The sequence below is a fragment of the Streptosporangium fragile genome (genome assembly GCF_039534445.1).
In the GTDB taxonomy this organism is placed as follows: domain Bacteria; phylum Actinomycetota; class Actinomycetes; order Streptosporangiales; family Streptosporangiaceae; genus Streptosporangium; species Streptosporangium fragile.
This window is the reverse complement of the sequence record NZ_BAAAVI010000060.1, coordinates 1-53,016: the sequence shown is the minus strand read 5'-3', so window position 1 is coordinate 53,016 and position 53,016 is coordinate 1. Positions and strand designations below refer to the sequence as shown.

The following is a 53,016-nucleotide window of genomic DNA, read 5'->3' as shown; positions in this document are numbered from 1 at the left end:
CGTTCGGCTGCGGCTAAGCGGACGAAAAGGGGGATTCCCATACCGGACGCCCTCTCAGGAGGCCGCCGCCCCTGAAGCCCCGGTGACCCCGAAGCCCGGTCGCTCAGGAGGCCGCGGCTGCCGCGCTGCTCGTGGCCTTGGCGGCCGTGGAGTCCGACGAGGAACTCGACGAGCTGGAGGAGTCGGACGAGCCGTTGGCGGAGCTCGACGATCCGTTGCTCGTGGTGGAGCTCACCGTGCTGGACGACGACGATCGGCTGTCGGTCCGGTAGAAACCGGAGCCCTTGAAGACGATGCCGACCGCGGAGAACACCTTGCGCAGAGCGCCCGCGCAGCTCGGGCACTCGGTGAGCGCGTCGTCGGAGAACTTCTGGACGATTTCGAACTGGTTGCCACAGGCGTTGCAGGCGTACTGGTAGGTGGGCACGCGCTCCTCCTCGTATGGTCCGCGCCGATTGGCACTCTAATGGCGCGACTGCTAATGGTACGCAGCCGACAAGCTTAAACGCGAGTCGGAGTGCTCGCATTCCGGAACGCGAGCCTCCCCGGCCCGCCCCGGAGCGGGTACGGCCCGGCGGCGCCGTTCTCGCGGCGCGGTTCCGCTTTTCCGCTTTCTTCCGAGGTCAGGGGGCAGATGGCAACCGGTGGCGGGCTCCGGAGCCGATCGCGACCGACGGTGGACTCCGAACCGATCGTGACCGACGGCGATCGATGGCGGGCCTTGAGCCGATCGCGACCGACGGCGGGCCCCGTGCCGGTGCCCGGGTGCCGGGATACCGGATCTCCGGATCAGGTGCCGCGCTCGCCGAACCAGCCGGCGAGTTTGCCCCTGCGGCTGATCGCACGTATCCGTTGTTCGACCGTCTCACGGCAGGCGGCGGTGGTGACGACGAGGAGCTGGTCGTCGACCCTGATCCTCGTCGAGTCCGAGGGCACGAAGGACCGGCCCTCCCGGACGATCAGCGTCACCTGGGCGTCCGCGGGCAGCCGCAGCTCGAAGATCTCCACTCCCTGCAGCTTGGACGTCGGCGGCACCCTGACCTGCAGCAGGTCGGCGTTGAGCTCTTCCAGCGGCGCCGACTCCACCTCCAGGTCGCGGGCCTCGTCGGGAGTGGAGAGCCCGAGGGTCTTGGCGACGAACGGCAGAGTCGGCCCCTGCACCAGGGTGTAGACGACGACGATCACGAAGACCTCGTTGAACATGAACTTGGCCGTGGCGTCGTCGATCGAGGTGGCCGCCCAGGGGATGGTCGCGAGCACGATGGGCACCGCGCCGCGCAGACCGGCCCAGGACAGGAACGCCTGCTCCCGCCAGCCCAGCCGGTCGATCCGGACCAGCCGCGCCAGCAGCGAGCAGACCACGATCGACAGCGGACGGGCCACCGCGACCAGGATCAACCCGGCTATCAGCCCGGGGATCACCGAGGCCGGGATCTCCGACGGGCTGGCGAGCAGGCCGAGCATGACGAACAGCCCGATCTGGGCCAGCCAGGCGACGCCTTCGGCGAAGCCCCGGGAGGCCGCGCGGTGCGGCATCCGGGAGTTGCCCATGACCAGGGCCGCCAGGTAGACGGCGAGGAACCCGCTGGCATGCAGCAGCACCGCCCCCGCGTACGCGACGAACGCGAGCGCGAGCACCGCGATCGGGTACAGGCCGGAGACGGGCAGCGCGATGCGGCGCAGCGCGTAGACGCCGAGCGGGCCGACCGCCAGGCCGACGCCCGCCCCGACCACCAGCTCGAAGACCACCTCGAACAGCGCGCCGCCCAGGCTGGGCGAGGTGCCGGCGCTCAGCAGCATCACGGCGATGACCGTGGGCGCGTCGTTGAGGCCGGACTCGGCCTCCAGGATGCCCGCCAGGCGTGGGGGCAGCGGCAGGCGGCGCAGGACGGAGAAGACGGCGGCGGCGTCGGTGGAGGCGAGGATCGCACCCAGCAGCAGTGCGCTCCGCCAGTCCACGCCGAGCAGTAAGTGCACCGGTACCGCGACGGCCGCGATGCTCACGCCGACGCCGACGGTGGCGAGCACCAGCGCGGTCGGGATCGCCCCCCTGACATGGCTCCAGGTGGTGGTCAGACCGCCTTCGGCGAGGATGACCGCCAGCGCGATCATGCCCATCTGCTGGGCGAGCTCGGGGTTGTCGAACTGCAGTCCGAACCCGGACTCCCCGATGAGCAGCCCGAAGCCCAGGAAGATCAGCAGGCTGGGCAGCCCACTCCAATGGGCGACGCGTACCGCGATGACGGCGGCGATGACGATCCCAGCGCCGAGAAGCAGCCAGACGTCCAGTCCCATCTGGCCCCCTCTCTTACTCCGGGGACCATTGTGTCGTATTCGAGCATGTCGTTATGCACGGCCAGACCTGGCCGTCGGACATGACAGGGCCGTACTGTCACATGGCCGCCACCCGTGTCGTCATGCGTGGCCGTCCCGTACGGATGTCTCGGGCGGCCGTCCCGGATGGGCCGGCCCGTACGCCGGCGGGGCGGTCGTGTGGTCCCGGGATGGACGCACGCGTGCCGGTGGGGCGGGGTCGTGCGGTCGCCGGGGTGGGCCGGCCCGTACGCGGGTGGGGCGGTCGTGCGCGCCCGTCCTGAGAGCGGCCGGTCACGCCCGCCGGACCGGTCACGCCCGCCGGGCCGGTCACGTACGCGCGGCGCCCGTCCGGAAGATGCCGCTGGGCGTCGCCGCGTAGCGGACCGGCAGGTCGTGCGGCTCGGCGGGTACGTCGTCCAGCAGCTCGCCCTCGTGGAGCAGCGCCACCGTCGGCACGTTCGGGCCCACCCGCGCCAGTGCCCGGTCGTAGGAGCCGCCGCCGCGGCCCAGCCGCACCCCGGTGGACCGGTCGACCGCCAGCGCGGGCACGATCACGAGTGCCGCGGTCCTGACGGCGTCGACGCCGCGCCGGACGTCGACCGGCTCCATGATCCCGAAGCGGCCGGGTGCGAGGGTGTCCGGCCCGTCGTACACCGCCCAGTCGAGATCGTTGTCATCGCGGAGCACCGGCAGGATCACAGTCGCGCCGTGCTTCCACAGGGCGAAAACGAGCCCGTGGGTCGCCGGTTCGGTCCCGATCGACCAGTAGCACGCGACCAGGCCGGCCATCTGGACCCAGGGCTGGTCGAGCAGGGATTCTCTGATTTGTACGGAAGCCGCATGCCTTGTCCCGTCAGGGATCGAGGCCCGCGCAGCCTGGATCGAGGAGCGCAGCTTCAGCTTGTCCACAGATCCCTCCACTATCGTTTCGGTCATGGCCGACTTCGAAGCTGTGACGAAAGCCGTTGTTCCCGCCGCGGGTTTGGGCACCCGTTTTCTTCCGGCGACCAAGGCGACCCCGAAAGAGATGTTGCCTATCGTCGACAAGCCTGCGATCCAGTATGTCGTCGAAGAAGCGGTCTCCGCCGGGTTGCTCGACGTTCTCATGGTCACCGGTAAGAACAAGCGCTCCATCGAAGACCACTTCGACCGGGCAATCGAGCTTGAGGACGCACTGGAGGCCAAGGGCGACGACGAGCGCCTCTCCCAGGTACGCGAGCCCGCCGACCTGGCGACCCTGCACTACGTGCGCCAGGGCGAGCCGCGGGGCCTGGGCCACGCCGTACTCTGCGCCAAGCAGCACGTGGGCGACCACCCGTTCGCCTGCCTGCTCGGCGACGACCTCATCGACTACCGTGACGAGCTGCTCAAGCGCATGATCGAGGTACGGGGCACGTACGGCGGCAGTGTCATCGCGCTGATGGAGGTCCCCAGGGAGCAGGCGTCCCTGTACGGATGCGCCGCCATCGAGCCCACCACCGAGGACGACGTGGTCCGGGTGACCGACCTGGTGGAGAAGCCACCGGCCGACGAGGCCCCGTCCAACTGGGCCGTCATCGGCCGCTACGTGATCGACCCGGCCGTGTTCGAGGTCCTGGAGAACACCCCGCCGGGCCGCGGCAACGAGATCCAGCTCACCGACGCCCTGCGCACCCTGGCCGGGCGCGGCAACGACCAGGGCGGTCCGGTGCACGGCGTGCTGTTCCGCGGCCGCCGGTACGACACCGGCAACAAGCTCGACTACCTGCGCACGGTGGTGCAGTTCGCCGCCGACCGTCCCGACCTCGCGCCGGAGTTCCTGCCCTGGCTCAAGGAGTTCCTGGCATCGCGATGAGTTCCATGACATCGGTCGACGACCATCTCGCCGCCATCCTGAGCACCGTCCGGACGCTTGCCCCGCTGGAGGTCGAGCTGGAGCAGGCGCTGGGCACCACGCTGGCCGAGGAGGTCACCTCCCCGGTCGCCCTGCCGCCGTTCGACAACTCCGCCATGGACGGCTACGCCGTACGGGCCGAGGACGTCGCCACTGTTCCGGTGACCCTGCCGGTGATCGACGACGTCCCGGCCGGGGATGTCCGGGTGCAGGCGATCGGGCCCGGCATGGTCATGCGGATCATGACCGGGGCGCCGTTGCCCGCCGGCGCCGACGCGGTCATCCCGGTCGAGTGGACCGACGGCGGCACCGCCCAGGTCACCATCGGGCGTCCGGCGGGGCAGGGGCACGCCATCCGCAGGGCCGGGGAGGACGTGCGCGCCGGCGACGTCGTGCTCCCCGCGGGTACCCCGATCGGGCCCGCGCAGCTCGGGGTGCTGGCCGGGGTCGGCCGCCGCCGGGTGCTCGTACGCCCCCGTCCGCGGGTCGTGGTCATATCCACCGGCGCCGAGCTGGTCGAGCCGGGCTCCCCCCTGGGCCCCGGCCAGATCTGGGAGTCCAACAGCTACGCGCTGGTCGCCGCCGTCCGCGAGGCCGGAGGCGAGGGGTACCGGGCGGGGATCGTGGCCGACGACGCCAAGACCTTCCTCGACCAGCTCGACGCGCAGCTCGTCCGGGCCGACCTCGTGATCACCAGCGGTGGCGTCTCGATGGGCGCCTACGAGCCGGTCAAGGAGGCGCTCGGCCCGCTCGGCACGGTGCGCTTCGACCGCGTCGCGATGCAGCCGGGCATGCCCCAGGGCTTCGGCGTGGTGGGTGAGGACCACGTCCCCATCTTCACGCTTCCCGGCAATCCGGTGTCGTCGTTCGTGTCGTTCATGCTCTTCGTCCGGCCCGCGCTACGGAAGATGCGCGGGTTGCCCGCGGGACCCACGCCGACCGTGCGCGCGGTCACCACGGCCCCGCTCCGCTCGCCCGGGGGCAAGCGTTCTTTCCTGCGCGGCGTGCTCGCCCCCGGCGGCACCGTCGACCCGGTCCGCGGGCAGGGCTCCCACCAACTGGCCGCCCTCGCCTCGGCCAACGCCCTGATCGTGGTCCCGGAGGACGTCACCGAGCTTCCCGAGGGCGCGAGTGTGGAGGTCATCCCGCTGTGAGCGAGACATCGGACACCGGCATGGGCGCGACCGCACCCGGCGCCGCACCCGGGGACGCACCGGGGGCCGTTCCCGGTACGGCGCCCGGGTTCACGCACATCGACGAGAGCGGCGCCGCCCGCATGGTCGACGTCTCGGCCAAGGACGTCTCGCTCCGTACGGCGACCGCCACCGGCAAGGTGATGCTCTCGGCCGAGGCCGTGGCGCTGCTGCGGTCGGGGGAGGTCCCCAAGGGCGACGCCCTCGGCACCGCGCGGATCGCCGGCATCATGGGCGCGAAGCGGACCCCCGACCTGATCCCCCTCTGCCATCCGATCGCGTTGCACGGGGTCAAGGTGGAGCTGGACGTGGTCGACGACGGGGTGGAGATCACCGCCCGCGTCAAGACCGCCGACCGGACCGGCGTCGAGATGGAGGCGCTGACCTCCGTCGCGGTCGCCGCGCTCGCGTTGATCGACATGGTCAAGGCGGTCGATCCGGCCGCCGTGATCACCGGCGTCCGCGTCGAGGAGAAGACCGGAGGCAAGACGGGGATCTGGACGCGCCCGTGATGTGGTCACCCGGTCCTGGCCCTGACCGCGGCTCCGCCGCTGCCCCGGCCCTCGTTCCGGCTCCGGCCTCGCTCCCGGCCGCCCCGGCGAACCGTGGAGGCCGAACTGGCAGGATGGCCGCATGAGAGCTCTGGTGATCACCGCCTCCAACCGGGCCTCCGCTGGGATATACGAGGACAAGTCAGGAAAGCTCCTGGCGGAGCTCCTCGCAGCGGCCGGATGCGACGTGGACGGCCCGCGGGTGGTCCCCGACGGGGAGCCGGTCGAGGCGGCGCTGCGGTCCGGGGTGGCCGAAGGGTACGACGTGATCGTCACCACCGGCGGCACCGGGCTCACCCCCGCCGACCTCACCCCCGAGATGACCCGGCGGGTGATCGACCGGGAGGTCCCGGGCATCGCCGAGGCCATCCGCCACGTGAACCGGGAGAAGGTGCCCACCTCGATCCTGTCGAGGGGGCTCGCCGGCCAGGCGGGCGGCACACTGATCGTCAACCTGCCCGGGTCCTCCGGCGGGGTCCGCGACGGCATGGCGGTCCTGGCTCCCGTCCTCAAGCACGCCGTCGACCAGATCCGTGGCGGGGACCACCCTCGCTGATCTCCATCGGCTACTTCCGTGGCACGCCGAGCCGTCTTCGGGGGATGATGGAAGGCGTGGATCGACTTCGTGGCTGGCCGGTGACCCTGACGGAAGGCCCGGTAGGACTTCGGCCGCTGCGCCTGCGGGACGTGCGCGTCTGGCGGGACTCGCGGCTGCGCAACGCGAACTGGCTCCGCCCCTGGGAGCCCAGCAACCCCGAGACCCCGCTGTTCAAGACAGGGCTCGGCCCCTACATCTCGATGGCCGGCACTCTCCGCAGGGAGGCCAGGCAGGGCCTCGCGCTGCCCTGGGTCGTCACCTACGAGGGCGCCTTCGCCGGGCAGCTCACCGTGGGCGCCATCGTCTGGGGCTCCGCCAGGTCGGCCCAGATCGGCTACTGGGTGGACGGCGCACTGGCCGGTCGGGGGATCATCCCCACCGCCGTGGCCATGGCGGTCGACCACTGCTTCTTCACCACCGGCCTCCATCGCGTGGAGGCCAACATCCGGCCGGAGAACCACGCGAGCCGACGAGTGGTCGAAAAACTCGGTTTCCGGGAAGAGGGGATCAGACGCAGGCACCTGCACATCGACGGCGCCTGGCGTGACCACATCTGTTACGCGCTCACGGTCGAAGACGCGCCCAGAGGCTTGCTCGTGCGGTGGCGGCGTGCCCGTGAGGCGGCCGCCCATGGCGGCACTCCCCACGAAGAGGTTTGAAGATCTGGCGACACACCGCATCGAATACTCGTCAAATAGTGACACGCGGTCTTACGGTGCGTGACGTGAGCAGATTGAGGACGCCGACGGACCACGTGCGTCTTCGCGCTGCCCGGAGGCGGCCGTGAGCAGCGTTCTTCTCTATCTGGCCATCGTCGTCATGTGGCTCTGCGTGCTCGTGCCCATGTGGCTGCGCCGCGATCGGCACGTTCTCGTCGAGCCCAACGAGCCGTACGCTCCCGACGAGCGGTCGCCCGACGACGAGTCGACCCAGATCCTGACCGGACCCCTGACCGGGGCCACGTCCTCCACCGACGGCGACGCGCCGCCGTCCGGTGCGGAGGCGCCCACCGACACGTCCGCACCGGGTGCCGAGATCGGCGACGAGCCCTCGCCGGCGCGTCCCCCGGTCACCAGGTCGGCCGCCGAGCGCCGCCGGATCGAGCGCCGCCGCCGGGCGATTCAGATGGCCAAGCGGAGGCGTCTGACGTTCTGGTGCGTGCTGCTGCTGCTCGCCTCCACGGTGACGGCCGCCGTTCAGGTGATCCCCTGGTGGGGCCTGGCGCCATCCGTGATCCTCCTGGGGGTGTATCTGTGCATCCTGCGGGTCACGGTCCGGATGGACGCCGAACGGCGTAAGGCCGCCGCCAGGGCCCGCGCGGAACGTGCCAGGCGCGCCCGTCGCCGTGCCGCCCTCCTGGCGGCCCAGAGCTCCGAGGCGGAGGTCATCGACCTCGCCGCGCACCGCGACGAGCTCTTCGACCAGTACGCCGAGAGCCCCCGCCGCGCGGTCGGCGACTGAGGCGAGCCGAGTGGCGCGAGTGCTCCCGGAAGTTTGCTAATGTAGTCCACGTCTTGGGGATGTAGCGCAGTCCGGTAGCGCACTTCGTTCGCATCGAAGGGGTCAGGGGTTCGAATCCCCTCATCTCCACAAGATCGAAAGGCCCGGTTCCAGATCATGGAACCGGGCTTTTTCGCTGTTCAGGTGACATGCAGGTTGCCAGTGGCCGGGATCGCGCGTGGTGGCGTCCGTTGAGGGCACCGAGGCGGAGTCAGCGAAAAGTCAGCGGACGTCTTCGGGGCGGGTGAGCTGCCACCCATGGCGGGGGTGCCGGCCGATGACCGGGTCAGGCATCGGGGTTGTCGAGGATGACGACGGGGGCGTCCTCAACATCCGGCAACTCACTGTCCAGATCCATGCCGGTGGCCGCCTCGATGAAGGCGAACGCCGCACTGCGCTTACCGCGGTAGTCCTCCGGGCCGAGCGTGTCGAGCATGGCGCGGAAGTCAGCCAAAATGCTCGGATCGCCATCCTCAATGCGGTGCTCGGTGAAGATGAAGTCGCGCATTCGTGCCCTGATCTTGCCGTCGGCCGCGTAGAGGATCGTGTATCCCCCGTTGAAGTGCCAGGTCACCATCCATACGCGTGACTCCCTGCTGAGTTCGGTCAGGACGCGGTCGGACAGGCCGAAGCCGTAGGCGAGTTCGAGGAAGCCCCAGGTTCCTTCTCCCCTGGAGACGAGGAGTACGGGGCAGCCCTCGTCCATGGCCTCTTCTCCGGGATAGTCCATGATGCGCTGCTCGGGGTCGCGACCTCCGTTCAGCCGCCGTAGAAGGTCGTCCACCGTGATCTCTTCGTTGAGGGGTTGCACCACAGTCCAGGAGAGACCGTTCTCCAGCCACTGATGCCGCTCGAAGAAACTGCGGTAGTAGTCGATCACATGATCATTATGGTGGAAGTCGAGAAGAAACACGGGCATATGGTGCTTCTTCTCGACGTCATAGCCTCCTGCGAGGCGAGAGACCAAAGACCCGACTCCAGCTCGTGGAATCGGGTCTTCAGCGCGTTCGGGCTATGTGGCTGATTCGTCAGCGGAGGATTGTTGGTCTATGGACAGGGTCTCCGGGAACGAGCCCAGGGAGAAGTCAGCGAACACCGCGCGAGCTCTGCTGTTGCGGTCGCGTGAGGCGTGCGTGTAGCGGTTGAGCGTGGTCGAGATCTGCTGATGGCCGATGAGTCCGGCGACGTCGTTGACGGGGACGCCATCGGAGACGAGCCAGGTGGCGTAGCAGTGCCTCAGGTCGTGGAAGCGCAGGCCCTCGCCCGCATGCTGAGCGAGGTAGGAGACGGCCTCCTCCCGGGTCGCGAACTTCTTACGTTGTTCGGTGCCTGCCTTGTCGGTCCAAGCACCGAGGAACCCCGCACCGAGGTCCGAGACCGAGCCGAGCAGTCCGGCCCGGACGAGGGACGGCCGCCAGACGCGGGCACGGAAGGTGTGGCGGCTCATCAGGTTGCCACTGCGGACGGTGAAGACCTCACCGAGCGGCCCCGCGGGGAAGGCCGCCCGGTGCCGGGTGAGGAGGTCGGCCGCGAACTGGGGGAGCGGGACCTCTCGCCGTCCCGCCCTGGATTTCGGATAGGGCTTGATGGTGACGTGCCCGTTGACCTCTACGGCGACCCGGAGCACCCGCAGGGTTCCGGCGTCGAGGTCGACGGCGTCCCAGCGCAGACCGGCGCACTCGCCCCAGCGCAGCCCGGTCCCGGCAGCCAGGGCGACCACCGCGCGGTAGCGGTCGGGGACATGGCGGAGAAGGGCGGTGAACTCCTCGCGGGTGATGATCCGGTCGTCGTCGTCCTGGCGCCGGCGCCTGGGCAGCCGTACCCCCTCGCAGGGGTTGGCGCCGATGATCCGGTCTCGCACCGCCGAGCGCAGCACGCCGGAGAGCAGGCGGTTGCACTCGATCACACTCGCCGGAGCGAGCCGCTTGCCCAGGTCGGTGATCCACGCCTGTACGGCCGAGTGGTCGATCTTGCCGAGCGGGATGTCCCGCCACCGGGCCAGGACGTGGTTCCGCATGATCGACTCGTCACGGGCGGCCGTGGCCAGCTCGTGGTTACGGGACTTCAGCCAGCTCTCCGCGTAGGGGCCGAACTTGACCTTCCCCGCGTGCGGGTCGACGTAGGTTCCCCGGTTGAGCGAGCTGTTGATCTCGGCGAGGAACGCCGTCGCCTCCCGCTTGGTGGTGAAGGTCTTCGAGCGCTGCCGGTCGGTCTGGTCACGCCAGTTGGCCCGGTAGGTGCCCGCCTTGGTCTTGGTGATGTGGCCCATGTCAGCGCTCCTCGCCTTCCGTACGTCCGTCGAGCCAGGTGTGAAAGCGCCGCTTGGGGATCACCCACCGGCCGCCGACGCGGAGGGCCGGGATCGTGCCGTCGCGCACCGAGGCGTAGGCGCTGCCCCGAGAGAGCGAGAGGAGGCGGGCGACCTCGGTGACGGTGTAGACGGCCGGGGAGTCGTTCGAGACCGGGCCGGACGGCTCAGGGTGCCGGGGAACGAGCTTGATCACGTTACGGTGCATGGTTTCCTCCCGGCTGTGAGATCGACGAGGCGAGCGCGAATTCCCCTGCGGTGTAGCCCTGGCCCGCGTACCGCCAGTTCGCCAGGACGAGCGTCGCGGCGGGGTCGTACGGCAGTCGCGCGAGGTCGCGGGCCTGGCGGTACTCCAGGCGGACGCGGCGCAGGGCGGTCATGGTGGTCGAGTAGGCCCGGCTCTTGGTCGAGAAGTGGCCGCGGAAGCCGAGCATGTGTGCCCACTGCCGGAGCCGGAGCGGCGCGAGGTCGGGGTAGGTCTCGGGGTTGCCGAGCTCCCACGCGGTACGGATCAGCCGGGCGGCGTGCGCGGTGACGCCACGCTGTTCGAGCCGGGCAAGGTCGGAGCGCTTGATTCGCCGGTCCAGGGTTCCGGAGGTCTCGGCGGACTTGGTCGCGTACTTGGCGACGTAGCCGGCCACCGCGGCCTCGGAGAGCGAGGTCCCGTCCGGGGTGGTCGACGCGATTGGCCGCACGTCGACCGCGCCCCAGCACAGATCCCGCACGGCCCCGCCGTACGGGTCAGGGACGTCGAGCCGTACGGCCTTCGCCGCGGAGTCGATGGCCTCGGTGAGCAGTTCCACGGTGGCCCAGGCCGGTGGTTCGGTGATCCCGTCCTCGGTACGGCCGTCGAGGCGGACCACGGCGTGGAAGTGCACGACTCCGCGCGCCTGGTACTCGGCGACCTTGGCGAAGGAGAGCCGGATCCGCCGGCTGAACTCGGCGCGGGTGAGACCGGCCGAGCCGCCCAGGTGCCGCCGGAGGTAGACCCCGAAGCGGTGCCAGAGCTTGCCAGCGTGGGCGTTCCACAGGACATGGCCCGCGTAGTCGTAGGCGTCGGGGTCGAGAGGCTGCCCGATGCGCTGATCGTCGGAGCCGTGCCGGTCGAAGCAGGCCGGGCCGTTGCGGCGCGGGTGGCAGACGTCGGCCCGGCCGTCCGTGCCGGGGCCACGGTGAACCGGGCCGAAGCTCGGAGCGGTGAGTGTGGCCAGGACACGCGGGTGAGTGCTCACGGTGGCCGGGACGCCCTTGTCGCCGCCGAGCAGGCCCGCGCGGATCAAGTGGAAGGTGTCGGCCCGGTAGGTCTCGGCACAGGTCGGGCAGCGGGAGGACCGCCGGTTGCCGCAGCGGACGAGCAGTTGGCCGTGAGGCTCTCCGCCGGTGGAGTAGTGGTGCAGGACTTCCCCGGTACCGGGGTCGAGGGTGGAGACTTCCCCGACCAGGCGGATGGGGTCGGAGCAGCCGCGCAGCCGGTCGACCTGTTGTAGCCAGCGGTTCAGGTCCCGTCCCGAGCGGTGGGCCAGGTCCCGGATGACCGGGCCGATCAGGTCGCCGATAGGTGCGGGGTGGCCGGTCACTTCTCCTCCTTCCCGCTGCTCTCGCGGCTGTTCCTGTAGGTGAGGTGGACACGGATAGGGTCGCGGTTGTCGTCGTCTGCGTAGGGCCGATGGCGCATACTGGTGTTCCTTTGCGAGTGAGCGGAGGGGACGCTCCACGAGGCGGTGGGCTGCCAGGCTTGAGCCGCCCCGTGGTGGCGTCGTGGGTGAGGCCCGATCAGGTGTCGATCCCGGTGCCGTCGCAGTCCCCGCAGGTGATCGCGACCTGGTAGGGGCTGCTGTCGCTGTCGTCGTTGACCAGGCCGGTGCCGTTGCAGGTGCCGCAGACGTAGGCGTGGATCACGAGGTGTCTTCTCCTTCCTCGGGGCGAGGGCAGGGACAGGGAGTGCTGTCGGTGTCGTCGAGGCGATCGCATTCGGCCGGGTCGCCGTCGAGTTCGCAGCCGTAGCGAGCGCAGCACGGGCAGAAGGGGCAGATCAGCCGGATCATGTGGCGGGAGCCCGTCCGGAACCCGAACAGGTCAGGCAGAAGGCCCAGGTGTCGAAGATGGCGCGTCGCCTGCCGGTGCCGATGGTTGCCGAGACCGGGATCTGTCTCTCGCCGTCGCAGTCGGCACAGGTGACCGGGGCGGAGGCACGGGTACGGCGGGGACGCTTCGGCCTGTCGGCGGTGGTGCGCGTCATGGCGTGTCCCTGGCGACGGCGACCCAGGCGAACCGGTCACCGCCGGCGTGTCGGATGGCGGCCAGGACGTACGCGAGGTTGGTCTTGTCCAGGCGGGTGATGGCCGGGCCGAGGTCGACGGGGTGCCCCTCGGCGATGCTGAGCGCGATGCGCAGGACGGCGGCCTCGGAGCCGGAGCAGGGGAGCAGGCCGTTGTAGAGCGCGCTGTGAAGGGTCTCCCAGGAGATGACGGCGTACGGGGTGTCGTTGTAGACGTTCGGGGCGTACTCCACGGCCATGCGGCGGAAGTCGCTCCGCATCAGCCAGGTTCCGTGCTGGATCAGCAGCTCCACGGCGGCCTCCGTGGCGTAGGAGCCGCGCGCCCAGGCACGGGCCGCCTCGATCAGGTGCGCAAGGCTGGGAAAGGTCATGACATCGTTCCTTCCGGTCAGGCGGATTCGGTGGTGATCTGCCGCAGCAGGTCGGCGGCGAGGTCGCCGGAGACCCCCATGCGGGTGCGGAGCAGGTCCGCGGTGACGGGGCGGCCGTGCTTGGCGCTGTGCTCGTCGGCCAGCCGCCGGGCGAAGGTGAGCAGGGCCGGAGACGGTCCGGGCTGGTTGCCCGGTGGTTCCTCGGCCACGTCGGGGGAGGGGAGCCGAGCCGGTAGGGGAGTCGCGTCGACCTCAGGCGCGATCTCCGGGGCCAAGTCGACGGGAACGGCCGGAGGGGGAGGCCGGTGCGAGGCACGGCGTTCGAGCATGGAGACCGCCACAAGGAAGGCCACCGCGGGCATCGCCGCACAGATCCACCCCCAGACCGACGCCTCGGCACGGGCCAGGTTGGCGGCCAGTGTGAGCACGATCCCACCGGCCAGCACGAGAGCGGGCCAGGAGAGCGGCCCCCGCCGGGGGCGGCCGGTGCGCTTGTCGCGTTGGAGCTCGCGGGCGGCCATGACGCACATCAGGTCGATGCACACCGCGACCGCCCAGGACTGCCAGCCGTGCTGACCGTGTTCGGCGGCCAGCTCGGAGATGTGGGTGAAGGACCCCACGGCCGCGATGACGGCCAGGACCACGACCGGCGCGGAGTCCAGCAGCGTGGAGCGGAGATGACCGAGCTTGCGAGTGGTCATCGCGGTTCACCTCCTTCCGGGTTCAGGCATGGGTCGGGTAAGGACATGGCGTGATCGGGGCTCACGCCGAGCCGGGAGAGGCGAGGTCAGGCCGCGTGCAAGTCGGGGACGGTGTCACCGGCGCGAAAGACCATGACGTCGGCCCAGGCCGGGGTCAGGTGGGCGTAGCTGTGCGCGGCGTGTTCTGCAGTGTTCTCGGAGACGTAGAAGGAGCGTGCCCGGTACCACTGGCCATCCTGGGAGGCGACGATCGCGACGCCGGGGGTTTCCGAGGGGATCGCGCGTGCCGACACGAGCGCGGCGGGGTCGAGGTCGCCGAGAGTCATGGTCGCGGTCTCGGGATCGTTGACCCGGTGACAGATGCGTCCGGAGCACTGGGCACGCAGCGCGGTGACCCCGGGTCCGAGGTCGGAGCCGATGCGCTGGCCACAGCAGAACAGGTAGATCCCGAACGCCCGCCCGAGCTGCGCGACGCGGAGCAGGGCCGTGGAGGCGTGGGCGATCTCGTCTTTCTCGGACTTGTCGGCCATCAGGTACAGCTCCGCCAACTCGTCGACCAGGACCACAATGGGCACCGGCCGTTCGTGGTCGTCGAGCTGCCAGATATTCCGCGCACCGGTCTCCCTGCACACCTCCATACGGGTGGTCATCAGCTCCACCAGGTCATCCAGTAGAGCTGAGCATTCGGCCCGCGTGGTGGCCAGGGCGGACAGGCGCGGGCCGTACGGGGTGAACTCCACACCGCCCTTGAGGTCGAAGCCGACGAGCGCCACCGGCTGTGGAGCCAGGCCGACGATGAGGGCGTTGGCGAGGTTGGACTTGCCCGACTGGGTGGCCCCGGCGTTCAGCCAGTGCGGGACGGTCCGGAAGTCGATCACCCATGGGTGGCCGGTCTCCAGACGACCCACCGTGACCTTGAGCAGGCCGGGGGACGGCGGCAGGTCGTCGACGCGCACGAGGGGATCGTGGATGGTCACGGACAACACCACCCGCCCCGGCCGAGGCGAGGAGACGCGGACCGCGTGCACACCCCACGAGTGCGCCAGCCGTTCGGCCGCTGTGCTGTAGCCGGCGGGAATCTGGCCCTCTAAGGTGCGGATGGTGACCCGCCAGCCGTGCCGAGTAGGCAGGGGAAGCCCCATCCACGGTTTGGTGTCCACCGTCACCCGCTGGAACTTGCGCTTGACCTGGACCGTGCCCGTGGAGGAGACCAGGCCGGGGACGGTGGTGAACCAGAACCGCTGGCGCTTCTTGGTGAGCCCGCACCCGAGGGCGACCTTGCGCCAGGTCGCGCGGACGGTGAACGCGGTGATCGGGTAGCCCACCACGTACCAGTAGGAGCGCCGGTGCCACCTACGCCAGCACCGAAGCGAGACGGTGACCGTAACGACGAACACGGCCAGCCAGAGCAGACGCTCGAACATAATGGAGCAGTCCTTTCGTAAGGCGAGAGGAAGGCCCCGGAGCGGGCGGTGCTGCCAGGCGAGCCCGCTCCAGGGGCGTCACGTCCGCCGGTCAGGCGGCCCGGAGGTTGGCCGGCCGGATCGTCTCGGCGCGGAAGCCGAGACCCGAACGGCCGTTCATCGACCAGAAGAAGGCGGCCAGCCCGACCGGGACGACCGAGGTGCCCTCGGGGATCTGCGGGAACGTCTCGCTGGGGAACGTCACCACGATCACCGGGTTGCGCCGGTCGTCGTTCGGCTTGGGGAGCAGCGGGATCGTGTAGAGCTCCCGCCCCTCCGCGTCCTTCTTCACCTCGCCCGTGGCGCGGTCCACGATCTTGGGCTCAGGCTCGCCCGCGACGATGAACGCCAGGGCCGAGAGGTCGACGGGGATGTTACGCATGATGATCACTCCTTGAAGTTGCCTAACCTGCCTAGCCATGTCGGCCATGGCTCAATGTTGGCCAGGTTGCCTAGCCATGTCAAGTGGCTCGGAACAACTGGCCTAGGCGACCTAGGAGAACTAGACTGATTTGCGTGATGAGTCTCGACCCTGACGACCCGCGTCCGCCCTACCAGCAGGTGGCGAACGCCCTGCGTGCGGCGATCCTGACGAAGAAGTTCGAGCCGGGGGAGAAGCTGCCCTCCGGAACCGAACTCGCCAAGCAGTACGGCGTGGCGCGCATGACCGTGCAACAGGCGATCCGTCTCCTCCGGGACGAGGGCCTGGTCGTGTCGCGTCAGGGGAGCGGCGTGTTCGTCCGAGAGCGCACCGAGCGCCCGGTAGAGCTTCGACCGCACATCGAGCATGCTTTCGAGGCGACCAACGTCGCCATCGACTTCGCGGGCTTCTCCGGGGAGACGCTTCAAGGCATGCTCCAGGAGCCCTTGGACAAGATCCGCCTTGGACGGCTCACGCCTGAGTCCATCGCCATCCGGATCCTGGTCCCGGATATGGACCACCCGATGTCCCTGCCGTGCCGGGCCGAGGACCTCAGCGACGACCCGGTGATCCGGGCACGAGCCCACCGCATCCAGCAGCGCAGCACTCAGGCCATCGCGGACGCCGTTCACGAGCTCGCAGACCTTGGCCTGGTGAAGTCCGCGTCCGTCGAGATCCGCGTGCATCAGACGACGCCGTCGTTCAAGTTCTACGTGATCAACCGGGAACAGGTGTTCTTCGGCTTCTACCCGGTGGTCAAGCACACGGTCCGGATCAAGGGCGAGCAGCACGAGCTGTACGACGTCATGGGCAAGGACGCGGTGCTGTTCCACTACCAGGTGACCGAGGACGCATCCTCGATGCAGTCGCAGTACGTCGCCCAGACCCGCCTTTGGTTCGAGAGCATGTGGTCGACGATCAGCCGCGAGGTCGAGGTGTGACCGCCGGAACGCTGGCGGAGATCCTCCGGGAGTCCCGCGCCATCCTGCTCGACTTCGACGGCCCCGTGTGTGACGTCTTCGCCGGGTTGCCGGCACCTGTGGTCGCGGCCCGGCTCAAGCAGCTGCTCCAGGACGAGGGCGTGGAACTCCCGCGGGACGTCGTGTCACTGGGCGACCCGCTCAAGGTGCTGCGCCGTACGGCGGTCTTCGCGCCGGAGCTGGTCGACAAGATGGAGACCGTGTTCGTGGGCTACGAGGTCGAGGCCGTGAACCGCGCCGAGATCACGCCGGGCGTGCGCGATCTACTCGGCGCCTGTGCCGAGGCGGGCCGCCCCGTGGTGATCGTGAGCAACAATTCCGAGCGAGCGATCGAGGCATTCCTTGATCTGGCCGAGCTGAGGGAGCGAGTCGCCGGGGTCGTCGGCCGCCCGATCGGCAACCCCGCCGGGATGAAGCCGGACCCTCGATTGGTGTTCCGAGCCTGTGAGCTGGTCGACGCACGGCCGGGGGAGACCGTCCTGATCGGAGACTCCGACTTCGACATGCAGGCCGCGGCCAACGCGGGAGCCCGGAGCATCGCCTACGCCAACAAGCCGGGCAAGGAGACGCGCCTTGTCCAGGCGGGAGCGGATGCGGTGACCAGGAGCATGCAGGAGCTCGCCGGGATCGTCAGAGCGAGCCGATAGCCCGCGATCCACGGGAGAGCGTGGTTCAAATCTTCCCTACGTGATCAAGCCGCCGCCCGTTGGGCGGCGGGCGGTCGGGCCGGAACCGGGCGGGCGTGCGGCCTCTCCGGGCCGGTCCCGCCCGACCGGCCCACCGCACATCGGACGCCAGGCAGAGACGGGGAAGAAGACCAGCAGGCCGGACAGGGTACGGCGACGCGACAGCCGTACGGCGACGCAGACAGCGGAGGTCAAGGCATGCCTCCGGCGGGGGCACTCCGGCCCCGAGGTGATCGCCGAGCAAGAGCCCAGGTTGTGGGGTGGCTGGGGCTGATCACCTCGCACACCGTCGACCCAGGCAAGCCCAGCAGACCGGCTCCTCCGGGGCAAGTCCGGCCGTGCGGGATGGCATCCAATGATCGAGGAACGGCGATCGGCTGATGTACACGCGAGGCCGGGCTTGCCCCTCCGTCCCCGGCCCGCTGCCGCTCCGCGGTGGGTCGACGGCGTACGAGGTGATCAGACAGGCGAAGCTCTTCCGGCTGAGATGGCTGGACTGCTATTCGCCTGACGTGAGATTCTCTTCATTTCTATCTATTCGCCCTGTGCGAAGGAATGTGCGACCAACTGCAATCATGGTATGCAAATCCTTCCCTTGTAGCCACATTGTATTATCGCCACGCCTTCGGGGAATGGAAAAAGAAAACCCTTCCACATTTCCATCGATGGCGGCTCCCTGTACAATGAATGGCTTCTGTTCCTCGCGCTGAGCTGGTATCAGAATATATAGGAGATCACCGCGCCCCTCTGCGACGGTGTCAATTCTGATTCCGTCGATAGGAGGGTGGATTCGATCGTTTATGATGTTGGCGTACTTTTGAATGCGCGATTTATCTGGCGGTATGGGTGTTATCTTGTTTATCACATCCTTTCCGCGTGCATCCTTCTTTGTCTGTATGCCAACTATTAAGATTCCTCCTTTTTCGGAGTTTGCAAAGCTGGCCACATCCTGCGCAAGTCTTATCTTCCAATAGGGGTCTTGCTTTAGTTCGTAGGCTGAACTTTTTACCTCCAGCGTCTGCGACTCTGGTTTCTCTATAAGTCGGCTGGCAGAGCCGCTTTGAAGCAGGCTAACGATAAGCTCTGGATGTATTAGTGTGTGATCGGAGAAGAACGCAGAATAACTAAGCTCTCTGCGTAGAGCGTTGATGTCGCCAAATGTAAGCTCAGGGAGACTTCCTATGCAAGCCACTGCCCAAGACCTAGCGGCCTCGAAGTCGTAGGAGGATGAAAGCCCTTCCGAGGTCTCGCTTACGTGGTGAAGTTTAAGCCCCTGTCGCCTGACAATAGGCTCACATATGCGCAGTAGTGACTCTTCTTCGCTCGCCAATAGTGTGATGAAATAGAAGGTGAGCTTATACTCTCCATCATCTGCAAGATCTATGTAAAACCATTTGGTGTCATCCCACGGGAAGACAATGTCGTCATGCATTGTTATGATGGCAAGTGTTGGCTTCTGTAGTTCGTCTATGATGAAGTGATCGTCTTCGGATGTGCCGACGATTGGTTTTCTGGATTCGAGCTTGAGAAACTCCATAAAATCCTTTATGGAGATGTCGTGGACTTCTTTTGTGTGCTCTCTGTAAAAATCAAACTCTATTTGATCGGTGCTGCAGCATTTAATCTCTCGACCGTTGATTGTGAGAGTAATTTCATTTCGGCGCACACTTCCTCGCAATCATTGTAGGGATAGGTGTTCGGCTGAGTGGCGACTGGAGTTCGCAGGGTTTTGGTGGTGACTGCTCTCCGTCTTGGGGCGACAGTATCTTTTGTCTATTTTTGGAAACTTTTAGGCGAGTGGGGGGATCGCGGCATATTGCCTCACCATAAAGCAGCGGCGTTATGTCGGTACATCGTTTTGTAAATCGTCACAGTAAGTACCGTTCTGGGGTATTTGATAGTATTTATGCGGTTTCTCTGTATCGCTTGACGCGAAAGTAAGATGTTTTGTGCCTCAATGTGCCCGCCCCGACAGCAGAAGAGTCCAAACGTTTGTAGCTTGCTTGCTGGGCCAGCGGTCTGTCTCGTGGACGACGGCTTTACCTGACCTCATGGTGGTACGGCGGATGAACATCAGGCCGCCGGAGGCGCAGAGCTCGTAGCTCTGAACTCGGCACGCGCAGGTGTGTTCCCGTACGCGCACGCGGTCGGACCGGGCGGCCGGCGCTCGCCAAACGAGCTTTTCGTGATCCGGCGCGAGCAGTCCCACGTGAATGCCGTGGTAAGCCCTGGTCATGAGCTGACCCTACGTCTCCCTTGTCTACCTCGTCTACCACGTTGCCCATATGAGCAGCGTCGGGGACGTGCGTAACGTCGCGCTCGTGGAAGTGGACAGGTTCGATCCGACGCCGATCTACCAGCAGGTGGCGGCGATCATCCGGGAGCGGATCAAGAGCGGCGGGCTACAGCCCCGCGACCGGATACCGTCCGAGTCGGAGATGGTCCGGGATCACGGCGTCGCGCGTGACACCGCTCGCCAGGCCGTGGCCATGCTGCGTGACGAGGGTTGGGTGATCACCCTGCCGCAGCGCGGGAGCTTCGTGGCCGACAAGGAGAACTGGCCCGATGAGAGCTGACTGGAGTCAGCGAAAAGTCAGCGAACCCGCTGACACCAGGGCGCGACAGAGATCATCGGACGGCATCGGCGCGGTACCTGACGGCACCGGATGGCATCCGGCGAGCAGGACCGGTACGTCCTACCAGTGTTCGCATCGAAGGGGTCAGGGGTTCGAATCCCCTCATCTCCACCAGGTCAGAGGCCGCTTCCCGGTTGTGGGAGGCGGCCTTCTGCGTTGCTGGGTGACTGACTGAGTGACTACGGTTCTGATCGATTCTCCGCGCTCAGCCCGGAGCGCTTGAGCCGCTTGTGTGATCTAGCGCGCTGGGACCACTCCCACTACTCTCGGCCATCTGTGATCGCATGACTCCTCCGGCCCTCACGCAGGCGCGAGTCGGCCTCAAGGACGGTGAGCGGTGTCCGATCTGAAGTGGCGCAAGATGGGTGATCCCGACGCGCCTGGACACGGTTCGGCCTGGCAGGGAGCAATGGGCTCCATGGTGGATGACCGATCTGTCTCGTCCGCCTGGTCCGGCCCGACAGTTTCCCGGGATGGAGATCACGCGATGCCTGGCCGCAGGGGCGCCGGAACGTCACCCGGATTGATGCGGCCGTCATTCCTTCGTCGAAGCCTGTCGTGGATGATCGGGCTGGCACTCTGGGGAGCGTTGGCCGTCGCTATGTGGCCTTCCTCGGATCTGCTCGGGCATCACGATGACCCTGTCGGGGCCGTGGCGGTGGGGGAATTGGAAGGTCGGCCGGTGGCTGTGAGCGCCGGCAGCGGCTACGACGACACCACTCTACGGATGTGGGACCTGACCACAGGCGATCCTATGGGCGAACCGATTGTCGCTCACCCGGTCGGCATCGTGACGATGGCGCTCGGGGAAGTGGACGGCCGCCTGGTTGCCGTCACTGGCGGCTACGACGACGCTGTACGGATCTGGGATCTGACTACACGCGAACTCATCGGCGAACCGATAAGGCTCAGCAACACTGAACGCGTCGACGCGGTTGCGGTCGGGGAAGTGGACGGTCGGGCCGTCTTCGTCGCTGCGGGAGACTGGGGCAATGCCGGCCGGAGATTGCCTGTGCACGTGTGGGACCTGGCTACGCATGAAGCTTTCGGCGAACCGTTGGTCGGGCACACCGGTCTCGTCTTTACTGTGGCGCTCGGAGAGGTGAACGGCCGGGCAGTTGCCGTCACCGGCAGCGTTGACGGTACGACGCGCATGTGGGACCTGGCCACTCGTCAACCGATAGGCGATCCGATGATAAGTGGTGGCGGGGCGGGAGATGTTGTGCTCGGGCAGGTGGACGGTCGACCGGCCGCTGTCTTCGTCGGTCGGGACGAGAACCTACGGGTGTGGGACTTGTCCACCCGCCAGCTCGTCGGTGAACCCATACCGACCGGCCACGCCTATGGGGCCCGGACCGTGGAGCTCGGAGAGGTGAACGGGCGACCGGTCGCCCTCAGCGGTGGCGGTGGCGACGAAGATAGCGGCGGTGCCGTACAGGTTTGGGATCTGCGCACGCGCAAACCGCTGGGCGAACGAATGAGATACGCCAACTGGGTCGGGGACGTGGTGGTCGAACAAGTGGACGGAAAAGTGGTCGCCGTCACCGGAGACGGTGACGGCGACGTGCGAATGCGGGATCTGAGTGCCTACACAAGATGAATCACGTCTATCGAGACGGGTGATCCCAAAGGGGTAACGCATCACCGCTGTTCAGGATCTCAACGTAGATCCGCTTCGTAGAGATCAGCTGTTTGGAAAGATCCGGTCCATTGCCTCGGCGCCTTCCAGGAGCGTCGGGCGGAGCTGTTTGCGGTATACGGTCTCCGTCACCGAGGTGTTGCGGTGGCCAACCAGGCGGGAGATGTTCTCCAGCGGGACGCCGGAGTCCGACAGCAGGGAGACAAAGCTGTGACGCATCTCACGGGGTGTCCAGTCCGTGGCATTCAGGGCCGCCTTCTTGAGCACGGTCCGGAAGGAGTGCCGAACGCTGTGTGCGTCGAGAGCTGTGCCGACCTTGGAGGTGAAGACGAGGTCATTGTCCTGCCAGCTGTCACTGGCCGCCCGCTTGGCCACGTCCTGACGTTCACGGTGGAGCTTGAGCGCGTCGACACAGCGTCTCGGCAATGCCAGCGTGCGCCGGGATTTGCGGGTCTTGGTGTCGCCGCCCTCCCGGACCGAGCGCCAGACCATGATGGACGGCGGGGTGCCGTCGAGGTCGACGTGCGACCAGGTGAGTGCCCTCAGCTCCTCGGTGCGTGCTCCGAGCAGCAGCGACAGCACGACGTACGCGTGCAGAGCCGTACCCTCGGACGCCTTGAGGACGGCTTCCGCCTGGTCGAGGGTGAGCGACTTGGACGGACGGCCCTCCCTCCCTTTGGGAATCTCGCAGAGCAGCGCGACGTTCCGTTTCACCTTGTCGCGGGCTTGGGCGCGGGAGACGGCCCGGACGAGGATCGAGCGCAGCTCACGGAGGGTCCGCGTGCTCAACGTCTTCGCCTTGTCGGCCAGCCAGCGGTCGACGTCGTCCGCGGTGAGGTCGACGAGCTTCCGAGCACCCAGGACCGGGATGATGTGCTTGTTCGTCAGGATCGTGCACTTGTCCACGGTCCCGGAGCCCCAGCCGCTGAGCCCGAACTCCAGCCAGTTCCGCACGGCGTCGGCCACGGTGTAGCCCGTCGAGGAGACGAGGAGCTCGTCCTCGTAGTCGCGGATGATCTCCTTGAGCTTCTTCAGGGCGGCGGTATGGTCAAGGACCATGGGGTGGCTCGTGACACAGCCCGCCAGGCCGTGGCCATGCTCCGGGACGAGGGATGGGCCATCACCCTGCCGCAGCGCGGGAGTTTCGTGGCCGACAAGGAGAACTGGCCGAAGGACGGCTGACGAAGCCTTTTCATCCTGAATCCGCAGCTCGGAGCGGGTGAACCGGTAGAGGTGAACACCCAGGCCGCCGCTGGGCAGGCCGTCGGGCGATCCCGCCCAGTACAAGCAACTCCACATCACCAGCTCCCAAGCCGTCCGGCCGGGAGGATGAAAAAGGCTCACTGATCACTGGAATCCTGAGTTCACGCTGGCCAAGGTGCGTCACGCCGCATTGCACCCAGCCCCATCGTCCCGTGACGACTGAGTTCTGTGCCTGTCGGTGGCGGCTGCCACCATGACGACATGACTATGCAACCCCTCGATATCTCTTGGCTCTGCGGCGAATACGCCGAGGAGTGCTACAGCTTCATCTACATCCGTGCCACGCCTGAACAGGTGGTCGCCCGCCTCGGCGGTCGATGGGAGGACTTCACACCGGGCCCCTTCCCCGACGACCCGGATCACTACCCGTGCTCTGGGGAGCCTCTCGGCGTCGCCTCCATCGGCGATTGGACGTTCGTTTTCGATCCTGACTGGCTCGGCACCCGCGAAGACGTGATCACTGAACTCTCCGAGGGCACCCGCCTCGTCTCCCAAGCCGCACTGGCCATCAAGGGCCTGGACTACTTCTACTGGTGTGAGGACGGCGAAATCCGATTTCGCTATGGAGTCGATGACGAACATCCGACGGAGACCCCGGACGAACTCGTGGACACGATGACGGAAATCCACAGGCTCTACCGATCGTTTCCCCAGCTCTACGAAGGGCCGGCTTTCCTGCTCGTCGAGCGCCTGACCGGGATCAGGGTGACGGAGCAACTGTTGAAGGGCTCCATGTTGATGTGGGGTGTCGTCCCAGAACCGGCCAAGTCGTAACGTTGGCCAACGGTGAGCCTTTTCCTCCTGAAGTCGCAGCTCGGAGCGGGTGAACCGGTAGAGGTGAACACTCAGGCCGTCGCCGGGCAGGCCGTCGGGCGATCCCGCCCAGTACAAGCAACTCCACATCACCCGCTTCCGAGCTGTCCGGCTGAGAGGATGAAAAGGGCTCACAGTATGGATCTTCCCGAGCCAGTCGAAGTGGTGGTCCGTTGTCCGGGTATGCATGTCCGGCTCAGCGGCATCCATGCGCGCGATCCATACGAAGCCGAGTTCTCCGTCGAGCTCCACACCTCCGGACTCGATGCCCGTCTCGATGGCGTGATCCAGTCGGTCTGGGATCGGCCGCTTGCTGATTTCCTGGACGAGCTGGTGGCTGACTTCCGCGGCTGGGAGGGGAACGCGTCTGGGGCGTCGCGGACTTCGTGGTTACGGCGACGTTTCACTCAGGCGGGTACGCCGATGTGATGTGGAAGCTTCAACCTTGGGATATCGGGCTCGATGACTGGGAGGCGTCAGTCATCACGCGCTTGGAGGCCGGTGAGCAGCTACGCAGCCTGGCCGCCGATGTCCGGGAGTTCTTCAGCGCTTTTGATCAAAGATGAGCTGCTGAGCGGGTCGCTCCCAGAACCGAATGCCTCGCTCAGCCAAGAAGGCTCGACTCCGGCTTGTGGAGCCAAGCGTCCGTCATGTTCCGGAACGATGGGTCGTCACCCTGCCGCAGCACGGGAGCTTCGTGACCGACAAGGAGAGCTGGCCGGCGGAAAGCTGAGTGACCAACTGGGTGACAACGGCCACGGACGGGGCCAGACGGTGAGTGGGAGGCATGGGACTTCGCGACCGGGCATCCGGGTGAGATCCGCTCCCGATCATTCTGGGACCTCATGGAGCGCGAATCCCGTCGATACCTATCGTGATTGCGGCGCCTCGCCGGCAACTCGGACGCAGACTCGGCTGAGAACCGGATGCCTTGCCGAAGCAAGAAGGCCCGGCTCCGACTGGGGCGGATTCATGGAGCCGGGCCTTTCGCTGTTCAAGGGCCATGCGGCCGGTCGGTCTCCGGAGGGGGCCGTGCGGCTTCCGCAGGGCTCCCGAGGGCCGGAGTCGGCGAACACATACGGAACCCCTGCGCAGTGGTCCCGCGCAGGGACTTGGGCTTGTGATCGAATTCAGTCTGAGATCGTGTGGTCGGTCGCCTTGTGTGGTGGCGCTCCCGGGTCAGGAACGGTGCAGACCGTCCAAGAGGATGCGGCGGGCGACGTTGTTCAGCACGTGCAGCCGCATGACGTCCGTCCTGGACAGCCGGGGCACGCGGAAGGCTTCGTCCGCGACGGTGTACGCCGCGTTCACGGGTGATGGCGACAGAGCGTTGCTGAGGGCGTAGAGGGAATGGCCCACCTGATCCAATCGTTCGGCCTCCGCCGTATCAGGGGTGGGCTCGTGCTGCCGCAGCATGGCCTGTCTGGTCTCCTCAGCGGCCTGGTACAGGCGCGCCCGCAGCGTCTCCCGTTCGCTGGGGAAGCTCTCGCCGTGGTCCAGCACCCGTATGGCCTCCTGCACCAGCGGGTGGTCCTGCAAGCCGACCGCGGTGGCGACGGTGGAGACGACCAGCCGGGTGACGGCGGGAGCCATCGGGGGCGACGGGTCGGCCAGGATCCGTGTGAACTCCGGCTCGTCCAGGAACGGTTCTCGCGGATGCAGGTAGGCGCGGGGGACGAGCACTCGCGGGACCGGAGTTGTGATCGCGACGGCGAACTGAGGGGAACGCACCCACTCGGAGGTGAGCGTCCACCCGCTGATCGTCTCGGCCAGGGCCAGGATCCGTACCTTGCGCTCCCACATCGACAGCCCGTCGTGCAGGCCCACCTGCCCCAGCAGTTCGTCCAGCGCCGCCGGGTCGCTGCCTGACCGCTCCGAGAGGTCCGCCAGCCGGAAAGACGTGACGATGTCGCCGTCGACGGCGTAGGTGACGCGGTTGTCCCTCGCTCCGCGCCAGAAGACGCTCAACGCGAGTCCACCGACCGACAGCGTCTCCATGACTTCCTCTCTTTCCCCCTGGAAGCCATGGGGTTCGAAGGCGAGCGTCCACTCACCCGCCGGGGTGAGCTGGAGCAGATCCTCCTGGTGCTCCTCCTCCAGGTCCTCCAGCTCTTCGGGCCCGGCCCACACACCCGTCCCGGGATCCGCGCCGAACCGGTGGGCCACCTCCCGCAGGTCGTCGTTCCGGCACCAGGTGAAGCAGAAGCCCTCTTCCCGCAGCCCGGCCTGGATCGCCTCGATGAGCCTCACACCGATGGGGTCCATGGTCACTCCCACCAGTCTCGCTTGGGCAGTCTCAGCCACATGTCGGCCTGGCCGGTGATCGATCGGGTGTCGGTCGGCCGCAGGCCCGCTCCGGCATGGCAGTAGGCCACGGCCTCGCCGTGGTAGAGGTAGGCGGCGAGGATCTCCTCTGTGGATTCTTCGGCGGAGACGTTGCCGCCGCCGGGGTGGGTGTCCCATTCCTCGATGACGCCGTCGCGGGCGACGGCCCCTTGGTTGCCGCTCTTGGGGTTGGCGTACATCCCGTAGCAGACGGTGCCCACCGACAGGCGCTCCATGACGCCGGGGTTGGACGCGACGTATCCCCACGGCTGGATGACGACGCATCCGCCGGGCACGTCCGTGACGCCGACGACGGCCAGGCTGTCGTCCTCGTCCGACCAGGGATCCTCCGGCGTCTCGTCGGCGTCGGCGTCGGCGTCATCGGCCGGCACGGCCTCCAGGCGCCGTACCGCCTCGGCCGCGGTGACGCCGGCCGCGCAGGCGAGGCTGAAGCCGTCGCAGTCGAAGCGCCCCAGCGCGGCGATCAGGCACCTGGCCTCCGCCACGGCGGCGGTCTCGGCGGCGGACAGGCCGGTCTTGCCGTCGGGGAGGGGGAACAGGTCGGGGGTGGGGGTGGCCAGGCTGAGACGTCCGGGGGACCAGCCGTTCATCATCGGCCGCCACGGGTCCGCTCCGGCGGCGACGAGGGCGCGGGCGTTGTCGGGCCGGTTGGCGAAGATTGCTTGCCAGAGGGCGGTACGGCCCTCGTGCTCCGCGTCGACGTCGGCGACGCGCCGGGCCAGCTCCGCGACCACCTCGGGCGAGCCGCACTCGGCCGCGGTGTGCAATGGCGGTCCGTAGAAGTATCCGCCCGAGCCGGGGTCCGCCCCCGCGTCGAGCCGGGCGCGGATCAGTCCGAGGTTTGTCCAGTCGTTCCAGCCGACGGACCATCCGGCTCCGTTGTCGACGGCCATGGCACTCCTCGGGGGATGTACGGGATACACGTGCGCCGATCATGGCGTACGGGGCCGACAGATTCGGGCCGTGGCCCCAGTTGGTCCACGAGGGGACGGCGTTCTCCGGCTGTCATCGTCATACCGGACGTCGGGCGGCTGAGCGGAGTCAGCGAACCCGCCGGCGCGGGAGCGCATTCGAGATCATCAGGCATCACCGCCGTGGCGCCTGATCGCACCGGATGACACTCGGCGATCAGGCCCGGCACGCCCCACCGGGGTTCGCATCGAAGGGGCCGGGGTTCGAACCCCTCATTTCCACCCAGGTCGAAGGCCACTTCCGAGAGATCGGGAGCGGCCTTCTGCGTTGCTGGGTGACCAACCGAGTGACTACGCCTCACGGGGTGGCTGCGGCCTGCCATCCGTCGTACTCGGCGCGGTAGTGAGCCGCCAGGTCGTCGAACAGGTTGCCCGTTTCCCGTACGAAGTCGGGTGAGATCACCGCGTTCGTTTCACAGGTCACCGGCCAGCTGTCCGGGTGCTCCGGGGCGGGCTTCCCGACCTCGGCGCGTAAGCCGTGGCCGGCGCTGCCGGCAACCTTGGCGACGCTCTGGGCGACTTCGAGGGTCGGGGCGTACATGTAGAAGATCACATGGCGAGGTTGCTCAAGATCAGCCCCTGCCTTGGCGAGCTGATCCATCACCATCAGATCCTTGTACTTGATCCCAAGCTGCGGTGACCGCTCTTCCGGATCGACTTGCTCACGCTTCTTTCTCCGGAACGGCCACATGCGTCATCCTTCGTATTCTTGTTCGGATTGGCGATCATAGTCAGTCCGGGAAAAGCCGGTCCAGGGCTTCGACCCCCTCCGGGAGCGTCGGGCGGAGCTGCTTGCGGTAGACGGTCTCTGTCGTCCAAGCGTTGCGGTGACCGACCGGGCGGGAGATGTTCTCCGGGGGCACCCCGGAGTCCGGCGGCAGCGGGACGAAGCTGTGCCGCGCCTCCCGGGGTGTCCAGTCCTTACCGGTGGTCTGTTGGATCCGGACGTGGAGATCAAGGGTGTGCCCGGCTTCGACGGCGGCGAGTAGGCGGTGGAGTTCAGCGGGCGGGAGCGCGTGGGACCAGACACGCCAGTGGCGCTGGAGCCGTATCCAAGAGGTGAGCCGCGGACGAGGTCGGGACCCGGTCGACGAACTCGGCGACCTCGGCCGTGAGCGGCTCAGTTCAGCCTCACCGCCGCATGGACGTACTGCGAGGAGGGTCCGTCCTGCCGCAGCGGGCCGAGCGGATCGCACCAGTAACCGGGCAGGCACGACGCTACCGGAAGACTGGCGAGCACCACCGCCCACTTGGCCCCCGGCGCGGCGGCGCCGGCGTCCCAGCTGAGCGTCCAAGCGCCGTCCCGGATCATTGCGGGGCTGGAGGAGACCTCCCAGGGGTACGGGGCACCCGGCGGGGCCTCGCGCAACGCCCGGATCTCCTCATAGTGCGCGGACTCCCGCACGGTCCCGCGGAACTCCGCCCGTGCGTTGTCGGCCGACCAGGCGTCGACTGTGAGTCGCCCCGCGCTGGCAGGTGAGGTCTGCGCCGCGCCGGGCGCGGGCGGCGTTCCCGCGCTACAGGCTGCGGACGGCAGGACGACGGCGACGGCCAGGGCGATGGCGAAGCGTTTCATGTTCAGGTAGACGTCCGCACCGGTGCCCTGGTTCAGGTGGTCGGGCGCGCCGGGTGGCGTCCTTCGAGAGAACGAGATCATGCATGCGCGGAGTCTCGCGGGTCGATCCGACAGGCGGTCGGCGAGGCGGCACTCGGAGTCGACGCTTTTGCGTTTGGTGCAACTGTCGGGCCGTCACGAGCCTGTCGGACGTGAGGACGGACGATGACTCTGCCGCAGCGCGGCAGCTTCGTCGCCGATAGCCGACCGGGAGAATCGACCGCGGAGGCCGGCGGAGTCAGCGGAAAGCCAGCGAACCCGCCGGCACGGGAGCACCGTCGAGATCATCAGGCGTCACCGTCACGGCACCTGACGGCACCTGACGGCACCTGACGGCACCTGACGGCACCTGACGGCACCGGATGACATCCGGCGATCAGGAGCGGCACACCCCGCCGGGGTTCGCATCGAAGGGGTCAGGGGTTCGGATCCCCTCCTCTCCACCAAGGCCGGAGGCCGCTTCCAGGGCGTTGGAAGCGGCCTTTCGCGTTGCCGGGTGTCACCCCGGCCGGCCGGGGGAGGCCAGGCCGCGGCGCTCGGCGTACGGGTGAGTCATCGGCGCCCGTAGGTGAGGCGCCGTAGCGCGGCCTCAGCCGGTCCCCTGTGCCCGCCGGGCGCCAGCAGCGCGGCGAGCACCACGGTGGCCAGCCAGGTCACCACGGCGATGCCGGACGCCGCGGCGTCACCGACACGCGTGCTGAGCCCTCCGGCGTATGGCGCGAACACCGCCACGAAGATCACTGACTGGAGGAGATAGCAGGTCAGCGACCACTGGCCGCACGCGGTGAGGGCTCTGACGACCGGGCCGGGACAGCCGTGTCGTATCCGGCCGGCGGCGAGCCCGATGATCGCCGCGTACGCGAGCCCGCCGGCGATGCCGGTCACGCTGTGCAGCGTGTACGCCGACACGGCGACCATGTCCGGCGGCGTCCAGATCCGGGTGTCGATCAGCATCAACGGCACCCCGCCGGCAACGGTCAGCCCGGTGCCCAGGGCGGCGACCCGGAAGAGCAGGTCTCGGTGCGACACCGGGTCCTCCAGTATGCGGCGCCGGGCCGCCCAGATCCCGAACAGGAAGGTCGGCACCACGCCGGCGGCGAAGTACGTGGGCGTCATTCCGGACCATCCGATGAGCCGCATCACGGTTGCCTCGATCGGGTCCGCCATGGCCGCGGGTGTGTCGCCCTTCGGCGCGGAGACGGTGAGCAGCCCGAAGCCGAACAGCACCACGACGTGCAGCACCAGCCCGACGACGGCGGCCCGCAGCACGGCCCTGTCCTCGCGCCGGATGAACCCGACGAGCACCAGCCCGACGAGCCCGTACGCCCCGAGGATGTCACCGAAGAACAGCAGCAGCGCGTGGCAGAACCCGAACGCCAGCAACCACAGGCTCCGGCGGCGCAGTACTTTGCGCACCTGCGGCCAGTTCCTGCCCGTGGCGAGCTGCCGGTTGGCGAGCTGCACCAGGCCGTAGCCGAACAGGGCGGCGAACATGGGCAGCGCCCGTCCGTCCACCAGCAGGATCTGCGCGCCGGCGACCAGCCGGTCCAGGGTGCCGCCGTCGCGAGCGTAGCCGCGGAAGCCCGCCTCGTGGCCTGACAGGTACATGTGCGCGTGCGCCAACGCGATGAGCAGCAGCATCAGCCCACGCGCGAGATCGGGCGCGAGGGCGCGCCGGGTGATGGGAGTGGCCCCGTGAACGGGAGCCGGTGGGGCGATGGGCATGACTGTCCCCTCAGAATTAGATACATAGATGTAGCTAATTCTCAAGGTAAGCTACATCTGTGTAGCTAATCAAGGGGGTGGCGATGAGTGACCGCAACGCCCGGACGCGCCGGCGAGGAGAAGAGCTGATCAAGGCCATCCACGACGCCGTTCTGGAAGAGGTGGTGGAGGTCGGCGTGGGGCGGTTGACCATGGACGGCATCGGCCGGCGCGCGGCGACGCCCCGCACCACCCTGTACCGCCGCTGGTCGGACCCGATCGAGGTGCTCCTCGACGCGCTCTACCACCAGCACCCGGTCGAGGAGCCGGCCCCGGGGGCCGACGACCTGCGCGGCGACCTCATCCGTGCCCTGCGTCTCATGGCCGAGTGGGCCCTCAGCCCGGCCGGCCGCGCTGTCGCGGCCATCCTCACCGACCCGAAGAGCGCCGGCCTGATGTCCGAGGCCCTGTTCGAGCGGGTCTTCGCCAACCGGGGCGGCACGTTCACCCGTACCGTGCTGCAGCACTACGCCGACCGGGGCCGCTTCCCTGCCGAACTGCTCACCCCGGTCGTGGCCGACATCGGTGAGGCCCTCGTCACCAAGCGCCTGATCGATGCCGGAGCACCGCCCACCGCCGAGGACCTCGCGGCGATCGTCGACCAGGCGATCCTGCCCGCGATCGGGTTCGGCCCGCGAGCACCGCAAGCATCGTGAGCACCGCAAGCATGACCTCAGGGGACGGAGCTCTCCCGCAGCCGAACCGGCAGGCCGAAGACCGAGGTCGCCGGCCCGCAGCGCCCGGGATCGGCGACGTCGGCCAGATCGCGAACCGCTCGGCGATCGCGTTCTCCCGCAGAGCCCGCAGGATCTCGCGCAGGTACGTTCGCATGCCCTCGATGACGTGGCCGTACCGTCCCTGCATGTCCGGGTCCTCGCGACCCGTCCGCTCCGTCCTCGGGGCCTTCCTGACCCCGGCGTCGTCCATCCGCGCCCGGTGTCCGTGCCTCGGCCGTGCGGAGCCTTCCGCTCCCGGCCGACGCCTCCGTGGAGCCGTCATCGCCGTGATCGCCGGCTGAGGTGCCGGGAGTCACCTCCGGGGTGGAGCGGCACTCACCCTGCAGAGGGACGATCCGGCGGCGCGGTGACGACCACGATGTGATCCATCCCCTGTACCGGCCTTCTCCGGCACCCGTGGACGATCCGCGGGACGCGATCGGCGCCACCGGTCACGCATGCCGGAACCCCGAACCGTGGGGTGACGTGAGCCGTCGGCACCGTGCTCTCGGCGCACACCAGACGAAGCAAACGCGAACCGGAGGACATGGACATGTACAAGAAGGCCCTGCCCGTCGCGATGGCGGCGGCCGCCCTGGCCACGCTGGTCGCGGCCCCCGCGTCCGCGGCGGCACCTGCGGACGCGGCGGTGTCCACGGTCGCGGTACCGGACATCGTAATTCGCTACGGAAGTGTCCACCGCCTCAAGGAGCCGAACAGCATCTTCGTCTGTCCGGCCGACGAGGTGCTGATCGGTCGGGACCACAAGGGGGACGAGAACGGCTGGACCAAGTACCATTGCGGCCAGATCGTCATCGACGGTGAACCGGCCTCCGTGCTTGACGGGAACTGGAGCCCCACCATGGTGGAGAGCGACTCCCACTTCACCACTTCCAACGACAGGGTCATTCTCGGCAGGAGGCACGACGGTGACGAGAACGGCCTGACGCAGTATTTCACCGGCACGGTGCACTGGCGCGGCAGTCAGGTGCGGATCGCCTCTCGGAGGTGGACCGCGGCGATGAGGGAGAGCGACCACTCCGGACGGGCGGGCTCCAACGAGGTCATGGTCGGCCGTTGGCACAACGGGGACGAGAACGGCGACACCTTCTACGAGTTCGGTAAGGTCGCTCTCACCGTCGGCGGCTGAGAGCCTCCGCCCGCGCTTCCGGGCACCGTCCTCCGCGACGGTGCCCGGACATGTCGATGAGCATGGTCCTCTCCGTCTTACCGCCCCGTGTCACGCCGACCTGGGAGACGACCCGGCCGTTCACGACCGCCTTGGCGCCGCGCACCCTCCTCGACCGTGCCGACGATCCACCGGCGCGCAGGGCGACCGGCTCGGCTGCCGCACTCCGCTGTTGCCAGCGCACCTCTCAGGCAACAGACTGCGAGATGGGCAGTACTCGATTGATACCGGCGGCGCTTTCGACGCATCGCCGCCCGGCCTGGCAGTGGATCGTCCGTGTGGAGGAGCGGCCTATGACGGGGATCGACTACTCGTTACTCGACCGCGACGCGGACGCGCTCTATCTGGCTATCGGAGAGGCTCTGCTGGCGGGGGAGCTGAAGTCCAAGGACGCCGACGACGATGAGAAGCGCGAGACGGGTCGGGCGTGGTTCGAGCAGAACCTGCAGGTGTTCCGCAAAGCTGTCTGCACCTCGGTCCGTATCCGTAAAGTCGTGTTCGGCCCCGGTAAGGTCGAGCGGAACACGCTCTTTGCGGCCCTGGTCGACACCTTGGCCGCGCTGAACGGCTTCCAGGTCCCCGTGGCCGTCGTGTCCGCTCAGTTGATCCACTACGGCCTCGGCCGGTTATGCCCGAACCTCGGACCGGTCGAGACCAGGGATGAGTGAACCGGCGGCGTTCGCGGACCTCGTCGACCCGGCGGAGCTGCCGGGATGTGTGCCTCGTGAGCTGTTCGACGGCTGCTCGCGGACTTTCTCGGCGCTGACCCACCTCATCGATCGACCGAGCGGGGTGCGCGAGCGCGGCCCGAGAGTCGCAATCACCGGGTCTCCCTCGCTGATGTGCAAGCTCCAGGTCACCGATACGGGTGAGTCGCTCGTCGTCGTGCCGCTCGGGCTCATCGCGCGGGTGTACACGCTGGCGCTGATCCTGGAGACTCACCGCAGTGGCCTGCAGGCCTTCTTCGTCGGGGACGAGCCCGAGCTGGCGCGGCTGCTCCGCCCGCCGGCCCGGATCGCCGCGCTGTTCGGAAGATCAGACGGCTCGGGAGCGTTCTGGGAGCGGCTCGGCGAGATCCAGGAGTCGTTCGGGGCGCGAGGGGAAGGGCCGGCCGAGGCGGCCCGGATGACGGCGTTACTGGCGACGGGCTTTTTCGTATGCCATGAGGTCGGGCACTGGGTGCGGATGCATGATTCGGTGGGCCGGTTGCCGCGTACCGGTGAGGAGGCGCGCGCCACCGGGCTGCCCCTTTCCGAGCTGCGCCGCGGTATTGAGATCAGTGCCGACGTCAGCGGGACGGTGATCCTGACCAGTCTGGTCACCAAGTTCCCCGACCTGGTCTGGAGGGCCCCGCCGCCGGTGCGCGCCCGGTGGGCCGACCTGCTCTACGCGGTTGCCGTCGGCTTCTCGCTCTTCGAGGTCCACGTGCAGGAGGGCCCCGAAGCGGGGCCCGGAACGTATGAGGACGTGGTGATCCGGCACCAGATCTGCATCGAGGCGAGCGGACTGGTTGCCGAGGCGGAGGGCCCGGAGGCCCTGGAGGACTGGGACACGGCCGAGCGGGAGGCCTGGCTCAGGTACCGGGAACGGTTCAGCGCGTTTCAGGCCGCCTCGGCTGCCGGAAGGTACGGCCCGAGTGGGGACGAGGGCATCGGCGCGCCTCATGACCTTCTCAGCCGATCCGGCTCGCCCGAACTGTTGAGCGCGCTCGTCGCGGCGCGGGAACTGCACGACCGGGTGGTGGCCGCCGTGCAGGAAATCCAGCGGTCTGCCGGCCCCGGAGAGTCCGGTACGGGGTTCGACGAGGAGTCTTTGCATCGTGGCGTTGAGATGGTCCCGTCGTGCGACGTGGGCACGAGTTTGATGCGCCGTTGGAAGGCCGGTGAGGCGGGCGCGCATCGGGTGGGCGCGGCCATCGTCTCCGCCGTCGTCGACGTCCGCCGTATCGGCTACCGGGGAGACCTCACACCGGGCGACGTCGGTGCCCTCTGCCGGCACTACCTGCCCGACGGGACCGCAGACGTGCCACAGGAGACGTATGCGGCCGAGATGCGCTGGGCGAACGAGCGCATCGGCGGGGTCGCCTCCTGTGTCCTCCATGTCGAGTCCCGTACGTTCGAGGCGGCCCCGGCGCTGATCGCCGCGGTACGGGACGGCGAGCCCGGCCGGAACGTGCCGAAACAGGTGTGGCAATGGCTCGTCGAGCATACGGACGACGCCGATCAGCTCTTCACTGTGGCCGCCCACGCGATATGGCGGCGCAACCTCGCACTGGCGGAGCAGGCGCTGGACAAGATCGAGCGTGGCGGGGAGCAGCCTGAGATCGTGGCCATGTGGCGGGGGATGATCGAGGATCTCCGGGGCAACGCGGGAAAGGAGATGGCCCACTACCAACACGCTCTCCGGATCGGCGAGGCCCCCCACGCCCTTTTCCGGCTTGCCGAGCTCCATCTCCGTACGGGTGGCCTCGACGAAGCGGAGGCGCTGCTGCGCCCGCTGGCGGACGAGGGGCACCCGGCGGCGATGTGCGACATGGGACTGATCGAAGAGCGCCGGGGGCGGATGGCGTCCGCGAAGCGCTGGTGGGTCAGGTCGTCCGCGGCGGGTGACACCCGTGCCTCGAACAACCTCGGCAAGTGCGCCCTCGAAGAGGGCGACGTGGAGGGCGCGGGACGGTGGTTCGCGATCGCGGCGGAAGTGGGTGATCTGCTCGCCCTGTACAACCAGGGGGTGCTCGCCGACATGCGGGGCGACGCCGGCGACGCGGAGACGTGGTGGCGGATCGCCGCCGACTCCGGCAGCACGGACGCGATGCGGGAACTCGGGCGGTTGCTGACGGCGCAGGGCCGCGATGCGGAGGCGGCGGCCTGGTGGCGGCACGCTGCCTCTGTGGCGGGGCGGCAACTGGTCGCCGACCCCGCGTTCCGTGACGAACGTCTCGCGCTCGGCGAGACCCTCAAACAGTGGGACGACCGAGTGAGCGACGCGCAGGAGGCCGGCTCTGTCCGCAATTACGGCCTGCTGCTGGCGATGTCCGGCGATCTCGCCGGAGCGATCGTCGCGATGGAGCGGGCGCGCGACGGTGGAGACAGAGAAGCGGCCGAGTTCCTCGACAGGGTCGCGGCGACACCGGCACCGCCCGAACGCCGGCGACGGCGCTTCCTCTTCGGGCGCCGGTCCTAGCTGATCCGGGTGCCGGTCCTGGCTGATCCGGGCGCCGGTCCTGGCTGATCCGGGCGCCGGTCCTGGCGGACCCATGTCCACTCTTTCCCAAGACATGTTGGAAATGTCATAATCCCAATATGTCTTGGGAAAGTGGTGACGGCCTGGTGCCGCTGCGCGCGCTGGCGAACCCGCTCCGGATCCGCATCGTGTCGCTGCTCACCGGCACGTCCATGTCGGCCACGGAGGTCGCGGAGGAGCTGGGCATCGCCCACGCCTCCGCCAGCTACCACCTGCGCCAGCTGGCCGAGGCCGGCTTCCTGCAGCAGGTGGACGAGCGGCCGTCACCGGGCGGCAAGGGCAGGCCCCGCCGGCTCTACCGCTACGACCCCTCCAGCGGCGCGCGGCTGGAACGCGCGAACGGCCGGCAGCTCATGCACGAGGCGCTCACCACCGACCTGGCGCGACGTCTCGCCCAGACCAAGCTGCAGCGCATGTCCATGGACGCCGAGGTATGGCTGGATCGTGCCACGTGGGAGGAGATCGTCGGGCTGATCGAGCAGGCGGTCACGCTGGCCCACGACAAGGCCGGGCCGCCCCGCTCCGGCGACCGGGTCAAGGTGAGCATGACCGCGCTCCTGCTGGAACTCGACGACGTGCGATGACCCGCCTGCTGATGGCGTGCGCAGCGGCGTGCTTCCTGTCGCTCGGACTGCTCATCCCCACGATCCCCAAGTACGTCACCGGCCCGCTGGGCCAGGGTCCGGGCCTGGTCGGCGGCTGTTTGGCGATCACGGCCGGGTGCGCCGTGCTCTTCCGCCCCCTGGCCGGCCGGCTGGCCGACCGGCGCGGCCGCAGGGCGGCGGCCTGCACCGGCGCCGCGCTGCTGGCGATCACTTCCTTCGCCGTGCTCATGGCCGAGTCGCTGCCGCTGTTCCTGGCGTGCCGGGCCGTCGCAGGAGCGGGGGAGGCGCTGACCTACGTCGGCCTGGCCGCCGCGGCCAGCGATCACGACCGTCCGGGCGCCGCGATCAACCGCTTCTCCGTCGCGGTCAACGCCGGCCTGCTCGCCGGACCGGCGCTCGCCGAGGCCGGCCATTCCGTCGCGGGCCTGCGGGCCGCATGGGCACTGTCCGGAGCCGTCGCCCTCGTGGCCTTCGTGGCCTGCCTGTTCCTGCCCGCGGGCCCGGCCGCCGTCGGCGATCCCGCCGGCACGAGGAAGACCGGGCCGCTCGTGCATCGCGCGGGACTGCGTCCCGGGCTGGCGTACTGGGCGTCGGTGTGGGGATACACCGCCTTCAGCGCCTTCCTCCCGCTGCACGTCGCCGCGCTGGGCGGGAGCGGCAGCGGCCCGCACTTCCTCGTCTACGGCTGCGTACTGCTCGCCGTGCGGCTCGGCGGCCAACGGTGGGCGAACCGGATCGACCCGCGCAGGACGGCGACCGCGGCCCTGCTGGTCACCGCGGCCGGGCTGGCCCTGCTCGTCGCCTGGCCGTCCGTGACCGGGGCGCTGGTCGCCGCGGCGGTGATCGGCGCCGGGCAGGCGCTGGGACTTCCCGCGTTCCTCACGATGGCGGTGACCGGCCTGCCCGCCGCGCAGCGCGGTTCGGCGGTGGCCACCACGACGGCGTTCTTCGATCTCGGGTTCATGACGGCCGCGCTCGCGCTGGGCGCCGTCGTGCAATCGTCCGGCCTGGCCTACGGCTTCGCCGTCGCGGGCTGCGTGCCGGCCCTGGCGCCGCTGCTGTTCCTCTCCCTCTCTCGCAAGGCCCGCAAGACATCACCCCAAGGAGGCAGTCATGACCATTCCCGCGGCTGAGCTGGCCGACTACGCCGACGTCGTCCTCGACGTCGCCGTACCGGTCGTCGCCGGCGACCGGGTGCTGATCAACGCCGAGATCGAGCACGCCCCGCTCGCCCGCGCCCTGACCGAGGCGGCATACGCCCGAGGCGCCCACTATGTCGACATCTGGTACTTCGACCCCTACGCGAAGCGATCCCGGGTCCGGCACGCGGACGCGGCCACGCTGAGCGAGGTCCCGGCCTGGCTGGACGCGCGCAACGAGGAGCTGGCCCGCCACTGCGGTGTCCTGCTCAACCTCCGCGGCGCCACGGCGCCGGATCTCCTCGCCGGGCAGGACCCGGTACGGGCGGGCCTGGACCGCATGCCGTACCTCACGTCGAGGCAGCGGCTGCAGATCGACAACCTCGTCCGCTGGGCGGTGATCCCCTGCCCGACCGCGGAATGGGCGCGCGCGGTCCTCGGGGAGCCGGACGAAACCCGCCTCTGGCAGTACCTGCGCCCGATACTGCGCCTGGACCGGCCCGACCCCCGCGCCGCCTGGGAGCAGCGGATCGCCGAGCTGCTGGGTCGCGCGGAGGTGTTGAACGGGATGCGGCTCGACGCCGTCCGGTTCGAGGGGCCGGGCACCGACCTGACCATCGGCCTGCTCCCGGACGCGCACTGGAACGCGGCGCGCCTCGAATCCGTGAAGGGGCACCGCTTCCAGGCCAACCTCCCCACGGAGGAGGTGTTCACCACCCCCGACTACCGCCGGGTGGAGGGCACCGTCCGTTCGACGCGGCCGCTCGCGCTCGACGGGAGCGTCATTCGCGACCTGGAGCTGACCTTCACCGGCGGGGTGGTCACGCAGGTGAGGGCGAGCACCGGCGCCGACGTGGTCCGCACCCACCAGGCGACCGACGCGGGCGCGGCCCGCCTGGGCGAGCTGGCCCTGGTCGACGGCTCGTCGCCGGTCGGGCGATCGGGCCTCACCTTTCTCGAGACCCTGCTGGACGAGAACGCCACCTGCCATCTGGCCTGGGGTGCCGGCCTGCCTCCGGGCGTGCCCGAGCACCTGCGCGGACGGGACGCCGCCGGGCTTGAGGCGGCCGGGGTCAACATCTCCGGCGTGCATGTCGACTTCATGGTGGGCGGCCCCGACGTCACCGTCACGGGGATCGGGCACGACGGCGGCGTGATCGAGTTGCTTCGCGACGACGAGTGGCAGGTCTGAACCGCCTCGGCGCCCCTGGCGCGGCCGGGCCGCCTCCGGCGCGCGGCTGGGCCGGCACGCCCGTCCAGCCGTGAGGCTCGGCCGCTCGCGCGTCCCGGTGGAGACCCCGGCGTCCGGTCGGCCGCGTGGTCCCAGGACCCGGACGGCGGCGAACACCATGACGGGACCCCGCTGCGAAAGTGAGCGGCGTTCGACTGCGGATCAAGGATCTCCTCCCGAAGAGGCGGCCTCTTTTGGATAGCTCCACTATCCACTATTGGGATAGCATCACTATCCAAGGGAGGGTGAGTTCTATGACCGTGATCGTCCTCGTCATGGCCACGCTGTGCTTCCGCCTGTCGGGCGTGCTCGGCCTGGCACGCTTCACCACCTGGCGGGTGAGCGCCGCGCACGGCCTGGCCGTCATGCTCGTGATGACGGCCAGTGCCCACTTCGTCCCGTCAGGCGTGACCTTCATGCCGAACCACGCCGACATGGTGGCCATGGTCCCGCCGCTCGTCCCGTTCCCCGCCCTCGTGGTCTACCTGACCGGCGTCCTGGAGCTGGCCGGGGCGGTGGGCCTCGTGCTCCCGGCCACCCGGCGGGCGGCCGGGAGCTGCCTGGCGCTGCTGTTCGTGCTCATGCTTCCGGCCAACATCCACGCCGCGCTGGCCGGGGTGACCCTGGCGGGAGAGGCGGCGACGCCGCTGTGGCAGCGCATCCCCGAGCAGGTCCTCTACATCGGCGTGGGGCTCTGGGCGGCGGGCGCCATGGGGGGACGTTCAGGCCGTACGGCCTCCGCGAGCAGCGCGTCTCCCGTGCTTTGAACCGTCGCCGGCCGGCAGGCCCGGCGCGGCGGGTGCCGCGCACGGTCAGGTCGCCCGTACGGCGTGCAGGCAGCGGGCGGCCTGGGCGCGCAGGGCGTCGGCGAGTTCGGGCGGGCCGCTGGTGAGGGTGAAGTCGGCGTCCACCGAGGTGATCATCCAGACGAGCGCGGACGGGGTGTCGGCGCCGACGTGCAGCAGGCAGCTGTGGTCGTCGACGGCCTCGACGACGCCCATGCCCGGCCACACCCGGTCGGCCACGGCCTCTGCGGGCTCGTGCAGGGTGACGGTCGCCCGGCACGGCCAGGTCTGCGACGACAACCGGTGCGACAGGTAGGCGGCGACGTCGCCACCGGGAGGCCGCCGGGGTGCGAAACGCGGGCCGGTGGGGGTACGGGGGGACAGCCGGTCCACCCGGAAGGCGCGCCAGTCGTCGCGGTCGGTGTCCCAGGCCACGAGGTACCAGTGCCGGTCGAAGCTGACCAGGTTGTGCGGTTCGACGGACCGGACCGTGTCGCCGCCGCGCGGGCTGGTGTAGTCGAAGCGCAGCCGCTCGCGGCGGCGGCAGGCCTCGGCGATCGCCATCAGCGTGTCCGGGCTCACCGCGGGGCCGGTTCCGCCGACCCGGACGGTGACCGTGAGCAGGGTGCTGACCCGGTGGCGCAGCCGGGGCGGCAGCACCTGCTCGAGTTTCGTGAGCGCCCGCAGCGAGGTCTCCTCGAGACCCGCGACCGAGCCGCCCGCGGCCGTGCGCAGCCCGACCGCCACCGCGACCGCCTCGTCGTCGTCGAGCAGCAACGGCGGCAGCGACGCACCGGCTCCCAGCCGATAGCCGGCGGTGCCCTGGGTGGCGTGCACCGGATAACCGAGCTCGCGCAGTCGCTCCACGTCCCTGCGGATCGTGCGCGGGGTGACGCCCAGCCGGTCGGCGAGCTCGGCGCCGGACCGGTCGTGATGGGTCTGCAGGAGCGACAGCAGTTTCAGCAGTCGCGCGGAGGTGCCCGGCATGCCATCAAGATTGCCGGATTCTTAGGACCGGATCCGTCCTGAGCGGACCCTAGCGTCAGGGACATGACGAACCCGCACGAGGGCATCCGCCCCTTCCGTATCGACATCCCGCAGGCGCAACTGGACGACCTGCGCGCCCGGCTGGCCAACACCCGCTGGCCGGACGAACTGCCGGGCGTCGGCTGGAGCCGCGGGGTGCCGCTGGAATACCTGAAGGAACTCGCCGAGTACTGGCGTACCCGCTACGACTGGCGGGCGCACGAGGCGGCGCTCAACGAGCACCCGCAGTACGTCACCGTCGTCGACGGGCAGAACCTCCACTTCCTGCACGTGCGCTCACCCGAACCCGGCGCCCTGCCGCTGGTGCTGCTGCACGGCTGGCCGGGCGGGTTCGTGGACTTCCTCGACGTCATCGGCCCGCTGTCGGACCCTCGCGCGCACGGCGGTGACCCGGCCACCGCATTCCACCTGGTGATCCCCTCACTGCCGGGGTTCGGGTTCTCCACCCCGCTGGCCGGGCCGGGCATGAACGCGGCGAAGATGGCCGGCGTGCTTGTGCGGCTGATGTCCCGCCTCGGATATGAGCGCTACGGCGTGCAGGGCTACGACACCGGCTCGTGGGTCGCCCCCCACATGGGCGCGCAGGCCCCCGGCCACGTCGTCGGCGTCCATGTCAACGCGCTGCTCACCTTCCCGGTGGGGGAGGAGGGCGAGACGGCCGGCCTGTCCGAGGCCGAGCAGCGGCGCTGGCAGGCGATGCAGGACTTCAACGACGGCTACCTGCAGTGCAACTCCAAGCGGCCGCAGACGGTGACGTACGGGCTGCACGACTCACCTGTCGGCCAGCTCGCCTGGATCGTGGAGAAGTTCAAGGAGCTCACCGACCCCGAGGAGGGGCTGCCCGAGGACAGCGTCGACCGCGACCGCATCCTGACCGACGTCTCGCTGTACTGGCTGACCGGCACGGCCGGATCGGCGGCGCAGATCTACTACGAGGAGATCTCCGCACCCGCCTGGAGCGAGACCGCCCGGAGCGATACCGACGCCGGCCGGGGCGCCGGTCCCGGTGACGGCACCGCGGAGGCCGCAGACGAAGGTACGGGCGGCTGGGCGGCGGCCCGGCGCGGGACGGTGCCGACCGGGGTGCTGGTCTCCGCCCATGACGTCACCATCCGCCGCTGGGCCGAGCGCGACCACAACGTCGTGCACTGGACCGAGCTCGGCAGGGGCGGCCACTTCCTTTCGATGGAGGCGCCGGACCTGCTGGTCGACGACGTGCGCGCCTTCTTCGAGAAGGTGCGCTGAGATGGGCGCCCGCGGGTCGGCGCGACGACCGTCCGCCGGCGTACCGGGCCTTGCGGTGTAAGGGCCACTCCTGCCGGGGCGGGCCGCACCCGCGGGTCAGGCGGCGCCGGTTCGCGTCGCGGTGACCGCCACCGTCGCGTAACGCATCGTGAAGCTGCCCCCCATCGCGTCGACGGCGGCTCCGACGCCCTCCAGCACCTCCGCCGACTTGTCCGGCGGGAGCCAGGTGAGGGCGCCATGGGTGGGCATCTGGTCCAGCCACTCGTCCCGGGTGTAGGACCACTCCCAGTCGAATCGCCACTCCTCCAGATCGCCGAACCCGCCCACCTCCCGGATGCCGTCGGCGGCCTTGGTGAACAGCGCCCGGTACCCGTCCAGGGCCGACATCGCCTGGAAGCCGAACGGCGAGCCGGGCATCACCCGGCGGTAGACCGCGACGAAGGCATCCACCACGTCGGGCGGAAGCTCGAACACGTTCCAGAACGCTGCCAGCCGGCCGCCGGGACGCAGTACCCGCGCAGCCTTGGCCGCTCCCGCGACCGCGTCCACCCAGTGCCAGGCCTGCCCGGCGACGACCGCGTCGAAGTCCCGGCCGGCGGGGTCCCAGGCTTCGAACGTCGCCACCTCGACCTCGATCCCGCTGCGCCGCGCGAAGTCGGCCATCCGCGCGTCGGGCTCGACCCCGAGCACCCTGCAGCCGGCCGCCTGGAACTGCCGGGCGTCTATGCCGGTCCCGCAGCCGACGTCGAGGACGTCGAGCCCGGGGCTGCCGGTGACGATCCGGTCCACCATGGCGTCGGGGTAGCGGGGGCGGGTCCGGTCGTAGCGTTCGGCGTCCGAGCCGAACGACTCCGCCACCTGCCGGTGTTGATGAGGTGTGTGTTCGGGAAGAGGCGCTCGCTCCGGCGGTATAGTGGGCATGCGCCCACTATGGTGGGCACATGCCCACTCGTCAACCGGGTGGACCCCGGTGCGGGAAGGAAGGATGCACGGTGCCGACAGGGGTAGCCCTCCGCGACGCACGCGAGCAACTGTTCGGCGCCGCCGAGCGCGTCCTGCTCCGGGACGGGCCGAGCGCGCTGACCAGCCGGGCGGTCACCACGGAGGCGGGCTGCGCCAAAGGCGTCCTGCACCGGCACTTCGCCGACTTCGACGCCTTCCTCGCCGAGCTCGTGCTCGACCGCATCGCCCGGATCGACAAGCAGGCCGCCGCGTTGCGCGGGTCCGCCGGGACCGGCACCGTCGCCGGCAACCTCACCGGCGTGCTGATGGACCTGTTCGGGTCGGTCGCTGTGGCGATCGTCGGCCTCGTCATCTCCCGGGACGGCCTGCGCGCCCGACTGCGCCAGGCCAGGCCGACCGGCGTCCCGCTCCTGGCGGAAGCCGCGGCCATGATCGCCTCCTACCTCACCGCCGAGCGCGAACTGGGCCGCATCGCGGCGGACGCCGACGTCGACACGCTCGCTCCCACACTGATCGGGGCCGGGCACCTGCTGTTCGCCGACCGGGAAGGCGCCCCGCCGGAGGCCGGAGCCGTCCACAAGGTCGTGACCACGGTCATCGGCGGTGTCATGCGAGGGGCGTGACAACGCCTCCGGCGGCACCGCCCGCTGCCCACGGGACCTACGGACCCGCGGGACTCGGCCCGGCTGAGGAACCCCGGCTGGGGAACACGGCGCCGCCCGCCCGCATGGGACAACCGGCCAGGTCTGAGCGGATTCACTGAGAACCGAGCAGATCCATCGAGACATGACACCTCGAAGAGGCGCTCGCCGCCCTGGTGACCGATTCCCCTGCCGAGGTGCCCTGCAGGACTCGACGGCCGTATGGGACGGGCTCGCCCGCGAGCGTGAAAGCTCATCGGACGCGCCCGGCGAGTCCGGCTCTACAGGTTGTTCAAGGTGCGGCCCTCATCCGTGTCACGGGCTACCGCCACCGCGCCCTCGGGCACGGCCTCCTGGAGGGCCGCGAGTTCCTAGCTCGGTGAGCTCGATCTGCGCGGCAGCCGCGTTCTCCTCCCCCGTCGCGGGATATCGGACCGAGGTGCGGTCCTTCGCGTTCGTAGTAGCGGAGCGCTTCGATGCCGACTCCGGTCGCCTTGGCGGCCTGACCGGTCGACAGACCCTCTGCGGGGACATCTACGGCGATGCCGGGAAGCAGTAGCTCGGCCATGAATTCACTCTTCCGGCTAGAGCGTGCTGCAGGCCGAGCGCCGGACTGCCCCGGCCTCCGCAGGCCGGGGCAGACGATCATCCGCCTGACGCGCCGCTTGAGCGGAGCACGCGCAGCGTCGCCAGCACGTCATCCTCGCTGTTGAAGTAGTGGAGGCCGAAACGCACCCGGTCACCGAGCGCGGTCGCCCGGACGCCCCGCTCGCGGAGCCGCGCGGAGATCCGGTCGGCGTGATCGGTGCGCAGCACGACGATCTGGGAGAGCGGGCCGTCCGCCACGCGCCGCAGGCCGATGCTTCGCGCCTCCTCGGTGAGCTGCCGGGCAAGACCGAGGCAGTGCCGCTCGACGCGTCCGGCGTCCAGCGAGCCGAGCAGCCGGAGAGCCGCGCGGGCCCCGAGCCAGGAGAACCAGGCGGGGGAGGCGTCGCACCGGCCGGCATCGCCGGCCAGGCGCATGGGGCCGCCGAAGTAGCCGTGCGGGGGGCTCGTCGACTTCCAGTTCGGCGCGAGGGGTGTCAGCTCGTCGAGCCGGTCGGGCCTGGTGGCGAGCCAGGCCGCGCCGCGCGGGCACAGCAGCCACTTGTAGCCGTGCACGGCGAGATAGTCGGGACGTACGGTCGCCGCGTCGAAACGCAGGGCGCCCAGTGACTGCGTCAGGTTGACGAACAGCCGGGCGCCGACCCGGTCGGTCGCGGCCCGCAGGGCCGGCAGGTCGAGGCGCTGCCCTTCCCCGCTGGTCACCTCGCTGACGGCGAGCAGCACGGTCCGCTCGTCGAGCGCGTCCATCAGGTCCTCCACCCGGGTCGCGCCGTCACGAGGCGGCACGGTCACCACGTCGTGCCGTGCCAGCCACGGGAACAGGTTGCTGCGGAACTCCTCGGCCGCCACCACGATCCGGCCGGGCGGCAGGGATCCGGCGACGGTGGCCGCCGCCTCGGCGAGCGAGCCGAGCGTCGACACCGTGGCGGGGTCGGCGCGGACCAGCCGCGCGAACAGGATGCGCGCGTCGGCCGCCGCCGAGTCCCAGGCGCGCCAGTCGAACTCGCCGGTGGACCACGCGGACAGGGCCTCGTACAGGGCCGCGGTCACCGGTTCGGCACCGGGTGGGGCACCCGGCGTGTCCAACCACACCGTCGAACGCAGCGCCGGGAAGAGCCCGCGGAAGTCCTCCTGACTCATCGGCGCGGAGGAGGGCTCCGGGTTCATCGGCGTGGAGAACTCCCGGCTCACCGGCGCGGCAGGGCGACCATGCCCTCGACCTCGACGGTCAGTTCCGGAGTGGCCAGGGCCGCGACCACCGCGAGCGAGTGGGCGGGCCAGTCGCCGTCCGGGTACCACTTCGCGAACGCTTCCTGCCGCGCCGCACGGCAGCCCTCAAGGTGCTCGACGCCCGCGACCATGGTGAACAGCTTCACCAGGTGCTCCGGCCCCGCGCCGAGCGAGTCGAGCAGCCGCCCGATGTTGGCGAAGACCTGTCGCGTCTGCGTCTCCGCGTCCGGGCCGGCGAGGGTTCCGTCCGGCAGCACGCCGACCTGGCCGGAGATCATCACCAGTTCGTGGTCGGCCGGCACCGAGGCGAGGTGACTGTACTGACCGATCGGCGCGGCCAGGCCGGTGGGGTTCCAGCGGCGGATCATCGGTTCTCTCCTTCGTTCCGTACGGTTTCGTCCACCATGCTCAGCGCCTCGCGCAGAAGCGCCAGCGCCTCGTCTGCTTCTTCCTCTGTGACGGTCATCGGCGGCGTGATCCGCAGGACGTTGCCCAGCAGGCCGCCGAAGAAGTCGAGATATTCCTTGCCCTCGCCGTCGACGACCCGGCGGCCCGAGCCGCGGACCAGCTCGATCGGTTCGTCGTAGTACAGGCTCAGCCAGGACGGCATGACACGTCGGTGCCGCGCCAGCAGCTCGGGGTGTGCCACGGGTCTCTCCTCAGCGGGCCGATTCCGGGTGGGTAAACGCTAGTCGGAGCTGACCGGCTCATTCTCCCGTCCGTATGCTGTATTTCAGATAGTCGAAAAACAGGTTCATTGTCTGCCGGAGACACGGCGGCGTGGGAATGCGGGACATGAGCGAGCCGGAGGCCGTCAAGAAGACCGTGCTGCACACGCTGGAGCGCGGCCTGCACGTCCTGGAGGCCGTCGCCGCCGCCGAGGGCACCGCCACGGCGAAGGTGCTCAGCCGCCGGCTCGGCATCAAACTCGGCACCTGCTACCACCTGCTGCGCACACTGCTGGCCGACGGCTACGTGGTCCGCCTTCCCGGTGGCCGTTACGACGTCGGCCACCGTGCGGCCCGGCTGGGCAGGCACCTGCAACGGCGGTCGGGACCGTCGCCCGAGCTCGCTGTGATCTTGACCCGGCTGCACAACAGGACGCATGAGACGTCCTACATATCCGGCTGGTACCACGGGACGCTCACGTTGCAGCACTACATCTCCGGGGTGCACGTGCTCGGCGTCGGCAACCTCGACGTCGGCTACACCGGGCACATGCACGCCCGCGCCTCGTGCAAGGCGGTGCTCGCCTTCCTGCCCGAGGAGCAGGTGGCGGCGATGCTGGAGGGAGTGGAGCTCGAAGCGGTCACCCCGCGCACGATCGTCCACTACGACGACCTCACCGCCGAACTGGCGCGGGTGCGCAGGCAGGGCTACGCGGTGGACCGCGAGGAGTTCAGCGAGGGCGTGTGCTGCCTGTCCGCGCCCTTCTTCGACGACGCGGGTTCCCCGACGGGCGCGTTCACGGTGTCCGTACCGTCGACCCGGTTCGAGGAGCGGCAGGCCTCGCTGACCGTGGCGGTCCGCGAGGCGGCCTCGATGGCGACCGGCCTGCTGCGCGCCGGGCGGCTTCGGGGTGGTCCGGCAGACCATGCTCGTCCGCCTGACTGACGGGAACCCTCCACGGCGGCGTTTTCCCCTGGGCCGGGCGGGGTGCCGGATAGGCGGGCCCCGCCCGGCGGCGGATCAGAGCTGGCCGCTCTCGATCGCCTGCTTGAGGATCGCCTGCGTCTGCTCGTGGGAGGCGACGCCGTTCGTGACGACGAAGTCGATCAGCGAGGTGTCGGCGTCGAAGGTGAGGTGCTCGGTGACCTTGGTCTTCCCGCCGGCCACCGCCTCGAAAATGATCTTCTGGTGTGTGACGACGTTCGGCAGCGACCAGGTGTCCGTCTCGTAGTAGAGGCCGGCGCGGTTGATGCGCTGCTGCGCGTGCGTGTTGCTGGTGACGATCGTGCCCTGGTAGGGGATCTCCTCGACGGCCGTGAAGTTGATGTAGCGCGTGTCGCCCTGGCACCAGTCCCGATGGGTGGCGACCCGCTTCAGGAACGGGTGCAGGCCGATGTGGTTGTTGATGTTCGAATACGCGGGGAACACGTGGTCCACGGGGGCGTCGATCTCGATGGAGATGCTTCTCTTGTCCCGGCTCCGCCCCGACTCCGGAAGCGGCGGGGGCGCGAACTCGTAGAACTTGTAGGTGTCCCACGTGTTCTGCCACTCGAGGGCGAGTTCGGCGTCGCTCGGGGAGGTGTCGTCGGCGCGGGCGGGCCCGGAGAAGGCGGTGAGGACGAGGGCCGCGGCGAACAGCTGTGCCGCGAGAACTCGAAGGAGCTTCTTCACGTATACCTCAAGAAGAGACAGTAGGTGCGAGTGCTCTTCTATCGCATACGACCGCAATAGAGAATACTTCAGGCCAAAAAGCTAAATAAGCCATTTTGTATAGTTATATTACCCTTTGGGTATTATCTGGGATTTTTGGGTGGAAATGTAAGGGGTGGCCGGGCGGGTTCCGCCGAAGCGGACCTCCACCGGCCGGTCGCCGTGATGCCCCACGGTTCACCGCGATGTCCGGGGCGGCGGCGAACCCGCTCCGTCGGGCGTACGCGCACCCGGCCCCATGGTCAGCGGCTGTTCGGGATGGACGCCGCCTGTCCGGTCCGTGCCACGTGTCTCGTCCGGCGGCCAGGCTTCCCGTATGGTCGAGATCGTGAACGAACGGCAGGCCCCGCCCTTCGCCCGGGCCCGAGCCGCCGCGGGCGCGCTCTTCTTCGACGAGGGCGGCCGGGTCATGATCGTCCGACCGTCCTACAAGGAGCAGCTGGACATCCCTGGGGGCTTCGTGGAGCCCGGGGAGACCCCGTACGCGGCATGCGTGCGGGAGGTCGGCGAGGAGCTGGGCATCCGGCCGCCGATCGGCCGCCTTCTCGTGGCCGACTGGGCGCCCAGCCCGGTCGACGGGGAGCTGATCCTCTTCGTCTTCGACGGCGGCGTGCTCGACGCGGAGACGCTCGCGGCGATCGTCTTCGCCGACAACGAGCTGACCGGATTCGGCTTCCACCCGGTGGAGGACCTGGACGGTCTCCTGATCGACCGCCTGGCCCGCAGGGTCAAGGCCGCCGTGGCCGCCCGCGACCTCGGGGAGACCGTCTATCTGGAGCACGGCCGGGCCCTGCCGGTCGGGTGACCGGCAGGGCCCGGTCCGGTCATCCGGCGGACGCCTCACGGACGCGCCCGGCGCGGTGTCCCTGCGGACTGACGCCGTGGACGCGTTTGAAGGCGGTGCTGAGGGCGAAGGAACTGCCGTAGCCGACCTGGCGGGCCACCGCGCCCACGGTGGCGTCGGTCTCGCGCAGCAGGTCGGCGGCCAGGGCCAGCCGCCAGCCGGCCAGGTAGGTCATGGGCGGCTCGCCGACCAGCTCGCTGAAGCGGCGGGCCAGTGACGCACGGGAGACGCCGGTCTCGGCGGCCAGCGTGGCCACCGTCCAGGGGTGGGCCGGGTTGTTGTGAAGTATGCGCAGGGCCCTGCCCACCACGGGGTCGCTGTGCGCCCGGTACCACCCAGGGGCCTCGGCCTCCGGGCGGGAGAACCAGGTTCGCAGGACGGAGATGAGCAGCAGGTCGAGCAACCGGTCGAGAACGGCCTCCTGGCCCGGATCGTCCTTGACGATCTCGTCGGCGAGCAGCGGGATGAGGGGGCTGTCCCAGCTGCCGGCCGGGAGCACCAGCAGGGTCGGCAGCGCGCCGAGCAGCCGCTCGCTGATCTCCCCGCGCATCTGGTAGGTGCCGGTCAGCACCGTCGTCGAACCGTCCACGCTGTCACCCCAGGTGCGTACGCCCAGGTCCATGGCCTGGCTCAGGGACTCGCCGTCCAGGGTCGTGCAGTGCTGGCCCGGGTGGATCACGACCTGCGGTGGGGTGGCCGGGTCGTCGGCGACGGTGTAGGGCTCCGGGCCGCGGATGATCCCGACGTCTCCCGGGGACATCCGCAGGGGCTCGCCGTCGTCGGGGACGACCCATGCCTCGCCGCGGACCACGGCCACCAGGGTGAGTGGCGCCCGGTCCTGGATCCGCAGCGACCAGGGCGGGTCGAGAATCGAACGGAGCAGGAAGGCCCCCCGGGCCCTCGGCCCGTCGAGGAGGCTCACAAGCGCGTCCATACGCCTCACTGTAGAGCTGGAACCTGGACGCTGAAACATGGAAAAGCGCTTCTGAGCCATGGCCCGTCTCACCGTGCTCGGCTTTACTGGTCGGCGCGGAAGAGAAGCGGGTCCGTTCCGCGGGTCTCCACTCCCGGGTCCGTCCTGCGGATCCCTCCTCCGAGTCCGCCCCCGGTCGCAGCCGTGTCACGTCACGTCCGGGATCGCCCACCCGGTACGTCCCGTCATGAAGGAAGGGAGACGACGTTGGAACTGCTGAGAAGTGCCACCCTGCTCGCGGCCACGATCACCACGGGCCTCATGGCGGGCCTCTTCTACGCGTACGCGTGCTCCGTCATGCCGGGCCTGCGCCGTACGGACGACCGCACCTTCGTCGGGACGATGCAGTCGATCAACGTGGCCATCCTCAACGGCTGGTTCGCCGTCTGCTTCGTCGGCGCGCTGCCGGCGACCGGCGCGGCCGCCGGGCTTCACCTGCACCGGGAGGGGCGGGCGGCGCTTCCCTGGACCGTCGCCGCGTTCGTGCTGTACGCCGCGACGCTCGCCGTCACCGCCGCCGTCAACGTGCCGCTGAACAACGCGCTCGACGCGGCCGGGGAGCCCGGGCGCGTCGCCGATCTCGCGGCCGTGCGCGAGAGCTTCGAGGCGAGATGGGTGCGCTGGAACCTCGTCCGCACGGTGACCTCCGTCGCCGCGTTCGCCTGCCTCGTCCGGGCCCTCCTGCTGTGAGGGCGGGCTCCCCGCGCGGGGGCCGGTCCCCCGGGCGGCGGTGATGGTGATCTCGTGGACCTCGCCGGGGGCCACGTTGAGAGCCTCGGTCCACCAGGGGTTCCCCTTGACCGGCGTGCCGTTGCGGGACAGCGCGAGCACCCGGTGGCCGCGCAGTCGATGTGGCGGGATCGGATCCGGGACGGGGCGGACCCGGTCAGGAGCGGGTCAGATCCGTTCCTGGCGGGGCAGGACGACCTCGCGCAGGATCAGCAGGACGGCCGCGACCATCGGGATGCCCAGCAGCGCGCCCACCACGCCGAGCAGCGCGCCGCCGAGCAGCGCGCCCAGGATGGTGGCGAGCGGGGGGACGTCGACGGAGCTTTTCATCACGGCCGGGGCGATCCAGTAGTTCTCGATCTGCTGGTAGATCGTGAAGAAGACGACGCAGACGATGCCCACGGTGGGCGAGACGAAGAACCCGACCAGGGAGGCGATGCCCGCGCCGATGAAGGCGCCGACCAGCGGGACGAGGTCGGTCAGCGCCACGATCAGCGCCAGGGCCAGGGCGTAGGGGACCTTCATGATGCTCAGGAAGAAGAAGGTCGTCACACCGGCGATCAAAGAGATGATCAGGTTTCCGGCGACGTACCCGCCGATGCTGTCGATGATCTCGTCACCCAGCAGGCTGGCCCGCGTCCGGCGGGAGCGGGGGACGAGGCGGTAGGCCATCCTCTTGAGCGAGTTGAGCGAGCCCAGGAAGTAGAGCGTCAGGACCAGCACGGTCAGCGCGTTGAAGACGGCCCCGATGACGACCGACCCGATACCGAGCACGCCGCCGAACATCTGGGTGCCGAAGGCGCCGCTCGTCACGTACTGCTGGAGCTTGTCCAGGAGCTGGAAACGCTCGTCCAGGTCACGGACCAGCGGGTTGTTCTGCAGCTCCGCCACGTACTGCGGGAGCTGGTCGACAAACTGGGCGGACTGCGTGGTCAGCGGCGGCACCACGGCCAGGCCGAAGGCGACGAAGACCGAGATGACGCCCAGGAAGACGATGGTGATCGCCAGAGCGCGGGGGACGTTGCGCCTCTGCAGCGCCTCGACGGCCGGGTTCAGGCCGATCGCCAGGAACAGCGAGACCACGATCAGGACCAGCACCGAGCCCGCGCTCGCCACGGCCTGCACCAGGAGCCAGGCGGTGAGCACGCCCAGGGCGGCGGTGAAACCGAACACGAACGGGTTGTTGCTCATCGAACGCCCCGGCCGCCCGAACGGCGACTCGGCACCGGCACCCGGCTTCTCGGCCGGAGTGGCGGGTTCCGTGCCCGTGCCGTGAGCCGGTGTGGCGGGCTCCGCACCCCCGCCCTCGGCTGGGACGTCCGGCCGGAGCAGGGGACCGGCCGAGGTGAGCACCGTCCCGTCCGGCCCGGTCCCTCCGGTGGGGACGGGCGACGAGCCGCCGGCGGAGGGAGACGTCGCCGGTGCCGGTGTGCGGTCGGGCGCGGGGTGCTCTGACACGTCCGCCCCCTGCCCGGCACGGCGGAAAATACTCAGCGGATCAGGGGAAACAGCCGGTGAGCCGTGTCACCGTGCCGTGACCGGCCGGTCACCTCGCGGGGTCAGGTCATGTTGACGTACTTCCGGGGGCGCAGGGCGTGGCTGCGCAGGGCGGCCAGGGCGGCGGAGCGGCCGGCGGGGGTGAGGCGGCCCTCGACGCGGAGACCGAAGGCGTCCAGCCGTCGTTCGAGCTCGGCGAGGGAGGCGTCGACCTCGAAGGTCTGCCACTCGTCGCAGTCGATCACCGCCGTGATGCGGTCGCGGTCGGCGGGGACGCCGTCGGCCAGCAGCATCAGCGCGACCTCCCTGGCGGAGGCCCGGAAGCCGTTCTCGCCCGACGCGGGGGCGAGCAGCGCGGTGGCCGCCGCCTCCCAGAGCAGGTCGGGGTCGCGCAGCAGGCGCCGACCGGTGGGAGTGGTCACCAGGCGCCGCCCGGCCCGGCGCAGCGCGCCCATCTGCCTCTCGGCCACCTCGCGGACGGCGGCCAGCTCCCCGGCGCTCCAGGCGCTCTCGGCGAGCACCGAGCGGGCGAGGTTGTGCCGCTGGGTGAGCGGGACGCCGCCGGTCCGGCAGCCGGCCTCCAGCAGCCAGCGCAGCGCCTGCAGGTGCTCTTCCTCGGGGGCGGGGATGGGGGCGTGCAGGCGCACCTCGAAGGGCTGGGCGAGCTCGCGCCAGGCGGTGCCCCGGCCGAGCACCCAGCGGTTGAGCCGTTCGCCCTGGACCCGGTGGAGCCAGTTGTCACCGCCGAGCTCGGCGCGTGGCTCGGTCAGCCAGCGGCGGGTGAGCTCCTCCCTGCCGGGGGAGCCGGGGGTCAGCTCCCCGGAGACGATGGCCAGTTCCAGCGCCGCCGAGCAGGCGCCGTGCGCGCCCAGCTCCTCGGGGCCCATGATCGAGCTCCACCGCAGCTCGGGGAGGTCGGGTGGGAGCACCCCGGTGGCGTCCAGGGCGCTCTGGTAGGCGGCCATTCCGGCGTCCTCGCCCTGGCGGGCGTAGGTGCGCAGGATGTGCGAGGTCGTGGACGAGGAGCACAGGGCGGCGTAGCGCTCCAGACCGCCCAGCAGGAGCAGGCGGCCCAGGGCGCGGGCGATCGCGGGGCGGTCGCCGGAGACCTTGGTGGGCAGGGTGTACCAGAGGAACTCGCATACGGTGAGCTCAGTGATCGTTTCCAGCGGCTCGCCGCCGGTCAGCCAGTCGATCGCGCTCCGCGCGTGCTCGGCGGAGGCGGGCTCGGAACGCTCCAGCTCGGAAAGGAGTGCGGCCACGTCCGGTGCAGGCATGCTTCGAAGTCTGCCGTATGCGGGCCTACCCTGACGATGAACGTGACGTAATGGATCGCGCACGGTGCCTACCCTAAGAAATGTCCTGTAAGTGGCCCATATGGTCGATCGTCAGATCCAGCCCTTCTTGAACAGCATCCGGGAGTTCCACTCGGCGTAGGTGACGATCTCCCCGGTGAGCACCGGGTAGAGCCATCCGAAGTTGACCAGCGCCAGAAGCGTGAAGGCGCCCACGATCCCGGCGCCGACCATGCGCCGGGTCTGCGGGGCGCCCGCCGGGCCGATGATCAGTCCGGCCGCGAGCACGATCGCCAGGATCATGAACGGGACCATGGGGATCGCGTAGAACAGGAACATCGTCCGGTTGTCGGCGATGGCGTAGTAGAACCAG

54 protein-coding genes, 1 tRNA gene and 2 pseudogenes are annotated in these 53,016 nt (G+C 69.3%); 26 read left to right on the top strand and 31 right to left on the bottom strand.

Annotated elements, in window-relative coordinates:
* Positions 1 to 103 precede the first annotated feature (103 nt).
* The 3 genes from ABD841_RS30945 to ABD841_RS30935 all read right to left on the bottom strand — a co-directional run bounded on the left by ABD841_RS30945 (position 104) and on the right by ABD841_RS30935 (position 3,225).
* Positions 104 to 427 carry an FmdB family zinc ribbon protein gene (locus tag ABD841_RS30945; RefSeq protein WP_344979159.1) on the bottom strand — a complete coding sequence of 108 codons (324 nt, stop codon included), beginning with the start codon at positions 425 to 427 and terminating at the stop codon, positions 104 to 106.
* A gap of 362 nt (positions 428 to 789) precedes the next feature.
* A complete protein-coding gene (locus ABD841_RS30940; RefSeq protein WP_344979157.1) occupies positions 790 to 2,295 on the bottom strand; it encodes a potassium/proton antiporter in 1,506 nt (501 codons plus the stop codon).
* Positions 2,296 to 2,643: 348 nt separating this feature from the next.
* Positions 2,644 to 3,225, bottom strand: coding sequence for a 5-formyltetrahydrofolate cyclo-ligase (locus ABD841_RS30935; protein ID WP_344979155.1), 582 nt, complete (start codon positions 3,223 to 3,225; stop codon positions 2,644 to 2,646).
* Positions 3,226 to 3,250: 25 nt separating this feature from the next.
* Between ABD841_RS30935 and galU the strand changes: the two genes are divergently transcribed.
* The 7 genes from galU (at position 3,251) to ABD841_RS30900 (ending at position 8,121) form a co-directional block, all read left to right on the top strand.
* Entirely contained in the window at positions 3,251 to 4,150 is a 900-nt protein-coding gene (galU, locus tag ABD841_RS30930) for a UTP--glucose-1-phosphate uridylyltransferase GalU (RefSeq protein WP_344979153.1), read from the top strand.
* 5 nt (positions 4,151 to 4,155) lie between these two features.
* On the top strand, positions 4,156 to 5,343 hold the full coding sequence (gene glp, locus ABD841_RS30925; protein WP_344979163.1) for a molybdotransferase-like divisome protein Glp: 1,188 nt from the start codon (positions 4,156 to 4,158) through the stop codon (positions 5,341 to 5,343).
* Entirely contained in the window at positions 5,340 to 5,894 is a 555-nt protein-coding gene (gene moaC / locus ABD841_RS30920; protein ID WP_344979151.1) for a cyclic pyranopterin monophosphate synthase MoaC, read from the top strand. Before glp ends, moaC begins: the two co-directional genes overlap by 4 nt.
* Positions 5,895 to 6,015: 121 nt before the next feature.
* Positions 6,016 to 6,489, top strand: coding sequence for a MogA/MoaB family molybdenum cofactor biosynthesis protein (locus tag ABD841_RS30915; RefSeq protein WP_344979149.1), 474 nt, complete (start codon positions 6,016 to 6,018; stop codon positions 6,487 to 6,489).
* A gap of 47 nt (positions 6,490 to 6,536) precedes the next feature.
* Positions 6,537 to 7,190, top strand: a complete 654-nt coding sequence (locus ABD841_RS30910) for a GNAT family N-acetyltransferase (RefSeq protein ID WP_344979161.1) — start codon at positions 6,537 to 6,539, stop codon at positions 7,188 to 7,190.
* A 124-nt stretch (positions 7,191 to 7,314) separates the two neighbouring features.
* Positions 7,315 to 7,992 carry a divisome protein SepX/GlpR gene (gene sepX, locus ABD841_RS30905; RefSeq protein ID WP_344979147.1) on the top strand — a complete coding sequence of 226 codons (678 nt, stop codon included), beginning with the start codon at positions 7,315 to 7,317 and terminating at the stop codon, positions 7,990 to 7,992.
* A 55-nt stretch (positions 7,993 to 8,047) separates the two neighbouring features.
* Positions 8,048 to 8,121, top strand: a tRNA-Ala gene (locus tag ABD841_RS30900).
* 196 nt (positions 8,122 to 8,317) lie between these two features.
* Here ABD841_RS30900 and ABD841_RS30895 read toward each other — a convergent pair.
* From ABD841_RS30895 to ABD841_RS30850, 10 genes are all read right to left on the bottom strand, one after another.
* Positions 8,318 to 8,911: a hypothetical protein gene (locus ABD841_RS30895; protein WP_344979145.1), complete on the bottom strand. Its 594-nt coding sequence runs from the start codon at positions 8,909 to 8,911 to the stop codon at positions 8,318 to 8,320.
* 132 nt (positions 8,912 to 9,043) lie between these two features.
* A complete protein-coding gene (locus tag ABD841_RS30890; protein WP_344979143.1) occupies positions 9,044 to 10,300 on the bottom strand; it encodes a tyrosine-type recombinase/integrase in 1,257 nt (418 codons plus the stop codon).
* A 1-nt stretch (position 10,301) separates the two neighbouring features.
* Positions 10,302 to 10,547 carry a helix-turn-helix domain-containing protein gene (locus tag ABD841_RS30885; protein WP_344979141.1) on the bottom strand — a complete coding sequence of 82 codons (246 nt, stop codon included), beginning with the start codon at positions 10,545 to 10,547 and terminating at the stop codon, positions 10,302 to 10,304.
* Positions 10,537 to 11,916, bottom strand: a complete 1,380-nt coding sequence (locus ABD841_RS30880) for a replication initiator (RefSeq protein ID WP_344979139.1) — start codon at positions 11,914 to 11,916, stop codon at positions 10,537 to 10,539. Before ABD841_RS30880 ends, ABD841_RS30885 begins: the two co-directional genes overlap by 11 nt.
* Before the next feature lie 196 nt (positions 11,917 to 12,112).
* Positions 12,113 to 12,238, bottom strand: a complete 126-nt coding sequence (locus ABD841_RS30875) for a hypothetical protein (protein ID WP_344979137.1) — start codon at positions 12,236 to 12,238, stop codon at positions 12,113 to 12,115.
* A 142-nt stretch (positions 12,239 to 12,380) separates the two neighbouring features.
* Positions 12,381 to 12,578 carry a hypothetical protein gene (locus tag ABD841_RS30870; protein ID WP_344979135.1) on the bottom strand — a complete coding sequence of 66 codons (198 nt, stop codon included), beginning with the start codon at positions 12,576 to 12,578 and terminating at the stop codon, positions 12,381 to 12,383.
* A complete protein-coding gene (locus tag ABD841_RS30865) occupies positions 12,575 to 12,988 on the bottom strand; it encodes a hypothetical protein (RefSeq protein ID WP_344979133.1) in 414 nt (137 codons plus the stop codon). The genes ABD841_RS30870 and ABD841_RS30865 overlap by 4 nt, the downstream gene beginning before the upstream one ends.
* Positions 12,989 to 13,005: 17 nt before the next feature.
* A complete protein-coding gene (locus ABD841_RS30860; protein ID WP_344979131.1) occupies positions 13,006 to 13,689 on the bottom strand; it encodes a DUF2637 domain-containing protein in 684 nt (227 codons plus the stop codon).
* Between the two features lie 86 nt (positions 13,690 to 13,775).
* A complete protein-coding gene (locus ABD841_RS30855) occupies positions 13,776 to 15,113 on the bottom strand; it encodes an FtsK/SpoIIIE domain-containing protein (protein ID WP_344979129.1) in 1,338 nt (445 codons plus the stop codon).
* Between the two features lie 91 nt (positions 15,114 to 15,204).
* On the bottom strand, positions 15,205 to 15,534 hold the full coding sequence (locus tag ABD841_RS30850) for an SCO3933 family regulatory protein (protein ID WP_344979127.1): 330 nt from the start codon (positions 15,532 to 15,534) through the stop codon (positions 15,205 to 15,207).
* A 137-nt stretch (positions 15,535 to 15,671) separates the two neighbouring features.
* Here ABD841_RS30850 and ABD841_RS30845 point away from each other — a divergent pair, with 137 nt between their 5' ends.
* Together ABD841_RS30845 and ABD841_RS30840 are read left to right on the top strand one after the other, a co-directional pair.
* Positions 15,672 to 16,514 (top strand): GntR family transcriptional regulator, encoded by an 843-nt coding sequence (locus ABD841_RS30845; protein ID WP_344979125.1) that lies wholly within the window; start codon positions 15,672 to 15,674, stop codon positions 16,512 to 16,514.
* Positions 16,511 to 17,200: an HAD family hydrolase gene (locus tag ABD841_RS30840; protein WP_344979123.1), complete on the top strand. Its 690-nt coding sequence runs from the start codon at positions 16,511 to 16,513 to the stop codon at positions 17,198 to 17,200. Before ABD841_RS30845 ends, ABD841_RS30840 begins: the two co-directional genes overlap by 4 nt.
* A gap of 538 nt (positions 17,201 to 17,738) precedes the next feature.
* Here ABD841_RS30840 and ABD841_RS30835 read toward each other — a convergent pair.
* Positions 17,739 to 18,905, bottom strand: coding sequence for an AlbA family DNA-binding domain-containing protein (locus tag ABD841_RS30835; protein ID WP_344979121.1), 1,167 nt, complete (start codon positions 18,903 to 18,905; stop codon positions 17,739 to 17,741).
* A gap of 619 nt (positions 18,906 to 19,524) precedes the next feature.
* Between ABD841_RS30835 and ABD841_RS30830 the strand changes: the two genes are divergently transcribed.
* Positions 19,525 to 19,815, top strand: a complete 291-nt coding sequence (locus ABD841_RS30830; protein ID WP_344979119.1) for a GntR family transcriptional regulator — start codon at positions 19,525 to 19,527, stop codon at positions 19,813 to 19,815.
* Positions 19,816 to 20,437: 622 nt separating this feature from the next.
* Positions 20,438 to 21,475, top strand: a complete 1,038-nt coding sequence (locus ABD841_RS30825) for a WD40 repeat domain-containing protein (RefSeq protein WP_344979117.1) — start codon at positions 20,438 to 20,440, stop codon at positions 21,473 to 21,475.
* 84 nt (positions 21,476 to 21,559) lie between these two features.
* On the opposite strand, the gene ABD841_RS30820 is transcribed toward ABD841_RS30825, so the two are convergent.
* Positions 21,560 to 22,573, bottom strand: a complete 1,014-nt coding sequence (locus ABD841_RS30820) for a site-specific integrase (RefSeq protein WP_344979115.1) — start codon at positions 22,571 to 22,573, stop codon at positions 21,560 to 21,562.
* Positions 22,574 to 22,978: 405 nt separating this feature from the next.
* Here ABD841_RS30820 and ABD841_RS30815 point away from each other — a divergent pair, with 405 nt between their 5' ends.
* Positions 22,979 to 23,551 carry a DUF6461 domain-containing protein gene (locus ABD841_RS30815; RefSeq protein ID WP_344979113.1) on the top strand — a complete coding sequence of 191 codons (573 nt, stop codon included), beginning with the start codon at positions 22,979 to 22,981 and terminating at the stop codon, positions 23,549 to 23,551.
* Between the two features lie 159 nt (positions 23,552 to 23,710).
* Positions 23,711 to 24,156, top strand: a pseudogene (locus ABD841_RS30810) (DUF6228 family protein).
* Between the two features lie 613 nt (positions 24,157 to 24,769).
* On the opposite strand, the gene ABD841_RS30805 reads toward ABD841_RS30810, so the two are convergent.
* From ABD841_RS30805 to ABD841_RS30785, 5 genes are all read right to left on the bottom strand, one after another.
* A complete protein-coding gene (locus tag ABD841_RS30805) occupies positions 24,770 to 25,855 on the bottom strand; it encodes a DUF6461 domain-containing protein (RefSeq protein ID WP_344979109.1) in 1,086 nt (361 codons plus the stop codon).
* Between the two features lie 2 nt (positions 25,856 to 25,857).
* A complete protein-coding gene (locus ABD841_RS30800; RefSeq protein ID WP_344979107.1) occupies positions 25,858 to 26,829 on the bottom strand; it encodes an ankyrin repeat domain-containing protein in 972 nt (323 codons plus the stop codon).
* A gap of 376 nt (positions 26,830 to 27,205) precedes the next feature.
* Positions 27,206 to 27,598 (bottom strand): ribonuclease E inhibitor RraB, encoded by a 393-nt coding sequence (locus tag ABD841_RS30795; RefSeq protein ID WP_344979105.1) that lies wholly within the window; start codon positions 27,596 to 27,598, stop codon positions 27,206 to 27,208.
* A gap of 429 nt (positions 27,599 to 28,027) precedes the next feature.
* On the bottom strand, positions 28,028 to 28,564 hold the full coding sequence (locus tag ABD841_RS30790) for a hypothetical protein (protein WP_344979103.1): 537 nt from the start codon (positions 28,562 to 28,564) through the stop codon (positions 28,028 to 28,030).
* Positions 28,565 to 29,074: 510 nt separating this feature from the next.
* The gene (locus ABD841_RS30785; protein WP_344979101.1) at positions 29,075 to 30,247 is read right to left on the bottom strand and encodes a DUF418 domain-containing protein; all 1,173 of its coding nucleotides are present in this window, start codon (positions 30,245 to 30,247) and stop codon (positions 29,075 to 29,077) included.
* Between the two features lie 83 nt (positions 30,248 to 30,330).
* Here ABD841_RS30785 and ABD841_RS30780 point away from each other — a divergent pair, with 83 nt between their 5' ends.
* The 8 genes from ABD841_RS30780 (at position 30,331) to ABD841_RS30745 (ending at position 39,176) form a co-directional block, all read left to right on the top strand.
* Complete coding sequence (locus tag ABD841_RS30780) at positions 30,331 to 30,942, top strand: TetR-like C-terminal domain-containing protein (protein WP_344979099.1); 612 nt, start codon at positions 30,331 to 30,333, stop codon at positions 30,940 to 30,942.
* Positions 30,943 to 31,549: 607 nt separating this feature from the next.
* Complete coding sequence (locus tag ABD841_RS30775; RefSeq protein ID WP_344979097.1) at positions 31,550 to 32,152, top strand: hypothetical protein; 603 nt, start codon at positions 31,550 to 31,552, stop codon at positions 32,150 to 32,152.
* 50 nt (positions 32,153 to 32,202) lie between these two features.
* Entirely contained in the window at positions 32,203 to 32,859 is a 657-nt protein-coding gene (locus ABD841_RS30770) for a hypothetical protein (protein WP_344979095.1), read from the top strand.
* Positions 32,852 to 35,374 carry an SEL1-like repeat protein gene (locus ABD841_RS30765; RefSeq protein WP_344979093.1) on the top strand — a complete coding sequence of 841 codons (2,523 nt, stop codon included), beginning with the start codon at positions 32,852 to 32,854 and terminating at the stop codon, positions 35,372 to 35,374. Before ABD841_RS30770 ends, ABD841_RS30765 begins: the two co-directional genes overlap by 8 nt.
* 119 nt (positions 35,375 to 35,493) lie before the next feature.
* Positions 35,494 to 36,018, top strand: coding sequence for an ArsR/SmtB family transcription factor (locus tag ABD841_RS30760; protein ID WP_344979091.1), 525 nt, complete (start codon positions 35,494 to 35,496; stop codon positions 36,016 to 36,018).
* Positions 36,015 to 37,172, top strand: coding sequence for an MFS transporter (locus tag ABD841_RS30755; protein ID WP_344979089.1), 1,158 nt, complete (start codon positions 36,015 to 36,017; stop codon positions 37,170 to 37,172). The genes ABD841_RS30760 and ABD841_RS30755 overlap by 4 nt, the downstream gene beginning before the upstream one ends.
* Positions 37,153 to 38,370, top strand: a complete 1,218-nt coding sequence (locus ABD841_RS30750; RefSeq protein WP_344979087.1) for an aminopeptidase — start codon at positions 37,153 to 37,155, stop codon at positions 38,368 to 38,370. Before ABD841_RS30755 ends, ABD841_RS30750 begins: the two co-directional genes overlap by 20 nt.
* A 293-nt stretch (positions 38,371 to 38,663) precedes the next feature.
* Positions 38,664 to 39,176 (top strand): DoxX family protein, encoded by a 513-nt coding sequence (locus ABD841_RS30745; RefSeq protein ID WP_344979085.1) that lies wholly within the window; start codon positions 38,664 to 38,666, stop codon positions 39,174 to 39,176.
* 45 nt (positions 39,177 to 39,221) lie between these two features.
* On the opposite strand, the gene ABD841_RS30740 is transcribed toward ABD841_RS30745, so the two are convergent.
* Positions 39,222 to 40,181 carry a helix-turn-helix transcriptional regulator gene (locus ABD841_RS30740; protein ID WP_344979084.1) on the bottom strand — a complete coding sequence of 320 codons (960 nt, stop codon included), beginning with the start codon at positions 40,179 to 40,181 and terminating at the stop codon, positions 39,222 to 39,224.
* 63 nt (positions 40,182 to 40,244) lie between these two features.
* Here ABD841_RS30740 and ABD841_RS30735 point away from each other — a divergent pair, with 63 nt between their 5' ends.
* Positions 40,245 to 41,486, top strand: coding sequence for an epoxide hydrolase family protein (locus ABD841_RS30735; protein ID WP_344979082.1), 1,242 nt, complete (start codon positions 40,245 to 40,247; stop codon positions 41,484 to 41,486).
* A 96-nt stretch (positions 41,487 to 41,582) separates the two neighbouring features.
* Here the strand turns inward: ABD841_RS30735 and ABD841_RS30730 are convergent, their stop codons facing one another.
* Positions 41,583 to 42,344, bottom strand: coding sequence for a class I SAM-dependent methyltransferase (locus tag ABD841_RS30730; protein ID WP_344979080.1), 762 nt, complete (start codon positions 42,342 to 42,344; stop codon positions 41,583 to 41,585).
* 134 nt (positions 42,345 to 42,478) lie between these two features.
* On the opposite strand from ABD841_RS30730, the gene ABD841_RS30725 reads away from it, so the two are divergent.
* Positions 42,479 to 43,072 (top strand): TetR/AcrR family transcriptional regulator, encoded by a 594-nt coding sequence (locus ABD841_RS30725; protein WP_344979078.1) that lies wholly within the window; start codon positions 42,479 to 42,481, stop codon positions 43,070 to 43,072.
* A gap of 340 nt (positions 43,073 to 43,412) precedes the next feature.
* On the opposite strand, the gene ABD841_RS40945 is transcribed toward ABD841_RS30725, so the two are convergent.
* From ABD841_RS40945 to ABD841_RS30710, 4 genes are all read right to left on the bottom strand, one after another.
* On the bottom strand, positions 43,413 to 43,658 hold the full coding sequence (locus ABD841_RS40945) for a MerR family DNA-binding transcriptional regulator (RefSeq protein WP_425582068.1): 246 nt from the start codon (positions 43,656 to 43,658) through the stop codon (positions 43,413 to 43,415).
* A 77-nt stretch (positions 43,659 to 43,735) separates the two neighbouring features.
* A complete protein-coding gene (locus ABD841_RS30720; protein ID WP_344979076.1) occupies positions 43,736 to 44,836 on the bottom strand; it encodes an aminotransferase class V-fold PLP-dependent enzyme in 1,101 nt (366 codons plus the stop codon).
* Between the two features lie 47 nt (positions 44,837 to 44,883).
* Entirely contained in the window at positions 44,884 to 45,294 is a 411-nt protein-coding gene (locus ABD841_RS30715) for a RidA family protein (protein WP_344979074.1), read from the bottom strand.
* Positions 45,291 to 45,575 carry a hypothetical protein gene (locus ABD841_RS30710; RefSeq protein ID WP_344979072.1) on the bottom strand — a complete coding sequence of 95 codons (285 nt, stop codon included), beginning with the start codon at positions 45,573 to 45,575 and terminating at the stop codon, positions 45,291 to 45,293. The genes ABD841_RS30715 and ABD841_RS30710 overlap by 4 nt, the downstream gene beginning before the upstream one ends.
* 146 nt (positions 45,576 to 45,721) lie before the next feature.
* Here ABD841_RS30710 and ABD841_RS30705 point away from each other — a divergent pair, with 146 nt between their 5' ends.
* The gene (locus ABD841_RS30705) at positions 45,722 to 46,540 is read left to right on the top strand and encodes an IclR family transcriptional regulator (protein WP_344979070.1); all 819 of its coding nucleotides are present in this window, start codon (positions 45,722 to 45,724) and stop codon (positions 46,538 to 46,540) included.
* A gap of 75 nt (positions 46,541 to 46,615) precedes the next feature.
* On the opposite strand, the gene ABD841_RS30700 is transcribed toward ABD841_RS30705, so the two are convergent.
* Positions 46,616 to 47,266 carry an SRPBCC family protein gene (locus ABD841_RS30700; protein WP_344979068.1) on the bottom strand — a complete coding sequence of 217 codons (651 nt, stop codon included), beginning with the start codon at positions 47,264 to 47,266 and terminating at the stop codon, positions 46,616 to 46,618.
* 367 nt (positions 47,267 to 47,633) lie between these two features.
* Here ABD841_RS30700 and ABD841_RS30695 point away from each other — a divergent pair, with 367 nt between their 5' ends.
* Complete coding sequence (locus ABD841_RS30695; protein WP_344979066.1) at positions 47,634 to 48,110, top strand: NUDIX domain-containing protein; 477 nt, start codon at positions 47,634 to 47,636, stop codon at positions 48,108 to 48,110.
* 19 nt (positions 48,111 to 48,129) lie between these two features.
* Here the strand turns inward: ABD841_RS30695 and ABD841_RS30690 are convergent, their stop codons facing one another.
* Positions 48,130 to 49,083, bottom strand: a complete 954-nt coding sequence (locus ABD841_RS30690) for an AraC family transcriptional regulator (RefSeq protein ID WP_344979064.1) — start codon at positions 49,081 to 49,083, stop codon at positions 48,130 to 48,132.
* Positions 49,084 to 49,329: 246 nt separating this feature from the next.
* On the opposite strand from ABD841_RS30690, the gene ABD841_RS30685 reads away from it, so the two are divergent.
* Positions 49,330 to 49,812, top strand: a complete 483-nt coding sequence (locus tag ABD841_RS30685; protein WP_344979062.1) for an anthrone oxygenase family protein — start codon at positions 49,330 to 49,332, stop codon at positions 49,810 to 49,812.
* 207 nt (positions 49,813 to 50,019) lie between these two features.
* On the opposite strand, the gene ABD841_RS30680 is transcribed toward ABD841_RS30685, so the two are convergent.
* From ABD841_RS30680 to ABD841_RS30670, 3 genes and pseudogenes are all read right to left on the bottom strand, one after another.
* Positions 50,020 to 51,042, bottom strand: a complete 1,023-nt coding sequence (locus ABD841_RS30680; protein WP_344979060.1) for an AI-2E family transporter — start codon at positions 51,040 to 51,042, stop codon at positions 50,020 to 50,022.
* 368 nt (positions 51,043 to 51,410) lie between these two features.
* Positions 51,411 to 52,625 (bottom strand): hypothetical protein, encoded by a 1,215-nt coding sequence (locus tag ABD841_RS30675; RefSeq protein WP_344979058.1) that lies wholly within the window; start codon positions 52,623 to 52,625, stop codon positions 51,411 to 51,413.
* A gap of 111 nt (positions 52,626 to 52,736) precedes the next feature.
* A pseudogene (locus ABD841_RS30670) lies at positions 52,737 to 53,016 on the bottom strand (phospholipid carrier-dependent glycosyltransferase); the annotation flags it as partial.

Coding starts and splice junctions, on each gene's coding strand:
- ABD841_RS30780 (WP_344979099.1), top strand. CDS start 30,331: ATGAGTGACCGCAACGCCCGGACGCGCCGGCGAGGAGAAGAGCTGATC.
- ABD841_RS30715 (WP_344979074.1), bottom strand. CDS start 45,294: ATGATCCGCCGCTGGAACCCCACCGGCCTGGCCGCGCCGATCGGTCAG.
- ABD841_RS30790 (WP_344979103.1), bottom strand. CDS start 28,564: ATGATCTCGTTCTCTCGAAGGACGCCACCCGGCGCGCCCGACCACCTG.
- galU (WP_344979153.1), top strand. CDS start 3,251: ATGGCCGACTTCGAAGCTGTGACGAAAGCCGTTGTTCCCGCCGCGGGT.
- ABD841_RS30915 (WP_344979149.1), top strand. CDS start 6,016: ATGAGAGCTCTGGTGATCACCGCCTCCAACCGGGCCTCCGCTGGGATA.
- ABD841_RS30770 (WP_344979095.1), top strand. CDS start 32,203: ATGTCGATGAGCATGGTCCTCTCCGTCTTACCGCCCCGTGTCACGCCG.
- ABD841_RS30825 (WP_344979117.1), top strand. CDS start 20,438: ATGATCGGGCTGGCACTCTGGGGAGCGTTGGCCGTCGCTATGTGGCCT.
- ABD841_RS30750 (WP_344979087.1), top strand. CDS start 37,153: ATGACCATTCCCGCGGCTGAGCTGGCCGACTACGCCGACGTCGTCCTC.
- ABD841_RS30755 (WP_344979089.1), top strand. CDS start 36,015: ATGACCCGCCTGCTGATGGCGTGCGCAGCGGCGTGCTTCCTGTCGCTC.
- ABD841_RS30765 (WP_344979093.1), top strand. CDS start 32,852: ATGAGTGAACCGGCGGCGTTCGCGGACCTCGTCGACCCGGCGGAGCTG.
- ABD841_RS30760 (WP_344979091.1), top strand. CDS start 35,494: ATGTCTTGGGAAAGTGGTGACGGCCTGGTGCCGCTGCGCGCGCTGGCG.
- ABD841_RS30795 (WP_344979105.1), bottom strand. CDS start 27,598: ATGTGGCCGTTCCGGAGAAAGAAGCGTGAGCAAGTCGATCCGGAAGAG.
- ABD841_RS30910 (WP_344979161.1), top strand. CDS start 6,537: ATGGAAGGCGTGGATCGACTTCGTGGCTGGCCGGTGACCCTGACGGAA.
- ABD841_RS40945 (WP_425582068.1), bottom strand. CDS start 43,658: ATGGCCGAGCTACTGCTTCCCGGCATCGCCGTAGATGTCCCCGCAGAG.
- ABD841_RS30820 (WP_344979115.1), bottom strand. CDS start 22,573: ATGGTCCTTGACCATACCGCCGCCCTGAAGAAGCTCAAGGAGATCATC.
- ABD841_RS30885 (WP_344979141.1), bottom strand. CDS start 10,547: ATGCACCGTAACGTGATCAAGCTCGTTCCCCGGCACCCTGAGCCGTCC.
- ABD841_RS30705 (WP_344979070.1), top strand. CDS start 45,722: ATGAGCGAGCCGGAGGCCGTCAAGAAGACCGTGCTGCACACGCTGGAG.
- ABD841_RS30850 (WP_344979127.1), bottom strand. CDS start 15,534: ATGCGTAACATCCCCGTCGACCTCTCGGCCCTGGCGTTCATCGTCGCG.
- ABD841_RS30855 (WP_344979129.1), bottom strand. CDS start 15,113: ATGTTCGAGCGTCTGCTCTGGCTGGCCGTGTTCGTCGTTACGGTCACC.
- ABD841_RS30800 (WP_344979107.1), bottom strand. CDS start 26,829: ATGGCCGTCGACAACGGAGCCGGATGGTCCGTCGGCTGGAACGACTGG.
- ABD841_RS30845 (WP_344979125.1), top strand. CDS start 15,672: ATGAGTCTCGACCCTGACGACCCGCGTCCGCCCTACCAGCAGGTGGCG.
- ABD841_RS30830 (WP_344979119.1), top strand. CDS start 19,525: ATGAGCAGCGTCGGGGACGTGCGTAACGTCGCGCTCGTGGAAGTGGAC.
- ABD841_RS30680 (WP_344979060.1), bottom strand. CDS start 51,042: ATGAGCAACAACCCGTTCGTGTTCGGTTTCACCGCCGCCCTGGGCGTG.
- ABD841_RS30740 (WP_344979084.1), bottom strand. CDS start 40,181: ATGCCGGGCACCTCCGCGCGACTGCTGAAACTGCTGTCGCTCCTGCAG.
- ABD841_RS30690 (WP_344979064.1), bottom strand. CDS start 49,083: ATGGACGCGCTTGTGAGCCTCCTCGACGGGCCGAGGGCCCGGGGGGCC.
- ABD841_RS30735 (WP_344979082.1), top strand. CDS start 40,245: ATGACGAACCCGCACGAGGGCATCCGCCCCTTCCGTATCGACATCCCG.
- ABD841_RS30865 (WP_344979133.1), bottom strand. CDS start 12,988: ATGACCTTTCCCAGCCTTGCGCACCTGATCGAGGCGGCCCGTGCCTGG.
- ABD841_RS30870 (WP_344979135.1), bottom strand. CDS start 12,578: ATGACGCGCACCACCGCCGACAGGCCGAAGCGTCCCCGCCGTACCCGT.
- ABD841_RS30890 (WP_344979143.1), bottom strand. CDS start 10,300: ATGGGCCACATCACCAAGACCAAGGCGGGCACCTACCGGGCCAACTGG.
- ABD841_RS30720 (WP_344979076.1), bottom strand. CDS start 44,836: ATGAGTCAGGAGGACTTCCGCGGGCTCTTCCCGGCGCTGCGTTCGACG.
- ABD841_RS30745 (WP_344979085.1), top strand. CDS start 38,664: ATGACCGTGATCGTCCTCGTCATGGCCACGCTGTGCTTCCGCCTGTCG.
- ABD841_RS30775 (WP_344979097.1), top strand. CDS start 31,550: ATGGACATGTACAAGAAGGCCCTGCCCGTCGCGATGGCGGCGGCCGCC.
- ABD841_RS30805 (WP_344979109.1), bottom strand. CDS start 25,855: ATGGACCCCATCGGTGTGAGGCTCATCGAGGCGATCCAGGCCGGGCTG.
- ABD841_RS30815 (WP_344979113.1), top strand. CDS start 22,979: ATGACTATGCAACCCCTCGATATCTCTTGGCTCTGCGGCGAATACGCC.
- ABD841_RS30860 (WP_344979131.1), bottom strand. CDS start 13,689: ATGACCACTCGCAAGCTCGGTCATCTCCGCTCCACGCTGCTGGACTCC.
- ABD841_RS30675 (WP_344979058.1), bottom strand. CDS start 52,625: ATGCCTGCACCGGACGTGGCCGCACTCCTTTCCGAGCTGGAGCGTTCC.
- glp (WP_344979163.1), top strand. CDS start 4,156: ATGACATCGGTCGACGACCATCTCGCCGCCATCCTGAGCACCGTCCGG.
- ABD841_RS30940 (WP_344979157.1), bottom strand. CDS start 2,295: ATGGGACTGGACGTCTGGCTGCTTCTCGGCGCTGGGATCGTCATCGCC.
- ABD841_RS30785 (WP_344979101.1), bottom strand. CDS start 30,247: ATGCCCATCGCCCCACCGGCTCCCGTTCACGGGGCCACTCCCATCACC.